The 57,671-nt window shown below is 49.4% G+C and carries 48 protein-coding genes (2 of these 48 only partly in view); 11 read left to right on the forward strand and 37 right to left on the reverse strand.

What is annotated here, in order from left to right:
- The 12 genes from ftsY to D328_RS0103380 all read right to left on the reverse strand — a co-directional run.
- Window positions 1-449, reverse strand: partial view of a signal recognition particle-docking protein FtsY gene (gene ftsY / locus D328_RS0103330; RefSeq protein ID WP_018883536.1) — the beginning only. 559 nt of this gene lie to the left of the window's left edge; 449 of the gene's 1,008 nt are visible here — the first part of the coding sequence; its start codon is at window positions 447-449; its stop codon lies beyond the left edge, outside the window.
- A 146-nt stretch (window positions 450-595) separates the two neighbouring features.
- Complete coding sequence (gene smc / locus D328_RS0103335; RefSeq protein WP_018883537.1) at window positions 596-4,165, reverse strand: chromosome segregation protein SMC; 3,570 nt, start codon at window positions 4,163-4,165, stop codon at window positions 596-598.
- Between the two features lie 368 nt (window positions 4,166-4,533).
- Window positions 4,534-5,232 carry a ribonuclease III gene (rnc, locus tag D328_RS0103340; RefSeq protein ID WP_018883538.1) on the reverse strand — a complete coding sequence of 233 codons (699 nt, stop codon included), beginning with the start codon at window positions 5,230-5,232 and terminating at the stop codon, window positions 4,534-4,536.
- 13 nt (window positions 5,233-5,245) lie between these two features.
- Window positions 5,246-6,484 (reverse strand): beta-ketoacyl-ACP synthase II, encoded by a 1,239-nt coding sequence (fabF, locus tag D328_RS0103345; protein ID WP_018883539.1) that lies wholly within the window; start codon window positions 6,482-6,484, stop codon window positions 5,246-5,248.
- 347 nt (window positions 6,485-6,831) lie between these two features.
- A complete protein-coding gene (locus D328_RS0103350) occupies window positions 6,832-7,065 on the reverse strand; it encodes an acyl carrier protein (protein WP_018883540.1) in 234 nt (77 codons plus the stop codon).
- A 93-nt stretch (window positions 7,066-7,158) separates the two neighbouring features.
- Window positions 7,159-7,908 (reverse strand): 3-oxoacyl-[acyl-carrier-protein] reductase, encoded by a 750-nt coding sequence (fabG, locus tag D328_RS0103355; RefSeq protein ID WP_018883541.1) that lies wholly within the window; start codon window positions 7,906-7,908, stop codon window positions 7,159-7,161.
- A 26-nt stretch (window positions 7,909-7,934) separates the two neighbouring features.
- Window positions 7,935-8,897 (reverse strand): ACP S-malonyltransferase, encoded by a 963-nt coding sequence (gene fabD, locus D328_RS0103360; protein ID WP_018883542.1) that lies wholly within the window; start codon window positions 8,895-8,897, stop codon window positions 7,935-7,937.
- Window positions 8,898-8,946: 49 nt separating this feature from the next.
- The gene (locus D328_RS0103365; RefSeq protein ID WP_018883543.1) at window positions 8,947-9,936 is read right to left on the reverse strand and encodes a beta-ketoacyl-ACP synthase III; all 990 of its coding nucleotides are present in this window, start codon (window positions 9,934-9,936) and stop codon (window positions 8,947-8,949) included.
- Window positions 9,933-10,940 carry a phosphate acyltransferase PlsX gene (plsX, locus tag D328_RS0103370; protein WP_018883544.1) on the reverse strand — a complete coding sequence of 336 codons (1,008 nt, stop codon included), beginning with the start codon at window positions 10,938-10,940 and terminating at the stop codon, window positions 9,933-9,935. The genes D328_RS0103365 and plsX overlap by 4 nt, the downstream gene beginning before the upstream one ends.
- 1 nt (window position 10,941) lies before the next feature.
- Window positions 10,942-11,517, reverse strand: coding sequence for a transcription factor FapR (gene fapR / locus D328_RS0103375; RefSeq protein WP_018883545.1), 576 nt, complete (start codon window positions 11,515-11,517; stop codon window positions 10,942-10,944).
- Between the two features lie 262 nt (window positions 11,518-11,779).
- A complete protein-coding gene (gene rpmF, locus D328_RS30550; RefSeq protein WP_036645943.1) occupies window positions 11,780-11,953 on the reverse strand; it encodes a 50S ribosomal protein L32 in 174 nt (57 codons plus the stop codon).
- A gap of 143 nt (window positions 11,954-12,096) precedes the next feature.
- Window positions 12,097-12,609, reverse strand: a complete 513-nt coding sequence (locus D328_RS0103380; RefSeq protein WP_018883546.1) for a YceD family protein — start codon at window positions 12,607-12,609, stop codon at window positions 12,097-12,099.
- Between the two features lie 306 nt (window positions 12,610-12,915).
- Between D328_RS0103380 and D328_RS0103385 the strand changes: the two genes are divergently transcribed.
- A complete protein-coding gene (locus D328_RS0103385) occupies window positions 12,916-14,151 on the forward strand; it encodes a nucleotidyltransferase (protein ID WP_018883547.1) in 1,236 nt (411 codons plus the stop codon).
- 36 nt (window positions 14,152-14,187) lie between these two features.
- On the opposite strand, the gene D328_RS0103390 is transcribed toward D328_RS0103385, so the two are convergent.
- Window positions 14,188-15,225, reverse strand: coding sequence for a YlbL family protein (locus D328_RS0103390; RefSeq protein WP_018883548.1), 1,038 nt, complete (start codon window positions 15,223-15,225; stop codon window positions 14,188-14,190).
- A 124-nt stretch (window positions 15,226-15,349) separates the two neighbouring features.
- Here D328_RS0103390 and D328_RS0103395 point away from each other — a divergent pair, with 124 nt between their 5' ends.
- Window positions 15,350-16,657, forward strand: a complete 1,308-nt coding sequence (locus D328_RS0103395; protein ID WP_018883549.1) for a hypothetical protein — start codon at window positions 15,350-15,352, stop codon at window positions 16,655-16,657.
- Here the strand turns inward: D328_RS0103395 and coaD are convergent.
- The 3 genes from coaD to D328_RS0103415 all read right to left on the reverse strand — a co-directional run bounded on the left by coaD (window position 16,632) and on the right by D328_RS0103415 (window position 18,975).
- Complete coding sequence (gene coaD / locus D328_RS0103400; protein ID WP_018883550.1) at window positions 16,632-17,147, reverse strand: pantetheine-phosphate adenylyltransferase; 516 nt, start codon at window positions 17,145-17,147, stop codon at window positions 16,632-16,634. The genes D328_RS0103395 and coaD overlap by 26 nt on opposite strands.
- The gene (rsmD, locus tag D328_RS28285) at window positions 17,140-17,730 is read right to left on the reverse strand and encodes a 16S rRNA (guanine(966)-N(2))-methyltransferase RsmD (protein ID WP_025679108.1); all 591 of its coding nucleotides are present in this window, start codon (window positions 17,728-17,730) and stop codon (window positions 17,140-17,142) included. Before rsmD ends, coaD begins: the two co-directional genes overlap by 8 nt.
- Window positions 17,731-18,051: 321 nt before the next feature.
- Window positions 18,052-18,975: a DUF7638 domain-containing protein gene (locus D328_RS0103415; RefSeq protein ID WP_018883553.1), complete on the reverse strand. Its 924-nt coding sequence runs from the start codon at window positions 18,973-18,975 to the stop codon at window positions 18,052-18,054.
- 130 nt (window positions 18,976-19,105) lie between these two features.
- Here D328_RS0103415 and D328_RS30555 point away from each other — a divergent pair, with 130 nt between their 5' ends.
- The gene (locus tag D328_RS30555) at window positions 19,106-19,315 is read left to right on the forward strand and encodes a hypothetical protein (protein WP_081625205.1); all 210 of its coding nucleotides are present in this window, start codon (window positions 19,106-19,108) and stop codon (window positions 19,313-19,315) included.
- A 220-nt stretch (window positions 19,316-19,535) separates the two neighbouring features.
- On the opposite strand, the gene D328_RS0103420 is transcribed toward D328_RS30555, so the two are convergent.
- Together D328_RS0103420 and D328_RS0103425 are read right to left on the reverse strand one after the other, a co-directional pair.
- Window positions 19,536-20,192: an SGNH/GDSL hydrolase family protein gene (locus tag D328_RS0103420; protein WP_018883554.1), complete on the reverse strand. Its 657-nt coding sequence runs from the start codon at window positions 20,190-20,192 to the stop codon at window positions 19,536-19,538.
- 117 nt (window positions 20,193-20,309) lie between these two features.
- Window positions 20,310-21,179 (reverse strand): helix-turn-helix domain-containing protein, encoded by an 870-nt coding sequence (locus D328_RS0103425; RefSeq protein ID WP_231505427.1) that lies wholly within the window; start codon window positions 21,177-21,179, stop codon window positions 20,310-20,312.
- A gap of 254 nt (window positions 21,180-21,433) precedes the next feature.
- On the opposite strand from D328_RS0103425, the gene D328_RS0103430 reads away from it, so the two are divergent.
- The 3 genes from D328_RS0103430 (at window position 21,434) to D328_RS0103440 (ending at window position 25,408) form a co-directional block, all read left to right on the forward strand.
- On the forward strand, window positions 21,434-23,467 hold the full coding sequence (locus tag D328_RS0103430) for a beta-galactosidase (protein WP_018883556.1): 2,034 nt from the start codon (window positions 21,434-21,436) through the stop codon (window positions 23,465-23,467).
- A 249-nt stretch (window positions 23,468-23,716) separates the two neighbouring features.
- Window positions 23,717-24,391 carry a tetratricopeptide repeat protein gene (locus D328_RS0103435; protein ID WP_018883557.1) on the forward strand — a complete coding sequence of 225 codons (675 nt, stop codon included), beginning with the start codon at window positions 23,717-23,719 and terminating at the stop codon, window positions 24,389-24,391.
- A 339-nt stretch (window positions 24,392-24,730) separates the two neighbouring features.
- Complete coding sequence (locus D328_RS0103440; protein WP_018883558.1) at window positions 24,731-25,408, forward strand: response regulator transcription factor; 678 nt, start codon at window positions 24,731-24,733, stop codon at window positions 25,406-25,408.
- Window positions 25,409-25,428: 20 nt separating this feature from the next.
- Here D328_RS0103440 and D328_RS0103445 read toward each other — a convergent pair whose 3' ends face one another.
- The 9 genes from D328_RS0103445 to rpiA all read right to left on the reverse strand — a co-directional run bounded on the left by D328_RS0103445 (window position 25,429) and on the right by rpiA (window position 37,592).
- Window positions 25,429-28,554 (reverse strand): ATP-binding protein, encoded by a 3,126-nt coding sequence (locus D328_RS0103445; RefSeq protein ID WP_169445784.1) that lies wholly within the window; start codon window positions 28,552-28,554, stop codon window positions 25,429-25,431.
- 207 nt (window positions 28,555-28,761) lie between these two features.
- Window positions 28,762-30,771: a methyl-accepting chemotaxis protein gene (locus tag D328_RS0103450; RefSeq protein WP_018883560.1), complete on the reverse strand. Its 2,010-nt coding sequence runs from the start codon at window positions 30,769-30,771 to the stop codon at window positions 28,762-28,764.
- Between the two features lie 418 nt (window positions 30,772-31,189).
- The gene (locus D328_RS0103455; RefSeq protein ID WP_018883561.1) at window positions 31,190-31,810 is read right to left on the reverse strand and encodes a GDSL-type esterase/lipase family protein; all 621 of its coding nucleotides are present in this window, start codon (window positions 31,808-31,810) and stop codon (window positions 31,190-31,192) included.
- A gap of 136 nt (window positions 31,811-31,946) precedes the next feature.
- On the reverse strand, window positions 31,947-32,375 hold the full coding sequence (locus D328_RS0103460; RefSeq protein ID WP_018883562.1) for a GNAT family N-acetyltransferase: 429 nt from the start codon (window positions 32,373-32,375) through the stop codon (window positions 31,947-31,949).
- 260 nt (window positions 32,376-32,635) lie between these two features.
- Window positions 32,636-33,199 (reverse strand): nucleotidyltransferase family protein, encoded by a 564-nt coding sequence (locus D328_RS0103470; protein WP_018883564.1) that lies wholly within the window; start codon window positions 33,197-33,199, stop codon window positions 32,636-32,638.
- Between the two features lie 98 nt (window positions 33,200-33,297).
- A complete protein-coding gene (locus tag D328_RS0103475) occupies window positions 33,298-35,022 on the reverse strand; it encodes an ATP-binding protein (protein WP_018883565.1) in 1,725 nt (574 codons plus the stop codon).
- Entirely contained in the window at window positions 35,019-36,107 is a 1,089-nt protein-coding gene (locus D328_RS0103480) for a cobalamin B12-binding domain-containing protein (protein WP_018883566.1), read from the reverse strand. The genes D328_RS0103475 and D328_RS0103480 overlap by 4 nt, the downstream gene beginning before the upstream one ends.
- A gap of 275 nt (window positions 36,108-36,382) precedes the next feature.
- Window positions 36,383-36,826 (reverse strand): MarR family winged helix-turn-helix transcriptional regulator, encoded by a 444-nt coding sequence (locus D328_RS0103485; RefSeq protein WP_018883567.1) that lies wholly within the window; start codon window positions 36,824-36,826, stop codon window positions 36,383-36,385.
- Between the two features lie 94 nt (window positions 36,827-36,920).
- The gene (gene rpiA / locus D328_RS0103490) at window positions 36,921-37,592 is read right to left on the reverse strand and encodes a ribose-5-phosphate isomerase RpiA (protein WP_018883568.1); all 672 of its coding nucleotides are present in this window, start codon (window positions 37,590-37,592) and stop codon (window positions 36,921-36,923) included.
- A gap of 379 nt (window positions 37,593-37,971) precedes the next feature.
- On the opposite strand from rpiA, the gene D328_RS0103495 reads away from it, so the two are divergent.
- Window positions 37,972-39,729, forward strand: a complete 1,758-nt coding sequence (locus D328_RS0103495) for a methyl-accepting chemotaxis protein (protein ID WP_018883569.1) — start codon at window positions 37,972-37,974, stop codon at window positions 39,727-39,729.
- A gap of 106 nt (window positions 39,730-39,835) precedes the next feature.
- Window positions 39,836-43,600 (forward strand): non-ribosomal peptide synthetase, encoded by a 3,765-nt coding sequence (locus D328_RS0103500; RefSeq protein WP_018883570.1) that lies wholly within the window; start codon window positions 39,836-39,838, stop codon window positions 43,598-43,600.
- A gap of 160 nt (window positions 43,601-43,760) precedes the next feature.
- Here D328_RS0103500 and D328_RS0103505 read toward each other — a convergent pair whose 3' ends face one another.
- Window positions 43,761-44,813: a zinc-binding alcohol dehydrogenase family protein gene (locus D328_RS0103505; protein ID WP_018883571.1), complete on the reverse strand. Its 1,053-nt coding sequence runs from the start codon at window positions 44,811-44,813 to the stop codon at window positions 43,761-43,763.
- A 128-nt stretch (window positions 44,814-44,941) separates the two neighbouring features.
- Here D328_RS0103505 and D328_RS0103510 point away from each other — a divergent pair, with 128 nt between their 5' ends.
- Window positions 44,942-45,298 (forward strand): winged helix-turn-helix transcriptional regulator, encoded by a 357-nt coding sequence (locus D328_RS0103510; RefSeq protein WP_018883572.1) that lies wholly within the window; start codon window positions 44,942-44,944, stop codon window positions 45,296-45,298.
- 92 nt (window positions 45,299-45,390) lie between these two features.
- Here the strand turns inward: D328_RS0103510 and D328_RS0103515 are convergent, their stop codons facing one another.
- Window positions 45,391-46,059, reverse strand: a complete 669-nt coding sequence (locus tag D328_RS0103515) for a TraX family protein (RefSeq protein WP_018883573.1) — start codon at window positions 46,057-46,059, stop codon at window positions 45,391-45,393.
- Window positions 46,060-46,429: 370 nt separating this feature from the next.
- Between D328_RS0103515 and D328_RS0103520 the strand changes: the two genes are divergently transcribed.
- A complete protein-coding gene (locus tag D328_RS0103520) occupies window positions 46,430-47,656 on the forward strand; it encodes an MFS transporter (RefSeq protein ID WP_018883574.1) in 1,227 nt (408 codons plus the stop codon).
- 263 nt (window positions 47,657-47,919) lie between these two features.
- Here D328_RS0103520 and D328_RS0103525 read toward each other — a convergent pair whose 3' ends face one another.
- Together D328_RS0103525 and yicI are read right to left on the reverse strand one after the other, a co-directional pair.
- Complete coding sequence (locus tag D328_RS0103525) at window positions 47,920-49,251, reverse strand: MFS transporter (protein ID WP_051091096.1); 1,332 nt, start codon at window positions 49,249-49,251, stop codon at window positions 47,920-47,922.
- Between the two features lie 282 nt (window positions 49,252-49,533).
- Window positions 49,534-51,849: an alpha-xylosidase gene (yicI, locus tag D328_RS0103530; protein ID WP_018883576.1), complete on the reverse strand. Its 2,316-nt coding sequence runs from the start codon at window positions 51,847-51,849 to the stop codon at window positions 49,534-49,536.
- A gap of 160 nt (window positions 51,850-52,009) precedes the next feature.
- Here yicI and D328_RS0103535 point away from each other — a divergent pair, with 160 nt between their 5' ends.
- The gene (locus tag D328_RS0103535) at window positions 52,010-52,909 is read left to right on the forward strand and encodes a helix-turn-helix transcriptional regulator (protein ID WP_018883577.1); all 900 of its coding nucleotides are present in this window, start codon (window positions 52,010-52,012) and stop codon (window positions 52,907-52,909) included.
- Window positions 52,910-52,918: 9 nt separating this feature from the next.
- On the opposite strand, the gene D328_RS0103540 is transcribed toward D328_RS0103535, so the two are convergent.
- From D328_RS0103540 to D328_RS0103570, 6 genes are all read right to left on the reverse strand, one after another.
- The gene (locus tag D328_RS0103540) at window positions 52,919-53,359 is read right to left on the reverse strand and encodes a hypothetical protein (RefSeq protein ID WP_018883578.1); all 441 of its coding nucleotides are present in this window, start codon (window positions 53,357-53,359) and stop codon (window positions 52,919-52,921) included.
- A gap of 12 nt (window positions 53,360-53,371) precedes the next feature.
- A complete protein-coding gene (locus tag D328_RS0103545) occupies window positions 53,372-53,818 on the reverse strand; it encodes a DUF6386 family protein (RefSeq protein WP_018883579.1) in 447 nt (148 codons plus the stop codon).
- A 120-nt stretch (window positions 53,819-53,938) separates the two neighbouring features.
- Window positions 53,939-54,361: a hypothetical protein gene (locus tag D328_RS0103550; RefSeq protein WP_018883580.1), complete on the reverse strand. Its 423-nt coding sequence runs from the start codon at window positions 54,359-54,361 to the stop codon at window positions 53,939-53,941.
- Window positions 54,362-54,412: 51 nt separating this feature from the next.
- Window positions 54,413-54,895: a tetratricopeptide repeat protein gene (locus D328_RS0103555; protein WP_018883581.1), complete on the reverse strand. Its 483-nt coding sequence runs from the start codon at window positions 54,893-54,895 to the stop codon at window positions 54,413-54,415.
- A 284-nt stretch (window positions 54,896-55,179) separates the two neighbouring features.
- Window positions 55,180-56,523 (reverse strand): hypothetical protein, encoded by a 1,344-nt coding sequence (locus D328_RS0103565; RefSeq protein WP_018883583.1) that lies wholly within the window; start codon window positions 56,521-56,523, stop codon window positions 55,180-55,182.
- A gap of 277 nt (window positions 56,524-56,800) precedes the next feature.
- Window positions 56,801-57,671 carry the 3' portion of a hypothetical protein gene (locus D328_RS0103570; RefSeq protein WP_018883584.1) on the reverse strand. Its footprint extends 494 nt past the window's final position, so the window shows 871 of its 1,365 coding nt (coding positions 495-1,365); its start codon lies off the right edge, out of view; its stop codon occupies window positions 56,801-56,803.

Here is a 57,671-nt window from a genome sequence, read left to right on the forward strand (position 1 = left end):
ATGACCTTCTTGCCCTCCTGCTTGAAGCGGTGAGCCATTTTACCGATTGTAGTCGTTTTGCCTACGCCATTAACCCCTACGAACAAAATGACGGTGATGCCATCTGGATTCGTCTTGAGCTCATTATTCTCCGTTCCGCGCAGCAGCTCAGACAGCTTCTCAGAGAGCACAGGCTGCAATTCAGCCGCATCCTCAATTCGACGCTTTCTCACCTCATCGCGCAGCTCTTCAATCAGATTCATGACCGTGTTCACACCTACATCGGCACCGATCAGAATCTCTTCAAGCTCCTCGTAAAATTCCTCATCGATCTTTCTGCGACGAATAATCAGATCCGATACCGCTTCCACTAGGCCCTTGCGCGTTTTCTCCAGACCATCCTTGAATTGCTTGGTAACCGATTCTGTCTTACTGGCAATGCTCTCTCTCAGCTTCTTAAAAAAACTCAAGCTTAGTCCCTCCGCTCTGATATCAACATTTTACATCATTCATGTCATGTAGCTAGAAAGCCCTTTGCTTTCTGTGGCTTTCTAGCTTTTCGCTAATGACTGTACTCACCAGCTCATTCAACCTACCCTTAGATAGGGGCAGAGCATTAGGCGATCTCAGCCTCTTCATCCTCCAGCCGGACAGATACCAGCTTCGAGACCCCGCCTTCCTCCATCGTTACCCCGTACAGTACATCCGATTCCTCCATCGTCCCCTTACGGTGGGTAACGACAATGAACTGAGTCTGCTCCGAGAATTCCCGCAAATACTGGGCGAAGCGGACTACGTTCGCTTCATCCAGTGCGGCCTCGACCTCATCAAGAACGCAGAATGGTACTGGCTTGACATGCAAGATGGCGAATAGTAGTGCCATTGCTGTCAGAGCACGCTCTCCACCAGACAGCAGCTGCAGATTTTGCAGCTTCTTGCCTGGAGGCTGCGCTACAATATCAATCCCCGTATCCAGTAGACGCTCCGGATCAAGCAGCACGAGGTCTGCACGACCACCACCAAACAGCTTGGTAAACACGGTGCCGAACTCTCGGCGGATGGCATCAAAGGTCGTCTTGAAACGCTTGGACATCTCTTCATCCATTTCGCGGATGACCTGATACAATGTAGTTTTCGCTTCAATCAGGTCAGACTTCTGCTCATCAAGGAATTGATACCGCTCGTTCACGCGCTGATACTCTTCAATAGCACCCAGATTCACCTCACCCAGTGCAGAGATGCTACGCTTCAGCTTCTGTACCTCTGCCTGCGCTTCCTCAATATTCTCTGGTACAGGATACCGCTGCTTGGCAAGCTCGTAGCTCATCTCATACTCGTCTGCCAGCTTACGAAGAATATTTTCCAGCTCGACATCCAGCCGGTTCACACCAATCTCAGTCTGGCGCAGCTGCTCCTCTATCTCTTTAAGCTGATTGCGTTGATCACGAGTCTCGTTCTCCGCCAGCTCCAGCTTTTTCGATAACTCCGCTCGGGCAGCCCGCTTGAATTCCAGCTTCTCGGCTGTCTCGCTCTTGAGCATACGATAGCGATTCAGATCCTCAATCTGCTTCACGCTCTCCTCGCGATTCTTCTTGAGATCCGCTTCCACAGCTGCAAGCAGAGATCGGTTATTCCTGGCGTCCTTACCAAGACCATCCGCATCCTGCTGCAGTCGGCGCAGCTGCTCCTCCAGCGAGAAGCGCTCCTGGTCAAGCTTACCTTCCCGAACCTTCAGATCGGTGAGTTGGACCTGTAGCTCCTCCTTGGCGGATTCGTTAGCCTTACGGGCGAACTCTGCAGCCTGAATAGCCTGGTGAACCTTCTGCTCCTCTTCTTCGAGTGCTGCGAGCTTCTTCACAGCCTCCTCGCGAGAATGTTCCAGCTGCTTGATCTCCTCCAGAAAGCCTGATTTCTCCTGCCCTGAGATGGCAACCTGCTCCAATACATGGCGGAGCTCATGCTCTATCTGCTTCATCTCCATAGCTGCCTGCTGCTCTTCGCCCCGCTTTACATCGCCAGACTGACGTAACTCGTCCAGACGCTGCTGAGTCTGCTCCATCTCTTGCTTCACATTCTGTATGCTCTGGCGCAGCTTGTCCAGCTGACTATCCGTGCTCTGAATCTCCTGATCCAGCTGATCCAGCTGACGCTTACGACCCAGCAGGTTGGCATTCTTCTTGAACTGGCTTCCGCCTGTCATCGAGCCTCCCGCATTGACCACATCGCCTTCCAGCGTCACGACCCGATAGCGATACTGGCAGCGTGCAGCGATCCGATTCGCATCCTCCAGCGTACGGGCAATAACAACATTCCCAAGCAAGCTTCCAATGATGCCTTCATAGCGTTCATCGTACTGCACCAGCTCCGCGCCGATCCCGACAAAGCCCTCAGCCTCTTCAGCAATTCGCCGCTCGCTAGCCCCAATCTGCCTTGGACGAATAACGTCCATGGGCAGAAAGGTTGCCCGTCCCAGCTGACGTTGCTTCAGGAAAGCGATCGCTTGTCTAGATACCGCCTCATTCTCCATTACAATATGCTGGACGGAAGCACCCAAAGCCGTCTCCATGGCCTGCTCCAACTGCTCTGGCACACGGATAAGCTCAGCTACAGCTCCATGAACTCCATGCAGTGTTCCTTTTCTGGACGCTTTGAGCACTTCCTTTACGCCCAGCATGAAGCCGTCAAAATCATCCTGCATTTCCTTCATCGTATCCCGTCTGGAGATGAGGGCTTCCCGTTTTTGCTCCCATTTTCGTACTGCGCCTTGACTTTCTTCCTGTAGCTTCTGCTGGGACTGGTAACGCTCGCTCTCCTGAATATAACCGGTTCGCAGACTGCTGATCTCGGTCGAGAGCTTGTTGCTGGCTGCCTCAAGGTGTTGCTTGCGTCCTTCCAGCTCGCTCTGCTGTGCCTCCCATTTCCCGGATTCATCCTGCACTCGATTCATCCTACGCTCGGCAGATTCCTTCTGCTGATCCGCATATCGAATCTCATTGCGCGTCTGAGCCATCTGGTTCATCAGCTCCAGCAGGCTTCCCTTCAGACTCTCCTCTTGCTCCTGACTGATTCCGCCAGTTACGCCTATTAACTTGGCTTCCTCCTGCGAGAGCTGCGTACGAAGCTGCTCCAGCTCTTGATTCAGGGATGAGACCTTCTCACGCAGGCTCTCCAACTCCTGCTCACGTTCCAGATTGCGCGTCTCACTTGATTCCAGTGACTGCTGAAGCTGTTCACGATTCGTCTCCAGGTTGCGAAGCCGCTCCTTGAGCAGCTCTCCATAGCCCTCACTTTTCTCGGTCCCCTCACTGTATTGGAGAAGCTCTGCCTGCAACCGCTCCACTTCTTCCTCAAGCTTGCGTAGCTCGGTACGATCGCTCTCCAGCATGGCATCATGTCTAGACACAATCGTGGAGAACTGTAGCTGCTCCTCTTGCAGCTGCTTCAGCCGTTCATTCGCCGCACTCCATGAGGTATGTATGGCCTCAATCTGGTGGACATAGACCGAAATTTCCTTGGATTTCAGTTGGCCTCGGAGCTCCTTGTAATGAATTGCTTTCTCCGATTGCTCCTTCAGCGGACCAATCTGATCCTCAAGCTCGGTTACTAGATCGTGAATACGCAGCAGGTTTTGTTCGGTATCATCAAGCTTGCGCACAGCCTCCCGTTTGCGGGACTTGTATTTCACAATACCTGAGGCTTCCTCAAAGATACCTCTACGGTCCTCTGAACGAGTACTTAGAATCTCCTCGATTCGCCCTTGACCGATTATGGAATAAGCTTCCTTACCAATCCCGGTATCCATGAACAGCTCGGTAATATCCTTCAGACGGCATGCCTGACGATTAATGAAATATTCACTGTCACCGCTGCGGTGGACTCGGCGAGTCACCGTAACCTCACCAAAATCAAGCGGAAGAGCCTGGTCCTCGTTATCAAGCGTCAAGGAGACTTCACCGAAATTCACGGCTTTACGGGCATCACTACCAGCAAAAATGATGTCCTCCATCTTGCCCCCACGCAGGGATTTCGCGCTTTGCTCACCAAGCACCCAACGGATTCCGTCGGAAATATTACTTTTGCCGCTCCCGTTTGGACCGACGACAGCGGTAATGCCACGGACAAACTCCATTTCCGTCTTGTCGGCAAAGGATTTGAATCCTGCCAGCTCAATGCGTTTTAAGAACATGTGTTGATTCACCTCTATTACTGAATATCCGTCAGACAGTTCTACTTTAAATCTATCTAGGTAGCCCGGACGGATGATAATGGCTGTCATAACTATAGCCCAGAATAAGAATAACTAGAGTTGCTTATGACCACACTCGCTACCATACACTTCATGATCGACATCGGACAGTTAGCTCACACCATAAGTCTGTCCACACGTTATTCTGTTAGTATTGTAGCACACGTAATACTTCGGCCTGTGATTATAGCTCGGGCAGAACGAAAAAAGAGCAAAAAGCAGTCCGTTCCATACCTGAGGATATCTATCCTGCGGGCTGCTCTTTGCTCTTGCTTTGTCCTGACAGCATATAATTGCTACAGATCTGATCAAGCCTCGGACAACTTCAGCTTGTTCAAGGCTACTGCTGCCGCCTGCTGCTCGGCTTCCTTCTTGGAACGTCCTGTTCCGGTTCCCAGACGTTCATTATCCATATGAACCTCAGCCACAAATTCGCGCTCATGCGCCGGGCCGCGTTCCTCAACAATTCGGTACTCTAGCACACCCATGTTATGATGCTGTGTCAGCTCCTGTAGCTCGGTCTTGAAATCACTCATCTGCAGCCTTCCATTCAGGACAATCTGAGGGAATATATGCTCATTCAAAAATGAGCGAACCACCTCGAGACCCTGATCCAGATACAGAGCGCCTATAAAAGATTCGAATACGTCAGCGAGCAAAGCCGGGCGGGTCCTCCCGCCGGTGAGCTCCTCCCCTTTGCCCAGTAGAACATATTCACCGAAATTCAGAGCAACTGCGAACTTCACAAGTGAAGGCTCGCATACAATCGCTGCTCTAAGCTTGGTGAGCTCTCCCTCCGGGCGATTAGGGTACTGATGATATAGCTGCTCGGATACAGTCAGCTCCAGGACCGCGTCGCCCAAAAACTCAAGGCGCTCATTATCCTGATGCTGACCAAACCGATGCTCGTTGACGTAAGAGGCGTGCGTGAAGGCCTGTTTTAACAGCTGACGATTGTTAAACTGAATATGAAGTTTCTGCTGTAATTGCTTCAAATCTCCACTCAAGCGGCCTTACCCCTTACGCTTCGAATTTTTTTAGAACCACGGTAGCATTGTGGCCACCAAAGCCAAACGAATTGGACATCACAACATTTAGCTCTGCTTTGCGTGGAACATTCGGTACATAGTCCAGATCACAAGCAGGATCTTGATTGTCCAGATTAATCGTTGGCGGAATCGTCTGATGCTGCAATGCCAGACCACAGATAACTGCTTCCACTCCGCCAGCAGCACCAAGCAAATGACCTGTCATAGACTTGGTTGAGCTGACAGCTACCTTGTATGCATGATCACCCAGTGACTTCTTCACAGCCTCTGTCTCCGACTTGTCACCTACTGGAGTCGAAGTACCGTGTGCATTGATATAGTCGATATCTTCTGGCTGAAGACCCGCATCACGAATAGCCATCTTCATGCAGCGAGCTGCTCCTTCTGGATCTGGCTCCGTCATATGGTGGGCATCTCCAGACAGGCCATAGCCTATAACCTCAGCATAAATGCGAGCTCCACGCTTCTGAGCATGCTCGAGTGATTCCAGAATCAGAACTCCTGCACCTTCACCCATGACAAAACCGTCACGATCCGTATCGAACGGTCTGCTTGCCTTCTCAGGCTCATCATTACGTGTGGACATTGCTCTCATGGAGCAGAAGCCTGCCATCCCTGTAGGACGGATCGTAGCTTCAGCGCCTCCACAGATCATGACATCTGCGTCCCCGCGCTGAATCAGACGGAAGGAATCCCCAATCGCATGACTTCCCGTCGCACATGCCGTGACAGGTGTCGTGTTAGGTCCCTTTGCCCCTAGGGTAATGGACAATTGTCCAGATCCCATATTAGCAATCATCATCGGAATGAAGAATGGGCTAACACGCTTTGGACCTTTCTCCAAGAGCGCATTGTGCTGGTCTTCCCAGGTACCCAAGCCCCCGATTCCCGAGCCGATGGATACGCCCACACGCTCAGCTTCCGCATTACCACCAATCTCGATTCCACTATCCTTCAGAGCCATGGTACCTGCGGCTACAGCGAACTGAACGAAGCGGTCCATCTTGCGGGCATCCTTGCGCTCCATGTAATCCTCTGGATTAAAATCCTTGATGGATGCAGCGATTCTCGTTGTATACTCACTGACATCAAAAGCCTCAACGACGGAGACGCCTGATTTGCCTGCCATCAGATTATCCCATAATGTATTCAAATCCTGGCCAAGTGCAGTGACTACGCCCATTCCTGTTATTACGACTCGTTGTTTCATGATTCACCTCTATGGTTAACTGCAGTCTGTTGTGCAATTGATTATTTTCATCTGATAGCATATATAGAATCAACTAAAGTTAGCAATGCTCCACAACCTACCGGCAATATCCCGATACAAGAGCAGTTCCGCCTTTAGTTCAGCCTGTATCATCCCATCGGAAAGCAATGCAATGAATTAGGAGAAAGTCCCGCCTGAGACAGAACGGGACTTTGGTTTGCTGACTTAGGTCAGCATTTTGCATAATTCGATTAGGAACGCTCCCTAGTTCAAACTATAGGTAAACAGATTCTGCTCAGACTATAGCTTGTCCATTGAAAGCAGCTTATAGGATTTATGCAAAACGCCTAGGTGAGAGATTGTATGTACTTTACAACTTCACCTACAGTTGTAATTTTCTCTGCATCTTCATCAGAGATTTCCATATCAAACTCATCTTCCAATTCCATAACCAATTCTACTACATCAAGAGAATCAGCGCCTAAATCATCTTTAAAAGATGCTTCAAGTGTAACTTCAGCTTCGTCGGCTCCCAAACGGTCTACGACTATGCGTTTTACACGCTCCAATACGTCGGACATCCGGCTCACCTCCTCACCCGTATTATACGAAAATTCGAATTAAAATGCCATAGAAGAGAAGCAGTGCTACTCTTCCGCCCCAAGGGGTACAGGCTACATGTACATGCCACCATCCACATGCAGAGTCTGGCCCGTCATATATGAGGAGGCTTCAGAGGCCAGGAACAGCACCACTGCAGCAATCTCCTCAGGCCGTCCAAGACGGGCCAGCGGAATATCCTTGAGCATATTCTCGCGCAAATCATCCGCAAGCACTTGGGTCATCTCTGTATCAATGAACCCAGGAGCTACGCAATTGACAGTAATTCCACGAGATGATAGCTCACGTGCGGAGGACTTCGTCAAGCCGATTACGCCTGCTTTGGCAGCTACGTAATTCGCCTGACCTGCATTCCCTAGAACGCCTACAACGGAGGAAATGTTGATAATCCGACCCGCACGTTGCTTCATCATCGGCCGTGTGACTGCTTTAAGACAGTTAAACACACCTTTGAGGTTCGTTTCAATAACCTGATCAAATTCTTCCTCTTTCATACGCATAATCAGATTATCTCTCGTAATACCCGCGTTATTCACCAGAATGTCAATGCGGCCCCAGGTGTCAAGCACTTGCTTGATCATCTGTTCCGATTCTTCTGCGCGACCAACATTAGCTTGTACAGTGATCGCTTCAGAGCCATGAGCCCGAATCAGCTCTGCCACCTCAGCTGCCGCCTGTTCACTGCCAGCATAGTTCACTGCTACATGGGCCCCTGCTTCAGCTAATGCCAGTGCGATACTCCGACCGATTCCCCGGGAAGCACCGGTGACCAGTGCAATTTTACCACTTAAAGGCTTGGACATGATTGCTTCCTCCTCGTACCATTGGCTTAATTTAGAGTGTCCTCTCCAGCAGGAACAGTCAATTCCTCTATCGTTGCCTGCAACGCAGCCAGACTGTTCACGTTGAGCAAACGGACTGATTTATCAATCTTTTTAATAAGACCTGTCAGGACGCTGCCTGGACCAAACTCAACAAAGGTGTCTACGCCTTGCGAGATGAGCCAGTTCACACTGTCTTCCCACAATACTGGGGAGTAGACCTGTTCTACCAGCAACTCTTGAATCCGTTGTCCATCCGTTACAGGCTCTGCGGTCACATTCGCAACTACAGGATACTTCGCCTCGCTAAAGGATACCTGTGCAAGTTCCTGTGCCAGCTTCTGGGCCGCTTCCTTCATCATGGAGGAGTGGAACGGACCACTTACCTCCAGCATAATTGCACGCTTGCCTCCAGCTTCCTTCACACGCTCAGCCACAGCAGCTACACCAGCAGTTGTGCCTGACACCACGATCTGGCCAGGACAATTGACATTAGCTAATTCTACCGCACCTGCGGAGGTACTAATCTCCTGACACAGCGTAGCAAGCTTGTCCCGGTCCGCTCCAAGCACCGCTGCCATCGCACCTTGACCTCCAGGTACAGCCTCTTCCATAAAGATACCGCGAGCACGCACCAGAGCAACCGCATCCTCAAAATCAAGCACGCCAGCAGCTACGAGAGCACTGTACTCACCCAGACTGTGACCAGCTACATAATCAGGAGCAATGCCACTTGCCTTGAACGCTTCACAGAACGCCACACTAGCCGTGAGAAGAGCAGGTTGTGTGTTGGAGGTCTGCTTCAGCTCGGACTCAGGTCCCTCGAAGACAAGAGACTGCAAAGAGAATCCCAGTCGCTCGTCTGCCTTCTCAAATAATTCGCGGGCAACCGGAACTGCATCATGAACGTCACGCGCCATCCCCACCGCTTGTGATCCCTGTCCCGGGAATACGAATGCTATTTTACCCATAGTAGTGTACCTCTTTCTAATGCAAAGTCAAAAAGTAGCAGTAAGCTACTTACCATACCAGTACAGAAGCACCCCAAGTAAGTCCTCCGCCAAAACCAACCATCAACACGCGGTCGCCTTCCTTAATCCGACCTTCCTCAGCCGCCTCAACAAGCGCAAGCGGGATGGATGCCGCAGAAGTATTCGCATATTTATCCACGTTAACAACTACCTTCTCTGCTGGTAGCTCCAGACGTTGCATCGCCGATTGAATAATACGAATGTTCGCCTGATGCGGTACGAAGATATCGATATCCTCTTTGGCATAACCAGCTTTCTCCAGTACTACATCTGTTGCAGAGGCCATGACACGCACCGCGAATTTGAACACCTCGCGCCCATTCATATAAATATAATGCAATTTGTTCTCAATCGTCTCCGTTGTAGCAGGCAGACGCGATCCGCCTGCTTCCAGCTTCAGCAAGCCACCGCCTGCGCCTTCTGCACCCAGATCAAAGGACTTGAAGCCTCTTCCTTCGGGAACCTCACCAATGACAACGGCTCCTGCTCCATCTCCGAAGAGGACGCAGGTGTTGCGGTCAGTGTAGTCTGTGATTCGGGACAGGCAGTCAGCACCGATAATCAGCGCATTCTTGTACATCCCCGTCTGAATGAAGCCATTTGCTGTGGCTAGTCCATATACAAAGCCAGAGCAGGCAGCTGACAGATCAAAAGCCGCCGCTCCCTTCGCACCCAGCTTATCCTGCAAAATACATGCTGTAGAAGGGAATGCCATATCCGGTGTAATTGTCGCTACGATAATCAGATCCAGCTCTTCCGCTGTAAGGCCAGCTGACGCAAGTGCTCTCACAGCAGCCTCATACGCCAGATCCGAGGTCGCTTGCTCAGGCGCAGCAATATGACGCTCACGAATACCTGTACGGCTCACAATCCATTCATCACTGGTTTCAACAATTTTCTCAAGGTCGCTATTCGTCAGCACTTTCTCTGGTACGTATTTTCCTGTACCGATAATGCCTACGGATTTTAAATTAGTCATGAAGTCACTCTCTTCCCGCTTATTTCATCAGATATACTGTCCACCAGCTTGTTCTGCAAGGCAATCCGTGCCTGACGTACGGCATTCTTGACAGAATTGGCATCCGCAGAGCCATGCGCCTTCACAACCAGTCCGCTCAAGCCAAGCAGCGGGGCTCCGCCATGCTCAGCGTAATCCAGCCTGTTCTTGATGCCTCTCAGCTCCGGCATGATCAACGCTGCTGCTAGCTTCGTCTTAAGCGATTTGCCGAATTGCTCCTTAAGCAACGAGAAGATCGTCCCTGCAGCTCCCTCAAGCGACTTCAGCATGATATTACCAGCAAAGCCGTCACATACCAATACATCGCAGTTGGCCGACAGAACATCTCGAGCCTCTACATTCCCCACGAAATGTACCGGCAATTGCTCTAGCAAAGGATAAGCAAGCTTGGTGAGCTCATTGCCCTTACCAGCTTCTGTTCCTACATTCAGCAGTCCTACTCGTGGCTTGGGCAAGCCGTGTACTTTGTTACGATACAGACTTCCCATCAGCGCATACTGGGCCAGATGCTCAGGCTTGGCATCCATGTTCGCTCCGAGATCCAACGCCAGTACGCCTACTTCATCCAGCGTAGGAATCATGGGGGCAAGTGCAGGACGCTCAATGCCTTCCATCCGCCCGACAACCAGTAGTCCGGTCGTCATTAGCGCCCCAGTATTTCCCGCTGATATCATGGCGTCAGCCTCGTGCTCCTTCACCATTCTACCTGCAACCACCATCGAAGCATCCTTCTTCCGACGAACCGCACGTACTGGCTCGTCCTCACCTCCAATGACTTCCGAGGCGTGACGTATCGTCAGGTTGGCAGGACGCTCCTTCTCCAGCTTGAGCTGCTCCTCGATGAGCTCCTGATTCCCTACGAGAACAAGCTCTGTATCCTTCCACTCGACAGCTGCTGCAATCGCTCCGGCAACGATCGCCCCGGGGGCATGGTCGCCTCCCATGGCATCAATGGCGATCCGCATGCTAAATTCCTCCTTCAGTATCTTCCACGGTGGAACGATAAATGACGAAGTTCCCCTGAAAGACCATTTCTTCTACTACGTATATGAACACCTCGACCTTGGCCTTCCCCTTCTGTGAAGGATTCGAACGAACATAGGCCTTGGCTATGCATTTCTCACCCAGATGGACAGGACGCACAAAGCGGATATCCGCAGAGGCTGTCAAGGCGATCTCGTCATTGATTACGGCCACTGCAAGCGAGTTAGCCTGAGCGAACACATAGTGACCGCGCGCGATTCCCGTTCTGGAGAAGACATGCTCCTCCTTGATCTCGAATATCGAAATACCGCTGCGATCCAGCTGCAGGTCTACGATATCCCCGATGATCTCATGCAGGGGCAAAGAGCGGACCTGATCATAAGAGCGCTCGGCCATAAGCTTCATGCGTTCACGAAGCTCCGGTATGCCAAGCTCCATGCGGTCCAGACGAATGGTCTGAATACTGACCTTGAGCTGCCTTGTCAATTCCTGGTCCGTAACGAACGGATTATCTTCTATGAGTTGTGTCAGCTGCTGATGTCTTTGTTTTTTGGGCAAACGCTCGATGGCTACTCGCCTCCTTACCTAACGTTACCCCTAGATGGTAACCTTGTATATTCGAACGAATCATAATCGGTGTATGTATCTTATCTATGTACGGACAGTCTGCTCTATGAACTGGCAGCCTGCATTCGATATACTGCCTCTTATTAGAACCTGGTACTAAAGCAACAGTATATCGTATGCCGAGCCAAAAGAAAAGCATGGAGGCAAAAAAAATAGTACCTCACCGTGGTGAAGCACTACTTTCAGATGCATCTTATTGAGAAATAATCTCTCTAGATTTGTACGTTCCACACACTTTGCACACGTGGTGAGCAAGCTTCAATTCTCCGCATTGTTCACATTTCACCATGCCCGGCACAGCCAGTTTAAAGTGAGTACGACGTTTATCGCGACGTGTCTTGGACGTTCTACGTTGAGGTACTGCCATCATTCCCACCTCCTTATCGAAGTCAACCCGTTAGGGGTATTGCTTGTTATCTCATTCAAGACCGGGATTCTAGCACCTGTTCAAGACAGACTCAGCTCCGCAGCCGGTGAATAACTACCTTACATGATGTTGCTGTAATAGACTTACTTGAATAGATTCTTCAATGCAGCAAGTCTTGGGTCCACGCGTGTGTTGTCACAGTCACAGGAGCCCTCATTCCAATCTTGTCCGCAGGTCGGACATAGACCCTTGCAGTCCTCCGAACAGAGCGGAGTGAACGGCAGATGAATCACAAAGGATTCCTCGCAGAAAGGAACCGTGTCGAATGCCTCACCTTCCACAGGGATCGTGGCATCCTCTTCGTCTTCCTCCAGTTCTGCTTCCCCGACTACCGAGCGAAAGCGCTCCTCGAACGGGATGTCCAGATGCTGATGGACAGGCTTCAGACAGCGTGAGCATTGGGTATCCAGCTCAGCCGACAACGTGCCCTTCAATTCCATCAGGCTCTCACCTACTATGCTGGCACTCAAGTCCACCTGCAGCGGAGATACCGCTGTAATGTCCTTGCGATGGGTAATCATGTTCGAGACATCAAGCGTCTCACGAACGATAACCGGGCCATCATGTTGAGCTACTTTGCGAAAATGTAAATGCATAAATATCACCCCAAACAAACAAAAATTATTATACCGACTGAGCCCGATGTTTGTCAACACCTTTTCCTTTACACCCATTCGTACCGCCCGACTGCACAATGATGTACAATGTAAGATACACCAAGAAGGATGGACATGCAAAGATGTAGATACTTCAACAGGGAAGAACACTTCCAGCCGATGTAAACGGACAAGCCGATGGAGCTGTTAGACCGATGGAATTTATCCAAGGAGCCTCGGGCTCTGCATAGTCGAGCCGGGCTATTATCATAGTATACCCTAATTTTGAGGGAGTTGTTTGCTCAATTGAAGACTTTAGGCATTATTGTTGAATATAACCCTATGCATAACGGACATCTGTATCACCTGACAGAGGCCAAAAATAGAACGGGTGCCTCCCGCACCGTGGCGGTCATGAGTGGCCCGTTCCTCCAGCGCGGCGAGCCTGCTATCGTTGACAAATGGGCCCGCACCGAGATGGCGCTCGCTATGGGTGTAGACCTCGTTCTGGAGCTGCCGGTAGCCTATGCGGTGCAGGCAGCCGATTGGTTCGCCTACGGCGCCGTGGCCCTGCTGGAGTCCACGGGCATCGTGGACTGCCTCTGCTTCGGCAGTGAGGCAGGCGACCTGTCGCCGCTACAGGCGCTGGCGACAGCACTGACCGCGGAGCCGGACGCGCTGAAGTCCGGCATCGCGGAGCGATTGGCGGCAGGCTGGAGCTACCCTGCCGCCTATGCAGACGCCGCCTGTGCCCTGGCGGCGGAATGGCCGGACCACGCGGAGCTGTCCGGCATACTTCAGCAGCCCAATAATACTTTAGGGCTGCATTATTTGATGGCGCTGCAGCGGCTCGGCAGCGCCATAGTGCCCTGCACGATCACGCGCAGCGGATCGGGCTATCATGACGCCGTGGCGCGGGAAGGCGAAGCCATCGCGAGCGCCACGGCGATCCGCCGCCTGCTGCTGAGCGGCGGGCCTAATGCAGCGGCACCTTATGTGCCCGGTGCCGTGCTGGATATTCTGCGCCGCGAGTGGGCAGCTGGGCGCGGGCCGCAGCAATGGGATTCATTCAGCGTGCCATTGCTTCACGGACTGATTACGCGCAGCCCCCAGCAACTGGCCGAGCTGCATGAGGTGAACGAGGGTCTGGAGCATCGCCTGCTGAATGGCCTTCACCGACTGGACAGTCCGTCAGTCGAGAGTCTGCTAAGCGCCCTGAAGACCAAGCGATATACACGTACCCGACTTCAGCGTATGCTGACCCATATTTTGCTGAACCACTCCAAGGTACAGCTGGCGCCTACAGAGCTCGCAGCAGGACCTCATTACCTTCGCATACTGGGCTTCAATCAGACTGGAAGAGCCATGCTTAAAGAAATGAAGCAGCGGGCATCCCTCCCGCTGCTTGTTCAAGCGTCCTCTCAATCCCTGCCCCAGCTAGAGCTGGACCTGCAAGCCTCTGCCATTTACAGTGCTGCTATGCGGGAGCCAGAAATCACGCGCATGTATGCCGATTATCTGCGCCCACCAGTCATATCCTGAACGCCCCTGTCCACTAGACTTATGTCCAACAGGGCTTCAAGACTCTGACTTGACGGCTTTGACATCCAGATAATCCAAGGCGTCCTGCAAGGTACGCACGGGCACTAGCTCCATGCGCGTGCCAATAGCCTGCGCTTTGCCGAGTGCAGCCTCATAGTTACCCTCAGGCACGAAGAAGAGATCCGCTCCCTTTCGATCGGCTGCAACAATCTTATGCACGATGCCGCCGATCTCACCTACATTGCCATCCTGATCAATGGTGCCTGTGCCTGCAATCCGATAGCCCTTACTCAGATCCCCCGGCGTGAGCTGGTTATAGATCTCCAATGTGAAGATCAAACCGGCCGATGGCCCGCCTACATTGGTCGAGGCGAAGCTTATCGTGTGATCCGGGTTGTCGGGCTTGATTTTTTGTACCGTTGCCAGGCTTACACCAAGCCCGATCCGTTGCTGTCCAGTATCCGGGTCGGTGATAGGAATTAAGGTCACCTCCCGGGTCAGCACCTCTCCATCCCGAAGCAGCTTGAAGCTCAGTGTATCCCCGGCACGCTTGCCCTCCAGAAGACCCCTTAGCTGTGCATGGTCTTGGATGGCCTTGTCCTCCACCTCCAGCAGCTGATCTCCCGGAAGGAGGTCACGGTCTGCGCCTGGCAGCAGCTTCATGACGACCACATGATTCGGAACAATTTGATATGCTACTCCAGCATGATGATAGGCGGCCTCAATGGCAGAGGATTGCGAGCTATCCATCAGATAGATCTGCTGAGCAGCATACTCAGCCTCACTGCGCCCCTGCAGTCGGCTGTCCTTGTCTTGAATCTCAGCATCCCGATCAAAGGCTGACAGTGCCAGCAGGATGACATTCGCATAGCTGGCCGATACCGTCGTCATCATGAAGCTGCCCGACTCGCTCGGATCGCCATTTTGCACCGTCACCATCGGCTTTACTTCCTCAGCGGTGCCGGGCTTATAGATCAGATACGGAATCGGCATATACACAAGGACATAGGCCAGAATGGCGATGCTAAGCAAATACAGCAGCCAGTATAGCCCGTTGCGTCTATTTTGTTGCATACTCCTCCGCATCCCCTTTCTTTTTTCCCTTGGCATCTATATGACTTCTGGTATGTATTTATTCTGTGACTCATAGACTCCTATTAAGAATAGGGTACAAGCCGGAAGAAGGTGAATCAGCGATATGAAAAATATTATTCAGGCGCGTCCGCGCCTTATATCCACCTTAGCTATCGCTCTAGGTGCAGTCATGGTGCTTACAGGTGTCCTTCTGGCCCCCGAGGAGGTGTTCAAGGCTTCCTCGCAAGGGCTCAAGCTATGGTGGACCATTGTATTCCCAGCTATGCTGCCGTTCTTGATGCTGTCCGAAATGCTCCTGGCTCTAGGCATCGTTCACGGTCTCGGAGTTCTGCTTAGCCCACTTATGCGAAGCTGCTTCCGTCTGCCAGGCCATAGCGGCTGGGTACTGGCGCTGGGTATGATGGCCGGGGCACCCGCTTCCGCTGAAGCGATCAGACAGCTCATGGCCCGCGACGAGCTTGGCGAGACGCAAGCCCGGCTGCTCACGGCATTGACTCATTTCAACAATCCCATGACGATTATCGTGGTCATCGGTACCGGGTTCCTGCACAGTCCTGCTCTCGGCTACCTGCTGCTAGCTGTACATTGGAGCGCCGGGATCACAGCCGCACTGATTCTGCTTCGTGGTCGTAGCAGCTCTAACACTCTAAACAATTCTGCTACATACAAACAATTGACAGACAACAACATAAACAGACATCATGCATCCAGTTCTACTTCAAAAGCAATAGAAGGGCATAGCTATGTTCAGGGCCCCTTCGTTCGAATACGGCTGGGCACTGTGCTGACGGAGATGAGACTCGCCCGCGAGCAGGATGGCCGCAGCTTCGGCAAATTACTGGGTGATACAGTTACGAATGCCGTGCAGACGCTGATGATATCGGGCGGCTTCATTTTATTCTTCGCGGTCATCAGCCAGTTATTCAACCTGTATGTGTCCTCAGGTGCCTTCAGCTATGTATGGCCGGCACTGCTGGAGCTTCACCTCGGCTCATATGCTTTGACCACAGCACTTGGCAATTCTCCACTCGTACTGGCCGGTATCAGCGCCATCTTGGGATGGGGCGGCTTATCGGGCTGGTTCCAGAGCGTTGCCATTACAAGACCCGCAGATCGCGGTAAGCTACTGGCATACACGAGACTATGGCACGGCCTGATCGCTTTTATATTTACCCTCATCCTCTGGGGACCATGGCAGCGTCTTATGCAGCTTGTCCAGCCCGCCTATGGGACGAATCCGCTTCTGGGGCTCACTGACACAAGCACAAGCATAGATATGGCAACAGAGCCGACCATTCCAAGTCTATGGCAGCTCACGGTTGCCCCATGGATGCTGGGCATCTTGATTCTTACAGTGTTACTATTGCTATCAATCACGATGTATGCTAGTCGTCGACTTTTTTCGCGTTGAATTTGTCGTACAAGGCCTCGCCCACCTCTGGAGATACCAGATCCACAATGTTCCCGTTAAAATGAGCAATCTCTTTCACCATGCTGGAGCTAAGGTAGGAGTACTTGGGATTGGTCATCATAAAAATCGTCTCTGCCTCGGGATTCAGCTTGTGGTTGGCTGATGCCAGCTGCAGCTCATATTCAAAATCCGTCACAGAACGAATCCCGCGGACGATGACATGCGCTCCCTTTTGCCTCACATAATTAGCGGTCAGGTCACGAAAGAAATCCACTTCGATATTAGGGATATCCTTCGTCACGGAGCGCAGTAGCTCCATACGCTCCGCTACGGAAAAGAGCGGGTTTTTACTTATATTATTAAGCACCGCCACAATCAATACATCGAACTGTCTGGCAGCACGCTGGATGATATCAAGGTGTCCCATCGTAACAGGATCAAATGTGCCCGGATATACTGCAATTCTTTGTTTGTGTCCCTGTTCAATCATTGTCTGTGTCCTCCTTGACCGACTCTTCGTGCAATATGTAATCGTACACGGATACGGTCGTCTCTCCATATACCGCTTTGCGCAGCTGCTTGAATCTGCCGAATTGCTCCGGGTATTCATAGCCTGTCTCATATTCCAGCACGATGACTGCACCATCTCTCAGCAGAGATAGCTCATGCATCTTGCTCATCAGTTCGTCTCCATTTTTCATGCGATACGGTGGGTCCAAAAAAACGGCATCAAAAACAGTCCCGCGCTTGGCGAGCGCCTTCAAGGCGCGTCCAGCCTCGTTACGGAACACTTCAGCCTGCCCGGCCAGGTCTGTCTTTCGTAGATTCTCCTTGATGACCTCCACACTTTTCGGCTCCAAATCTACAAACACAGCCCGATCCATCCCCCGACTCAGCGCTTCAATTCCAAGTCCTCCACTTCCAGCAAATAAATCCAGGACTACACCACCATCAAAGTAGGGTCCAATGATGCTGAATAGAGCCTCCTTGACTTTATCCGTAGTGGGTCTCGTCCCCATACCAGGGACTGCCTTGAGCGGCCTTCCCTTGGCGCTTCCAGATATGACTCTCACTGATGATTTCACCATTCTCTCTATAGCTTGATATACGATCGCCAGCGACCTTATGCCTGTATCGTATCACATTGCGTCCCGCTTGAAAAATGAAGTCCATGCACGGGTACAATGGATGATCCTGCAGACCGCTAGACAAATTTCCACTTGGAAATGTATAACATCCCCTGCATTGGGCATGCTTGAAATATCGGCATTTAACCGATGCCGTAGACAACCGCGGAGAAGGCTTACGTTTCCCCATAAGCTCTTCGTCCGGTTTCTCCTCTCCCATCGAAGGGCGCTCCGCAAGGGGCGTCCGATTTTTTTTGCCTATACCCATCACACCTCGCGCTTATCCTCCGGCGAGTACAGAATACGCTGGTAATCAGAATCCCTCGTGTCCATGTCCCCCAGATACATTCGCATATGCTCAGGTACTTGCTCATAGGCTGTCTTCAGGCGCTCACGGTTGAACTCACTTGGGAACTCCAGATACAAGTGATAAGCAGCACGACACTCCTCAAGGGATGTCTGCTCACCCTTTAGCTTCTTATACTTGTCCAGGAGCTCCTTATATTTATCTTCCGCTACTTCCGCATACAGCTCCTCTGTGAAGGTGATCTTCCCAAGCTCCGGGATCGAGACAACCAGCGGATAAGCCCCTGTAGTGAACAACGTTCCATCCGCGAACGAAGCCTCTAGGTCTTCAATAGGAATCTCACGCGAATCTGGCAAGCCATAAATATGCACGATTCCATTCTCATACACGACAAGATTGACAAGGTAATTTTCCCCTTGCTCTCTCATGAACATGCAGAAGCCGTCACCCTCAATAGTGCTATAGAACATCTCTTGAATGACAACAAAATCAACTGCCTTCGGGGAAGGACTGATTCTTCGCACTTCCATTAGCTCCCGCTCTCGGGCAGTAATCTCGTAAATATTGCGAAACTCTGGATTCAGTGACCGTACCTTTCCCTCGATGTGCTGGTAGTAGCTATCGTTATCGAATGACCAATCCGCCGTTCCGACGATGAAGGCACCCAGACCATGTAGGGACAGTGTCTCTCCGTCAGGTATATCCGGTCCCAGCCAGTACTCGTCAATCTTTTGCCCCAGTCCCTTTAGATCTACGAGCTCCCAGCAATTCACCATCCCATCCTCATAGATCTGCACCTGGACGAGAAAATGATGATCTGCGTTATGTATAATGCCATGGGTAGTTGTCCCCTCGACCTGCTTCTGTCTTCGAATTCTCTGCATCTGTCTTCACCTCTCTATTGACTACATCTGACATCTGATATTGGACCATATTAACGACAGCTCAGCTGTTGTCCAAGCAAAACACAAGTTTTGTAATATTTTATAGCAAACAACGAAAGGAGCTGCTGTCATGAGCTGCCCAGTAAATCCAATTGTGTGCCCACCTGTGCAAGTTGTAAATCATCTGTTCTACCCACAGGTCATCCCTGTCATTCATCCAATCGAGATCGTTAATGAGTGTCACGCTGTACCGATCTACAATCATCAGTTCCCTGTGTCCGTCACCAATGGTCCTAGCTGCCAAGTCTCCGCGCGCCGCAAAAAATCGCGTCGGCGTTAAGTCTGACGCACACTACACGGCAGGATATCCAACCATCTACAGACAAGCATACTTGCGTACTTTTGAACAGGGACACTCACCATTCAATGGGGCTATAATCAATCTTATCAGCCATTCAGTCTCCGGAGTTCCTGTTTATCCGATAGAGACACATCTAAGCAGGCAGGTCGGCTTCGGGAGCACCCTGGCTGACCTGCCTGCTTAAGTTGGCCTTCTATAATCAAGCTCTATTCCAATCAAAGCCGATGGCTTCAAGCACTGCACGCGTAATAATCATATGCCCTGCTTGATCCGGGTGAACCCTGTCCCATGCCAAAGCAGCCGGATATATGAACTCCCATTGTCGATCAAAAGCCGCTTGCGTATCTACAAGAATGGCCTCCAATTCTTCGGCAATCTCCTTCACAGCGGCTCCGTAAACATCCATCGTAGCACGCATGGGGTCCTCTGTATTCGCTTCCAGATAGTACGGCGTGATCAACACCAACCCTTTCACCGACGAACGCACAGGGGTCAATAGCTCACGCAAGGTGCGCTTGTACTCATCCAGATAGACATGCTGTTCAGGACGTGCGGCAGCATCGAATTGTCTCCATACATCGTTCACACCGATCTTAACAGCTAGCCAATCCGGCTTGAGATCCAGTACATCGTTACTCCAACGTTCCTTGAGGTCACGCACGGTGTTCCCGCTCGTTCCCACATTGGATATACGAATGTTCAGATCCGGATACACCGCTCGGAGCAAAGCATCAATCTGCGCTACATACCCATTGCCAAGAGCCCCGTTTCCTCCCTCGCCAATCGGTCTGGCACGTCCACAATCCGTAATCGAATCGCCAATGAATACCCAACGGTCCTGACTGCTTAACTTCATCCCGGTCCCTCCACCTTGTTCCCTATAATAGTAGTCGAGCTACCTCCATGATAACCATTGTATTCCAGACTCTGCAAGATCATTTTACAAAGGCTGACAATCAGTATTGGTGCAAGCTTAATGGAGTATTCGAAATTGCTGTGGTGTTACACCTTCATGCCTCCTGAAGGTCGCTACAAAATGGCTGCTGTCACGGAATCCAACACGCTCGGCAATTGCACGGACAGGCATGGCAGGGAACTCTGTCATGAGCTCTTTCGCTTTGCGCATTCGAATCATAATTAGACAAGCATATGCAGTAATGCCCATAGATTGCTTGAACAGAGAATTCAGATGTCTGATGCTGACACCCAAAATTGCAGCCATGTCTCCAAGCCCCAGAGAAGGGTCACCATAATGCTGCTCCATATACTCCAGTACAGGAATCGTTCTCTCCACCTGTTGGTATAGTGATGGCAGAGTGCCGGTTCGACCATGCTTCTTAAGCATGGCCAGGAATCTATACATATCAGAAGAGGCATCCAGCCCTAACAAATCTCTGTCGCTTGCAATGGAATCCAGCACCTGAATACCGAAGCCATCCAACTCGTTCCCCTGCTCCCAGTAGTACAAGGAGGCTGGCTTCAAGCCCAAAGCGGCGATAACAGCCAAGCACAAGGGGCCTGTAAACGTGATATACAGCGTCTGCCATACATTACTGCGGCGATTGTACCTGTGAGGCTCCCCTGGTGGCAGCAGCACCCCCGTATTCTCCCCCATTTTGAACGAAGCGCCCCCGAAGCTCATTACCCCTTCCCCCTGAATAGTCTGCAGCCAATGAAAACACGGGAAGCCCTCTGGACGGTCTACATCCTCCTGCTGTCCATTTAGACCAATGCTATCAATGAACAATGGAAGCTTCTGCTCGCGTGAGGTAAGAAAATATCGTTTGTGCACATTGTTGTGCATATTGTGAAGCTGCGGTTCCCGTTGCTCTTTCCACTCCATTTCATTCACTCTACTCACTTCCATTTTCTTATATACACTCTGACTTTTATTATATATTCAAGAATAATGATTTCATATAGCATAGAGTTATTCTTATATATTCAATTCTGTTATGTGAGTTCTGTTGTGAGTTCTGTTGTGAGTTCTTGTTATGTGAGCTCTGTTATGAGTTCTTGTTATTGAGTTCTGTCGTAGCTCTGTATCGTAAAGTGTTTTACTTTGGTGTCTTACTTTCATGAAAGAGGTGCTTGATCATGATCAGTAGCAAGCTGCCCAAGGTTTTTTATGGTGGTGATTACAATCCAGAGCAGTGGAGCAAGGACATTCATACTGAGGATCTACGGCTATTTAAGCTGGCAGGCATAGATATGGCTACGATAAACGTGTTCGCTTGGGCGAAAAATCAGCCTGACGAATCCACCTATCATTTCGAGTGGCTGGATGAGCTCATTGAAAGCCTGTATGCGAATGGTGTCTATGTCTGTCTGGCTACCAGCACAGCTGCCCATCCGGCCTGGATGGCGAAGAGATATCCGGATGTGCTGCGTGTCGATGCGGATGGGCGCAAGCGCAAGTTCGGCGGGAGGCACAATTCCTGTCCTAACAGTCCAACCTATCGCAAATATGCAGAACGAATGGCAGAGCGGCTGGCAGAGCGTTATCAGAATCATCCAGCCGTGCTGGTGTGGCATGTCTCCAATGAATATGGTGGCGAGTGCTACTGCGAGCATTGCGAGGCAGCTTTTCGTGTGTGGCTGAAGAAGCGCTACGGTACCGTAGAGAACCTCAACCGGGCGTGGAACACCTCCTTCTGGGGGCACACCTTCTATGACTGGGATGAGATCGTATTGCCGAGCAATCTGTCTGAGCATTGGGGAAATAACAAATCGAATTTCCAGGGGATATCACTGGATTATTCACGCTTCAATTCGGATAGTCTGCTGGAATGCTACCTGCTGGAGTATCATGCGATCAAACGACGCATCCCGGATTCGATCATTACGACGAATCTGATGGGCTTCTATAAGGAGCTCGATTATTTCAAATGGGCACAGCATCTGGATATCGTCTCCTGGGATAGCTATCCCGCCCTGGACACACCTTTCAGCTTCACAGCAATGGCGCATGATCTCATGCGCGGCCTCAAGGATGGTCAGCCCTTCATGCTAATGGAGCAGACTCCGAGCCAGCAGAACTGGATGCCTTACAATTCGCTGAAGAGACCGGGCGTAATGCGGCTATGGAGCTACCAGTCCATTGCTCATGGAGCTGATACCGTCCTGTTCTTCCAGCTTCGCCGCTCTATCGGCGCATGCGAGAAATATCATGGAGCTGTCATCGAGCACGTCGGACATGAGCATACCCGTGTATTTAGAGAGGTCACTCAATTGGGCGCTGAACTGAAGGCACTGGGAGATACCCTTCTGGATGCTTCCGTTCCTTCGCGGGCAGCTATTATTTTTGATTGGGATAACTGGTGGGCGATTGAGAAATCCAGTGGGCCAACCGTCGCTCTGAAGTATCTAGAGCAGATACACAAATACTACAAAGCATTCTTCGATCAGCATGTTCAGGTTGATATCATCAGTCCATCTACAGAATTCACTAAATACGATATCGTTGTCGCACCTGTGCTGTACATGGTAAAGGAGGGTGTAGCAGGGCGGCTGGAGCATTTTGTCGAGCAAGGCGGCACATTCCTGACTACCTTCTTCAGCGGTATTGTCGATGAACACGATCTGGTAACACTTGGTGGATATCCTGGCAAGCTGCGGAAGCTGCTTGGCATATGGGTGGAAGAGATCGACGCGCTCTTGCCGACCCAAAAGAATCGTATCGTGATGAAGGAAAAAACAGGCGTACTAGAGGGGGCCTATCCATGTGGACTGCTCTGCGACCTGCTACATACAGAAGGCGCTGATACGATTGCGGTCTATGGCGAAGATTTCTATCAGGGTATGCCTGCGCTCACTCGCAACCGTTGGGGTAATGGTGCGGCCTGGTACATGGCAACCGACCCGGATCAGGAATTTCTGAATGGACTGCTAACCCATATCTGCACTGAACTCGGCATTGGGGCTCCAATCACCGCTCCTGACAGTGTGGAGATCAGTGTTCGCTCCAAGGAGGGTACGGATTATATCTTCGTTATGAACCATGACCGTGAGCCTCAACAATATTACATTCAGGAGGGTACAGCATTGGAGTTGATCAGCAAACACGAATATAGTGGCGAGGTCACCATTGCCGGCCATGATGTGCATATCTTGAGACCAAGCCAGCATTAGATCGCGGAACATATAGAAGTACAACAATTTGAGAAGCAAATGGAGACGCAACTTGGGAAGCATCTTGAGAAGCATTTCTGTGGATTGCTGGATCTCCCGTTTAGTTACAGGAGTGGCACATTTCATCATTGCCACTCCTGTCTGTGCTGCTGCCAAAAAAAGAAAACCGTAGTTCAGCAATCCAGCGCTGTGCTATAATATCCATGTATTGGCATCCGCTAGGCTGAATGAGGAGTTGAAGGAACGACAATGAGCAAGTTTATCATCTTTTCGGCATTATGGTGGCTGGTGGGCAATCCTTTCCTCGCCCTGCTGCTCCTGCTGATCATCATCTATGTACTTGATCGCCAATTCATCGGCATCTTCCCGAGTCTGACTCGTCCCTTGAAGCGTAGACGCGAAGCAGCCCGGCTGCGAGATCAGATTGCGCTGAATGCGAATGATGTATCGGCCAAGCTGGATCTTGCACGTAACCTGATTATTCGCAAAAAATATGAAGAGTCTCTGCGTTACCTGGGGGAGATCAAGGACAGCTATGATGATTCTGCTGATTACTGGAATGCAGTAGGCACTAGTAGGATTATGCTGGGCCAGTCGGACCAAGGAGAAGCTCACTTGTTGAAGGCCTTATCTATTAATCCGCGCGTACAATACGGTGAGCCTTGGCTAAGGCTGGCAGATGCCTTCAAGGATAAGGATCAATCCAAGGCCCTAGGCTATCTGGAGCAATTTCAGAGCATTCAATCCTCTTCATGTGAAGGCTATTATTTATCGGGAATAATTTATCAATCGCTGGGGAGAAGCCGTGAAGCGCACGAAGCATTCACCCAGTCACTGGCCATTTATCGTACGTTGCCCAAATATCGTAAAAAGAGTGAGCGCAAATGGGCACTGCGAAGTTGGGTCAATAAAATGAAGAAATAGCATGCCAATAGACGCACCCCCGATCGGGAGTGCGTCTTTCTGCTACCCATCATTACAGCCATCTTTGTTATGCTGCATGCTAGTACTTCATTCCACTCTGCAATGCAATGCTTCCTTACAGTGTATCTGTTCAATGTTTCAATCCAGTACAACGATTATGAGCTCTCAACTTCTCAAATCCGTCCATTGTCACCATCAGCAAGACTTTCCAAAGGATGAAGGGTTTTCTTGACAGACCCCTGCCTTACGTATAGATTAACAAGTATACTTGCACCTTTTTACAAATATATTAGAGCATTTCAATAAGCTAGTAGCTGATGAATCCAAGAGAGGAATATCATGATCAGAGTGCTTATCATCGAAGACGACCATATGCTTGGCGACACACTGGCTCTTTATCTACAAGGAGAAGGCTATGAAGTGAGCAGAGTGGACAATGCCGAGAGGGGCCTGATCTTGTTGAGCTCCCAGCCGGATATCATTATTCTGGATCTGGTGTTGCCAGACTCACAAGGGATTAATCCCTGCGCACTCATTCGAGGCCATACTCAGGCTCCGATCATTGTGACCTCCTCATTGACGGATGTTCATGAACGGATCCGCTCGTTAACCGAGGGAGCTGATGATTTCGTGTGCAAGCCTTTCAGCATGCAGGAGCTTAAGGCCAGAATTGAAGCTGTATTAAGACGGAGCTCACATCCGGTGAATCCCACAACAGGGCCAGCTCCTGAACCAGGAGTCACCATAGATTTGGAACGAAGAATCATTCTTCATAATTACAGCAAGATTGAGACGACCTTTTCAGAATTCGAGATTATGAAGCTTTTTCTGCTGAACCCCGGCAAAGTATTTAGCCGTTACGCCCTTATTGAAGCCATTCGTGGTGTTGACTCCTATATCAACGACCGTACAGTGGATGTTCACATTACCAAGCTGCGCAAGAAGCTCGAAGAAAATCCCAAGCAGCCTAGATACATACATACGATATGGGGCGTCGGTTACAAATTCACACCTTGAATTACCATTATAATCCCTCACTACGGCATGGATTGTAAAATAAGCTGAAGCTCATGAAGCACTTCCTCTAATGTAAGCTCTATCTCATGCTCAAGAGCCCCATGCTGCAGCAACTCCTCCATTTCAATCACCTTCTGCTGCAATCGTCTGGCATATAGATTGGCAGCAGCTCCCTTCAAGGTGTGGATTCTACGGGACACCTGGTCGAAGTTCTTGTCGTGCAGCTCCTGCTGTACGATACTGCCGAACGGCTCGTACTCCGTCTTGAATCTTCTCAGTGCAAACTGGAGAATATGCATTTTCTCATCCATTTGGGTTAGCGCTTGCTCAATATCCACTCCTTGAATACTGCGCAAACCATTCATGCCCGACCAAGCATCTACGATCCTCATTAGCCGTTCCGAGTGTACAGGCTTCATCAGCACTTCATTAATTCCGCTCGACAGGCATTGCTCGTGTACAGACTTGACACTGTTCGCAGTGATCGCAATGATCGGCGTCTGATCATACGCACGTATTCTCCGAATGTGCAACGCGGTCTCCATACCGCCCAGCTTAGGCATGGACAGATCCAGAAAGATCAGACTCCACGGCTTCTTCTCCAACCAATCCAGCACCTCATAGCCATTACTTGCGATTGTCACCTCATATCCCAGATAACCAAGTAATCCTTCGATGACAAGCTGACTAATGCGTTCATCCTCACCTACTAGAATACATTTCTTCTCTATTAAGGAGGCCGGCTCGGACATATCCTGTTCAGTGCTTCCTTCTGATGTTAGAGCGGGCTCCTCCAACATCTCAAACACTTCCAAGAGTCCAAGACGGGTAACGGGCTTAAAGAGACGGGCATCTGTCTCCACTTCGTAATCATGTGCCTCAGCCACTATAACGTTACCTGCATCCGAGCACACCACAATATGCAGATAGGGTCGCAGCAGCCTCGTCAGTTCCATAATTCTACGCTCCAGGGGATCTTCTGCACAGGCGGCTACGTTCATAATTAGCACGTGCTGACCGCCCTGATCATTTGACGTTCCCCAGCCCGAGCTGATGAACTCCTTAAAGCTTGAAAATACACGCGGATTCATGCCAAAGGATTGCAGAATCTGAGTCATACTCTCTCTGGAATGGGATGGGTGATCCACGATGGCTGTCTCGTAATTAGGAATACTTACTTCCGTGTGATCAGGTAGGGTTTGCTCCTGTGAAGCTGCCAGTGCAAAGCTTAGCTCAAAGTAGAAGCGGCTGTAGCTGCCAAATGCGCTATCCACCTCCAGACTACCACCCATAGACTCCACCAGATGCTTGCAAATGAATAATCCCAGACCCGTTCCGCCATACTTTCGACTTATATCCGGGTCCCCCTGTGTAAATGACATGAACACCCGCGACATTTGCTCCTTCGTCATACCGATCCCCGTGTCCTCAATCTCAAAGAGAATTCGGACTTGCTCTGCCTCTAGCGAGATGACCTCTGTCCTCAGCAGAACGTGACCAGCATCCGTAAATTTGACTGCATTGCTCAGTAAATTAAGCAACACCTGCTCCAGTCGATAGGGGTCACCAACAACATAGAGTGGACAATCGGGATCTGTGTAGAACACCAGCTCTACATTCTGTTGTCGCGGATAGACGCTTGTCTTGTCCGCCAGTCCCTTGATCCATTTTTCGAAATGAAAGGGCACCTGCTCTAGAACCAGCTTTCCTGCCTCGATCTTCGCCATATCCAGAATATCATTTGTAACATTCATGAGTGAGTGGGAGGAATCATTCATCTTGCGCACATAATCCTGCTGAATCGGAGACAACCTGGTTCGCTGTAGTAGTAGCAAAAAACCGATAAGCCCATTCAGTATCGTCCTGATTTCATGGGTCATATAAGTCAGGAATTCGCTCTTGGCCGCACTGGCCTCCACCGCCGCCTCACGCTCACGAGCATCCGTGATATTCTGAAATACGGCTTGAATTCGCACAAGTACATCCCTGTGATAGAAAGGAAGAATGTACACGTTGTAATACGACGACATGCCATTGTCCAATATGATCCTAAGCTCGGTCTGCTTCGTTCCTTCATTATGCTGCGTGCTTCTCATCAGCCTCACCCATTGCTCCTCTTGCTCTATATGTACCAGCTTCTCAAGGTGCTGATTCATAATCTGGGGAAGCTCGAGCTGAAGCGCTTGCAGCGCATTTGAATTGGCATACATAATACGACCATCAGCCGTGAACTCCATAATCCAGTCCTCTGCGTATTCCTTCAGAAATGCAAAGCCCTCTCCCTGTTCCTGAAGCTGACGCCTGACCGACTTATACGTAGCAATGTTAACACCATACCCTATCAGACGCTGAACTCTTCCATGCTCATCTACAATCGGCTGGAGCTTCACCAGTGCATAGTGACCGAGACATTCAACCTCATAATAGACTGGCTTGCCTTCCCAGGCCTCCTGATACTTCTGATGGATAAACTCAATGATCTCTTGCGGAAAAATCTCACTGTCCAGCCCAGTCGATCCCATAGGCTGCCCCTGTCGGTGAGGAGGAACACCAATTAACTGGAGCATCTCACCTTCGGAGAAGAGATACTCATACCTCCCGTTTCTCTTCTCTACAATAAAGGTGAACCCTGGCTGATGCTCCACAAGCTCCTCAAGCTGACGATAGCTCTGCATGAGGCGTTGCTGTCGCTCTCTGGACCTCGCTAACACGGACAATAATATAATGACCATTAACAACATCAGGGCCAGCGACAGGATTCGACACATCCATCCTGCGGCAAAGCCCTGAAACAACCCAAGCAGCATACAGTTCAATAACAAAAAAAGACCTCCTGACAGCCACTGTACGAAAAAACTCTTCAAAAAGGCATTCAGGAGGCACAATCCAGCAATATACACAAGCTCAGCTGTCCAATACTGCCAGTTCATGGCATAGGAAGCAGGATCCATCATCCGGAAGATCAATAACATCATGAATATGATTACTGCAGACCCTGCCCGACCAAAATAAATCCCCAGCATATATACGATCCCGAGCATGCTCATTTCCATTGGATGATGTAGACCCTGACGGACAGTAAGTAGCACAAGGGCTACCACTCCTAGCACTATGCCTACAACCCATGTACGCATTGGCTGCTTCATATAAATTAGCTTATCCTGCTCAAGACAGGAATGAAGAAGATAGATCGAGCAAAGAACAATCAATGCCGGTAGCATAAAATCTAGTATCAAGTGCCCACCATCCAGATCAGAGAATTGCATAACTATGAAACCTAGTTCCTTTAATCATAGTATGTGAAGGCTAATTGAAGCAACCAAAACAGATTCATCTGTGTGAAAAGTAGCCTCTCAATATTTGAACTTCCGTATTAATTGCTGCAGCTGCTCCGCCATATCTGCGAGACTAAGTGCAGAGGCTGATACCTGCTGCATTGCAGCCAGCTGCTCCTCTGAGGATGCGGCCACCTCCTCCGCTGTGCCCGCATTGCCTATAGCAATCTGAGCCAGCTCAGAAGCCACTGCGGATACCTCTTCGACCCCGGCTGTAATTTGCTGGGATATAGCAGCCACCTCTTCAACCTGCGGTGTCATCTCCTGCATGCTATTCAGTATTGTCTCGAACTTGCTGATCGTGGCTGTGGAGATATCCATACCGTCACGAACCTCGCCCGAGATCTTATTCATCATACTCACAGAAGCCTCCATATCCTGCTTGATCACTTCTGTAAGCTGCGTAATATCCTTAACAGATTGTCCCGATTGCTCCGCAAGTTTGCGAATCTCCTCGGCAACGACTGCGAAGCCTTTTCCATGCTCTCCTGCCCGTGCTGCTTCAATGGAAGCATTTAATGCCAGAAGGTTCGTCTGATTGGCTATGTCTCCTATAAACGTCGTAATCGAAGCAATCTTCACAGAACGATCACTCAAGACCTGGATGATGTGGTTCGCCTGCTCCACCGTCTCATGAATTGAGCCCATTTGCCTCACCGTCAGCCGCACAGACTCCCCACCTTCCTCAGCTTGGGACGTGGTGTGGCGAGTCAGATCTGCAACCTGACCAGAGCGTTCCGCAATTCGGGTAATACCTACGGCGATTTCATCGAGGGCAACATTGTTCTGGACAATACTCACATTTTGTTTCTCTGCACTGCTGGCAATTTCCTGAACGGCCTTCGCTACATCCTCACTTGCCGCACTGGTGGATTCTGTACTTTGTGTCATCTCTCCAGCGGAAGTTACAACCTGGCGTGAGCTGCTCTCAATGCTCTGAATTAATAGACGTAGATTGCCCTGCATCTTGCCAAAGGCATCGGTCAGATCACCGATCTCATCATGGCTTTGTCGAACGAATTCCTGCGTCAGATCACCTTCACTCAGAAGAATAGCTTGTCCCTTCAGCTTCTCGATCGGACGAATGATAGAACGGACGACAAGCCATACCAGCACAATTCCTACTGCTAGACAGATGAGAAGAATCCACAGCATGCTCGTCAAAATAGGCTTGGCCGCCTCCACCATTTCAGAGGTATACATCGTACCAGCCAGCTTCCAGCCTGTCAGGGGATTCGTTGTAAAATACATCAGTTTATCGTCCTCACCCACCTTGTAGGAGAAGCTGCCGGATGGATTCTCGTATACCTGATTCCAAAAAGCATCCTCTGCATTTGTGCCCGCTTCAAGTGTAGGATGATAGATGTATGTGCGACTGGTATCCAGCATCACCATATAGCCCTGTTCACCAATCTTGACGTTCTGCATCCAATCCCGAAACATGGTTAGCTTAAGGTCAATTCCAATAACACCTGTTCCATCATCCAGCGCTTTGGCAATGGTAACTGTAAAATCATCTGAATTCTCTGAGCGATAAGGAGCGCTAACCGTCACTTCGCTCGGCTTGCTCATCGCTTCCTTGTACCAGGCCTGTTCTCTTGGGTCATAGCCTGCCGGGATCTCCTCCGCTGGAGCAGAGGTCATATACAATCCTGATTCAGCAGCAAGCTGAATCGCGGAGGCATCTTCATTTTGCTGCAAATATTGGGCGAACTCCCCTGTGATGTAATCATCTTCTTCGTTGGTGTAGAGCGCTTCATCCAACTGCTCAGCGTAGGTCTTAATATCACTGATTTTGGACTGAATGGCTATGGTGATGGCCAGATCCCCCAGCTTCACAGCTTCCTCTGCACCATGTACGATTTGCTTCTCCACTTGTTCTTTGGCATTAAAGTATGCCAGCACCCCTACTAGTATGGATGGGGCAACCAAAAACACAAGAAAAGACAGGATCAGCTTCGTTTTGAAGTTTTTTTGAATACGGGTCAACCACCCTGTTTTTTCGAGCTTTGCCACTTTCGAATTCAATTCCTCACACCTCTTCTTCTGGTTTTATAGTTCCTCAATCCATATTCATGAGCGAATAACAACCTTCAATATAATCTGAAGCAGCAAGAACTAAGACCAAAGAACTACCGTGCTAAGTATAGGAGAAAATCATTAAATCAAATGCTAACCATTCATAAGAAAACTATGAATTTCCTTAACACTTGTTAAGAAAACTTAAGCGCATTTATGGCAATTCTCTATGACGTTCGTCGTCATTCGACAAAAATAAAGCGAATATAAGGATATCAATAAATGATTTTCGCAAAAGCACATGCTAAAAGCACCTACCAACAGCTCTGCACAAAAAAAGGACATCCTTCAGCCCAAAGGCGAAGGACATCCCTCTTGTTACACCATCATTTCTAATCAGCTCTAACCAGATCTAGTCAGCTAGAGCCTATCTCAGCGGATAATATCCTGCTTGATTCAATTGTGCAGCGATCACTCGATAGCCTCGTCCGTTAGGATGGATCCCATCCAGTGAGAGCAGACGGCGCTCTTGGCCTGCGAAGCTGTCCTGAATCTGGACTGCCCGAATGACCCCAGCATTCATTGTGCTGAGAAAACGATTGTATTGCCCCACCCAATACTGTGCCTGCGGATAGCGCGGCAGTGGGTTGTACAGCCCCAGAATTCGAATAAAGAAGGGTTCCCGGCTGCCTCTCTTGATCTGCAGCAGCGTATTCACGATCCGGCGCACATTGCGTTTGGTCATCTCCAGATCCCCTCCTGCATCCCGCTGCATGCCTGAGCGCGCCATCCTGAGCAGATCATTGCCCCCGATACTGACGGTGATGATATTGGCCTGACTCACCCCGCTCTCCAGCAAGGTAGAGCTGTTCAACTGACTGAGCAACTCTCCTGAAGTCATCCCGTTCACTCCATAATTATGCAGTATAATTCGCTCTTGCAGTGACCGCTGTGCCATGCTTCTATAGAGAGGAACGAAGCCGCTGCCAGGCAGTGCCCCGGTCCCTACCGTGAGCGAGTCACCAAGAGCCGTATAGCGATATGCCATATTCCCTGCCTCCCTGTCGGTTCACCCTCGCAGAACTATGCTTCTGCTACAATGATTACACTGCCGAAGCAACGCTCCGCTGAACTGGCGTTAATGCAGTATATGTAAAGACAGGGGATACGGGCACGGTGAATGCTTAGTCGAGCTCTACTTCATACACACAGCGGTAATGCTCAAGTCCAGTGTGCGTATCCTTCGTTATGTATACCGCAAATCCGAGCTGTCTGAAGAACTGTGCTCCTTCCTCATCGGTATTTGCCGTCATACGCTGTAGCTCACGCTTCTTGATCAATTCCAGCAGCATTCCTCTGGCATACCCTTTATGTCGATTCTCCGGAAGAACAGCCAGATGCTGCAGCTTCAGCTCCCCATCGGCCTGCTCAACGAAGCCGGTGATCCCAACGATCAGCCCCTCGTCCTCATACCCGTATAGATGCCAGTCTGCCAACGAAGCATAATGCTCAAGCAGCTCGTCCTCCTCTTCTCCAGTCGGAATAGCCGCGTAGCCTAGCAGCTCTCTAATTTCGGGGCGTTGCACTAATTCATTCCTGATATCCTTGAACATGTTGGTTCCTCCTGATCAGCTGATTGTTGGGGCAGACAAGCTTGCCCCTAGTTGAAGATAATAAAATGTTTCATTTGAAAATGAGTCGGCACTGCTGACGCCAAAGTATCCCACGAGCGGAATAATTACTACAAGGAGCACGATTATCACCAGAACACCTAAAACGATCCTAAGTCTCTTATGGTTCACGTTGAAGCCTCCTGTATGCTTTGTGTCATATCCGTTCTTTTTATTAATGCATCCTATTGCAGGATTGCAGGTTATGCTTCCACGATTAGAAGCGGCCAGGTATCCAGCCACTGCTTGTCGAACACCCGTTGCCGGAAATAGGTGTCGCTCCGAAAGTATGGACCCTTGCGTACCTTCAAGTCCATTAGATCCTGAAGCCCGAAAGGAGCGACGATCTGAAGCTGATCCTCCTGGTCCAGATAGATGCCTACCGCCGTAGCTGTCTCTGGCCAATAACGCATCGCATCGGACACTGAAGCGTATGGAGCATGTCCATTGCGTATATGCATGTGTGCCTGATTCTTGACCGACCAGTTCCGATGAATCTGATCCCGGCCCAGCTGCTGTTCAAGCCATTCATCCCGCTCCTCGCTCTGCTGCTCGGGATCAAAGTATATGACGTCAATATCATTTAAAGGGGTCAAGGACACATAGCCGTGAAGCTTGTCCCAGACCCGGTTCCGCACATATCCGGCCGCGATGCAGGCTTGCGGTAGTCCGAGCTCCCTCACACGTCTCAAATCATCATATACCTGTGGGTCTTCCAGCCAAGCCAGCAGCCGCTCACGCTGCTCTATGTTGATATGATGTTCCATCAGATACCTCCCTAAGATGAAAATAACATGCACGCACTCGTTACAGAGTACATGCATGTCCAAGAACAACTTCCAAACTACAGCCTATCAACTACAATCTACAAAAAAGCTTCGAGAGCAGTGCAGGTCATGTGATACGTTGGCTCCAGCTTGGATATGACCGGTTTGACGGTCGACAGCTTCCGATCACGCGCAGCTTGCTCAATATCAGCGAACATGATCGACATTCGCTTGATGCCCAGACTGAGACTTCCTGATTTTAGCTCATGCGCAGCCTCCAATATTTGATTATACACACACGGATCGAACTTCTCCTGCTCCAGCAGACCGATCAAGCGTTGCAGCTTACCTGGCGTATCACCCTTATATATATCCAGCAATGAAGCAAGCAGCTCTGTGCTTCCATCCTCATCCAGAGCCATGATGTCTCGGATGACCTCTTCATCAATGAGAGCCTCCTCTGGTGCAGCTTGGGGAAGCCAGTGCTGCAGCTTCTCCCTTAGCAAATGAATCGAGGCTGGCTTTTGCAGGAAGTCGTCAATGCCCGCAGTCGCCCCCTTGCTCCTTTCCTCTTCACCAGAGCTACCGGATAAGGCGATAATGGGTATCCGTTCGCTTTGCGATTGCAGTTCGTGTGCACGAATATGAGCTGCCGCAGCATATCCATCAAGCTTCGGCAAATGAAGATCCATCAGTATGCAGCCGTAATGGCGGTTACGCGCATACTCTACAGCCTCTTCACCGCTTACCGCAAAATCCAGCTCTTCCAGCCCCAATCGTCTTAGCTGCTCCCCAATCACCTTCCGGTTCACAAGCTGATCCTCTACTACGAGAATCGGCAGCATGGTATCCATCTTGTGACACTCCGATAGTTCTGCTGGAGCACCAGCCTTCGTAGTATGCGTGAGGTGAAGCTCAGGATCACGGGCCTTGCGCAGCTCTAACTCAATCCAGAAAGTTGCTCCCTCCTGCTCTACGCTGATACATCCGATCTGACCGCCCATCATTTCCACGAACAGCTTGCTAATCCATAGACCCAGGCCTGTGCCTCCATGTGGCGTTGTCTGTCCCTCTACCGTTTGGGTATAGGGCTGAAATAATATGGATTGATCAGCTTCTGAAATGCCTATGCCGGTGTCGCTCACCTCAACACGCAGACGTTGCTGCTCGTCGCTATTCTCCAATAGCCTGATCTTGATCTGCAGCTGCCCGGCAACCGTGAATTTGTTAGCATTGCCAAGTAAGTTGAGCAGTACCTGTGTGAGTCTCGCTGCATCCCCGATGAGCCTTGTTTCCACGCCCTGCTCCAGCTCCGTAGAGATCACATTGCCTTTCTGAGCAGCCTGTACCTCAAGCAAAGCTGTAACTTGCTTCATCATATCCTGCAGATTGATAGAGGTAGCCTGCAGCTTCATTTCTCCGGCCTCAATTTTGGATAGATCGAGCAGATTGTTCACCATGTCCAGCAGCAGCTTGCCTGACTGCTGAATCCACTGTATCGACTCCCGCTGGGCAGCAGGTAGCTCCTCTGCCAGAAGCACCTCTGTCAAGCCAAGCATTCCGTTCATGGGTGTACGAATTTCATGGCTTACCATGGCAAGGAACGTACTCTTCGCCTGATTCGCTCGTTCGGCATCCATTCTCGCCTGATTCAGCTCCGAATTGGACTTGGTCAGCTTTCTTTGCAGATTCACTAATTCATTATTCATCCCGGAGAATTCGCTTAGCACTTGTTCCTGCTCCGTCTGTGCTGTCACGATCTGTCTGGATAGCTCCTCAATGGTCTTGCGTAGATTCTGAATCTCCAACGAAGGATCACTCATGCTGTGTTACCTCCCTGGGCTATATGTGACAATAGATCAGCAGCAGCCTTCACTGCCTGATCCGCATCTATCGCGAAGCCATCTGCTCCAACTTCCTGCCATAGCCTGCCATCCATGTTGAACGGCTGTCCACCCACCATGATCTTTACATGGGCTGTTCGCTCGTCCGCACGAATCGCAACAATCAGATCCTTGATCAGATGAACATGAAAAGCCATCGTTGCCGATAGTGCCACTAGGTCGACGCTATAGTCAATAATAGCCTGAATTACATTTCGCTGCGGTACATTCGCCCCCAGATAGTACGTGTTCCAGCCTTCCATTTCAAAGAAATCCGCTATCATTCGAATGCCAATCTCATGCTGCTCCTGCCCTACGCAGGTGGCGAGTAGCCGATATCCATCACGTGAATGAACGATCCATCGACCATACAGGCTGGACATGATGAACTGTGTGGCTGCCGTACAGAAATGCTCCTGAGCGACATTCATGTCTCCCATCTGCCACAGTCGTCCAATCTCATATTGTGTAATCTGAAAGATATATTTATAAATATCCTTTATAGCTACCTCATTCTCCAGAAGCTCCTCCACAAGCTCAAGTGCTTCTCTTCGGTTCCCTGCACTTAGCAAGTCAAGGTACGTTCTAGCTTCCTCATATAACGGGTTATCCTGCCGGATGAACGAGGGGTATTCCTCTGGTTCCTTGATTCGTTCAATGCCGAGCAACAAATGGTCCCGCAGCATCGTCTTGCCTGGGTGCTCCAGTAATTCCTCCAGGGCATTGTCGGTCAGCCGCAAGTTGATCACAAGATCCTGAGAGGTGATTCCGAACCCCTCCAGCAGAATTTTGAGCCAGGAAATATACTGAACAAACAGCTTCGGACTGTCTACCATGACACTCTCTGCCAGAAATTGAAGGCTATAGAGCGTATCCTGCCTAGTCTTCACTTTACCGATTGGACCATATCGCTCCATCAACTCGGGTTGAAGATCATATTGTCTATCTACAATCCAATCTGCCAGTTCACCCGCCCGTGTGAGTAGCAATTCGCCAGCGTTGCTATATCCAGGTTGTATACTCAAGCGAATTCACTCCATCCGGATTAATATAGTACCGCGAGCTTCAAAATGATGAACACTATAATTGAACTTCAATACAATGAGCTACAGCAATATAAGCTCAACCTTTAGTATAACGTATACTGCTTCATGAATTAACCCGTATTCGCAAACAATTCGAAAATGAAGGACTTATTAAGTCTATTATCTTCAAATAAAAAAAGTACCGGTATACATAATACCGATACTTCTTCACCAATACTTCTTCGTAACGCCAATTGCAGTGTGAGCCCTCTACCCTATCGCTCCGCTCCGAATCCCAGCTTACGCAGTAAGGTGATGGCCTGTTCCTTCTCCTTCAAAGACAGCCCACTGACCGCATCCATGATAACATCCCGATGACCTGGGAAAATCTGCTCGAAAAAGTGACGACCTTCCTCGGTTAGCTCAGCATAGATCACGCGCCGGTCATCCTGGGACGCCCGACGGGTCAGCATATTCTTCTTTTGAAGCTTATCCACTACATAGGTAATATTTCCACTGGAAATCAAGACCTTCTCACCGATCTTCTGTAGCGGCTGCGGGCCACGATGGTACAATAGATCCAGCACTCCGAATTCCGTAGTATTCAATCCATAGCCATGAATATCTCGATTCGTGCGGGATGTTACTGAATTATAAGCTCGTGCTAGCACGACAAACAAATTAAGGGATATTTCCTGATGATCCGTTGAATTAGACATAAAAGCCAGCCTCCACACCTCATATCTTAATTCAAAGATATATTAATTGTATGGAACTGTCAAGATCACCAGCGCTTTGTAGCCTGTCCACATGCTAAGCTCGATTTCTGATGCGAAGCTGACCATCAGTAGCTGCGATAATAACTTGGTCCGCCATGCCTACGAACAAGCCATTGTCTACGACACCTGGAATCGCATTCAAGAGAGCTGCCAGTGAACCCGGCTCCTTGATCTGACCATAGCTGCAGTCAGCGATGTAGTTGCCGTTATCAGTAATATACAGATCTCCGTCCGCCCTTCTCCAGCTCACTGTGGCACCCGTCTCCTCAAGCGACCTTTTGGTCCATTCATGAGCGAAGGGTACTACCTCTACAGGTAACGGGAAAGCTCCCAAGGTCTGAACAGCCTTACTCTCGTCAGCTACAATAATCAGCTTGTCCGACTGAGCCGCCACGATCTTCTCACGCAGCAATGCTCCACCGCCGCCCTTAACCAAATGAAGATTCTCATCCACTTCATCAGCGCCATCAATGGTGAGATCCAGGCGATCCAGTGACTCAAAGGGAACAAGTGTAATGCCAGATTCCTCCGCCAACTGTTCAGAGGCACGAGATGTTGCCACCGCTTCAATCTTCAGACCATCACGCACTCGCTCACCGATCTTCAGAATTGCCCAGTAAGCAGTAGAGCCAGTCCCGAGGCCTACCTTCATCCCATCCTGGATTGCTTCGACTGCCTTCTCGGCTGCGATTTTTTTCATGTTCATAATAATCGCTCACTCCCACTTGTAATCTTACTTCCTAAGTGTACTACAAACTTTGATAACTAGAGGTGTTTTTTTTGAGTTTTTCCAGTATCATATTTTTGTACTCTTTTTCTAATGATTGCATAACAATGCATATTTACGCAATTACATCTAAGTTTTACATCCGTCTGATCTCATATAACTCTCACTTTGCTCTTCATTTTAAGACTATTTTTTACGATATTACATATGGGGTCAGCAAATTACCAGGACTTGAGTCTTATATGACAGGAGGGCAGAACAACTTAGTCAATACATAGAGAAAGGAATGACCACCAGCTTCCCTAGCGTCAAGATTATGAGTTCTAGCAACATTATTTCGAACCAGGAGTGAGCATTTTTGAAAACTTGGACCCGACTTTCATTTTTCACGAAAAACCTTCTTCTTTCTTTCATTAACATTATTTTGATTGGGACCCTGCTGATCGCGTCCAGCTACCTGATTCAGAAGTCTGTTCTGATCGACCAGCTCCATAGCCAGATTGAAAAGGTAACGGAGAGCTGGTATCAACAGATTGATGCCGAGGAAGTTAGACAGGCGGTTACAGAGCAAAGCTATGACGGCCCTGCACAAACCAAGCTGCGCGAGACGCTCGACACCATAAGCAAGTACAATCCTAACGTGAACTATGCTTACATTTTTGGGGTTGAGCTTGAAAATGGTCGTGGGACCTCGATTGTAGCTATGCCTACCGCTCTGCGCAATGACTTCGAAGCAGCGGATATGGGCGTTGGTGCTATGTATGAACAGCCAGTAATCATTGCAGACGCGGTGGGTAAGATGCTGAATGCTGGCAACCCAACATTCTCAGACATTTACTCCGATGACTTCGGTACATGGACTACGCTGATGTATCCGCTCAAGGATAGCAGCAACAAGATTTTTGCGTATTTTGCCGTTGACGTGGATGCGAGTGCCGTGCCTGTTGGCTTAACCAAGACCCTGTGGACTGGTATCGCGATCATGGCCTTGTTCTTCGTTATTTTCTTCGTCGTCCAATATATTGTCGTCAAACGTACACTGTCTCCGATCAAGGAATTGATCCATGGAATCGAAGAGGTCAGTGAAGGTAATCTGAATGTTCGTATCAAGGCAGGCGTCGATGACCTTGGCATTGTGAATGACAAATTCAACACTATGGTTGAGCGTATTAACAACACCATGGCCCGAGTACAATTTACAACCGATGAAGTGAATGAATCCGCCAAGGAGCTGCTCGCAATCTGTGAGCAAAATGGTACCAACGTTAACACAATTAACGACAATATCAATGAAATTACGGATAACATCAAATCTCAAGAGCAATCTTCTATTAACACAGCTCGTTCCATGTCTGAGATGGCATCTGTTATTCAGACGATTGCTGTCAATGCCTCCAGTCTTGCCTCAGAGGCCGATTCCGTACAACAGCGCTCCGTTGAAGGCAACATGGTCGCACAACAGGCTGCTGAGCAAATGCACAAGATTACAGACTCCGTTAAGAACACTTCGCGGGCTATTCGTCTGCTCGAAAGTCGTTCACAGGAGATTGGCAACATTCTGAACATTATTAGCGGCATTTCAAGCCAGACCAATCTGCTTGCCTTGAACGCCTCCATTGAAGCAGCTCGTGTCGGTGAGGAAGGTAAAGGCTTTGCTGTCGTTGCTGGAGAGGTCCGCAAGCTTGCTGAGCAATCCCAGGCAGCCACCCAGCAAATCACTGGCTTGATTGAAGAGGTTCAGAAGGAGATTAAGGAAGCCTCGATCGCTATGGAGACAGGTACCATGCAGGTTGAAGAAGGAATTGCTGTTACAGAGAAAGCTGGATCATTGTTCGAGAACATTCTGGGTGCTACAAGAAGCTTTGTCGCACAGATCGAGGACCTGTCCAGCTCTACCGAACAGATCTCGGCAGGTACTCAGGAAATGACGGCTACCGCAGAAGAACTCTCAAACACAGTGAGCAAGACTGCTAGCAACAGCGGCTATATCTCTCAGACAGTGGAAGAGCAGAAGGCTTCAACGATCTCAATCATTGACTCCTCTAACAAGCTCAGCTCGATGTCTGAGGAACTAAGAGAACTGATTTCCTATTTCAAAGTATCCAATCCGAGCTAATGCATAGTCGTAACGTATAGCTAACTTCCAAAGAGCGCCTTCCATACTTATTTCTCGGATGGAAGGCTTTTCTTTCCCTATAACATTCATCGGAGGAGATCTGAACATGAGTCATTCCAATACGAATATTACTGCGCCAGTCATTCAGGCACTTCCTATTCCGCTCGATCGTAATCGCAGGCACAGAACCTACGAGCAGGACAACTTGAATGTACAGCTTGACCGGACCGTATATGAAGCTGTGCAGGCCAAGATTCCTGTAGCGCAACAAGAAGCGTTCTTCACAGCCGTATTCTTTGCCTGGATGTACAGACTCTCTGCGGAGACCGAACTGGCCTCCCTCATCTACAGTAACACGGCGGGATGGAATGTGTGGGAGCTAGAACTGCAACCGTCCCTAACGATGTCCGAGCTAATGAACCAGTGCCATGATCTTCATTCCTCTAACGCCTCCCGACTCACAGAGATCGGTGCAGAGGTTGTGTTCTCATATTTGCAGGCTGCCGACAAGGTACAGGACGCTGCTAAGTCGGTAAAATCCTTGCAGCCGTTACCTGAAGCTATGCCCGAGCCTGTTATCGCCTTATATGTAGCAACCGAGGAAGACGCGTATCATGTTCACATTCGGTATGATCGCTCGCTACTGCTGGCTGATACGATGGAGCGCTATGCTTCCTATTACAACGTAATAGCATTAGAAGCAGTATCCGGGCCTGAGAAGTCTATCAGCTCGTATGATATTCTGAGCGATTATGATCGAGCTGCGCATGAACAGCTTAATGCAACAGAGGTACCTTACCCGGAGCAGCAGACCATTCATGGCATGTTCGAAAGCGCTGCTGCTCAGTATCCTGAACATGGAGCTATCGCCTCAGGAACAGTAGAGCTTACTTATCGGGAATTGAACAGCCGCGCGAACGAAATTGCCGTGGAGCTGTTGTCCAGAGGACTTGCGAAGGGTGATTTCGTCACGATTTACATGGAACGCAGCATCGAGACAGTCATCTCACTGCTTGGCATCATGAAGGCAGGCGGCGTATATGTACCAGTAGACCCAGACCACCCTGCGGAGCGTAACGGCTTCATCGTCGAAGACACTCACTCCGCTTACGTCCTGACGAAGCAGTCCTATCAAGAGCAAGCTGCTGAGCTCTGCTCAACCATCTCGACCGTTCGGGAGATTCTGATCATAGAGGAGTTGCTCGTCGGGCGTGAGACTGCCAATCCGCAGCTGGATGTGAGCCCAGACGATCTTGCTTATATTATCTACACCTCTGGCTCAACGGGTAGACCGAAGGGTGCACTGATCGCCCACCGCGGTGTCGTGAACCTTGGAGCCGTCGTGCAGCGGGATTGCGACATTGAACCACACGATGTGCTTACCCAGTTCGCAACCTACAGCTTCGACGCCTCGATCTGGGATACCATCGGCGCGTTATTTTACGGAGCTAAGCTATACTTACTCTCTTCCGAGGAGAGGGTTTCCGTCGAAGAATTTGCAGAGGCTATTGAGCGGACTGGCACTACCATTATTACGATTCTGCCTACCGTATTCTTCAATCAGCTATCAACCTATCTATCGGATGAGGGCTACCGCAAGCTGGCCCGGGTGAAGATTATTACGGTCGCAGGTGAGGCTCTTTACGGGAACCAAGTCCGGGCATTCCAGAAGAAATTCGGTACACGAACGGACATTGTCAACGTCTATGGACCTACTGAATGCACGGTAGCTACAACCACACATCGGGTTCGTGGTGCCGTGGACGAGGAGCAGGTTCACATTCCGATCGGGAGACCGATCCACAATTATCAAGTCTACGTTCTTAATGAGGAAAACCGCCTCTGCCCTGTCAATGTGCCTGGAGAGCTATGCATTGCTACACCTGCGCTTGCCAAAGGCTACCTGAACCAGCCGGAACGAACGGCACAGTCGTTCGTAGACAATCCATTCATTCCTGGCGGACGTATGTACCGCTCAGGCGATATTGTTCGCTTGCTGCCAAATGGTACTCTGGAGTATGCCGGACGCAAGGATTCCCAGCTCAAAATCCGGGGCAATCGTATTGAAATTGGTGAGATTGAAGAGCAGTTGGCTCGTCACGCCGATATCCAGGATGTAGCTGTTATTGCCAAGAAGGATGCACAGGGACAGAATATGCTGGTTGGCTACTACACCACCACGCATGGCACAGAGCTTGAGAGTACAGAGATTAAGGCACACCTAGCAGCAAAGCTTCCATCCTACTTCATTCCCGATTTCATCATTGGGCTGGAGCGGATGCCGCTATCGCCAACTGGCAAGCTGGATCGGAAGAAGCTGGCCTCCATGCCACATGAGCAATTCGTACAGACCCATGCACTGCCTGGGGAACCACCTCAGACAGAAACCGAGCAGCGGATCGCCGATGCCTGGCAGGAGGTACTCGGACATGGTGGAATAATGCGTGACGATGATTTCTTCCGTATTGGCGGGAACTCGTTGCACATCATCCATGTGCTGGCCAAGCTCAAGCCTCATTATCCAGGACTTCGGATCGGTGATTTCTTCCGCCATACAACGTCGCATCAGTTGGCCGATTATATTCAGCAGCTAACACAGCAAGCCCAGCAGTCATTATCAGCAGATGGTGCAACCGGACAAGCAGATATGACTCAGCAAGGACCCAAGGTTGAGCTGAATGAGCATCCGCTGGAATTTGTACCGGATCAGTCCTTTGCTCCAAGACCGATTCACAAGCTGCTGATTACAGGCGCTTCTGGTTACCTCGGCTCGCATATTTTGCATGATGTGCTGCGCTATACTGAGGCAGAGGTCTTTGTCATGATGCGTCATACCGAGACAGAGGCAGCCTACCAGCGACTTGCCGGGATTTTGACGGAATACTTCGGTGCATCCGCTGCCCTCGTGTTGCGCGACCGGGTAACCATCGTATACGGCAATCTGGAGGAGCCTAATCTGGGAATGCTTCCAGAGGTTCACAAGCTGCTTAGTGAGCAGTTGGATGCTATTATCCACAGTGCTGCTGACGTGCGACACTTTGGTGATTCAGCTGCATTTGAGCGTACGAATGTTAATGGCACACGTGCCTTGCTTGACCTTGCTGCCTCCAGACCAGGCATGTCCTTCCACCACATTTCAACGATGGGGATTCCCGAGGATCTGGCAATGAGTGGACAATGGGAGCGCGCGCTACAGCATTCCTCCTTCCCGGCGGATATGCAGCTTGAGAATCTGTATTCCAACAGTAAGCTTGATGCTGAACGTCTGTTGTTCGAGGCTGCTGCCTCAGGAATACCTGTTACAGCCTATCGAGCAGGCAACCTGTCCTGTCATTCAACCAGCGGGCGGTTCCAGACCAACATTGAGAGCAATGCCTATTACCGGATGCTCAAAGCCATGCTATTGCTGAACAAAGCTCCCGAGGCGGATTGGGATACGGACTTTACACCTATTGACTATGCGAGCCGGGCAGTAGTCGAATTGGCATTCAACGCGGAGAGCGCGAACCGCATCTATCATATCTGCAATCCTCAGCCATTGCCTTATGCAGACCTGATTGATATGATGCGTGAGCTAGGCTATACCATTGACACCCTGCCATTCGCAGAATACACCTCCTGGCTGCTGAATCCGAGCAGTCAAGTGCAGGATGATGCGTTGCAATTGGCTATGGGCCAACTGGAGGGAGACGGAGCCAAATCCTCCGCTTACCGCTATGGCTGCGCTGTGACAGCCGCACGTCTGGAGCAGCTTGGTGTTCGCTGCCCTGTGACCGATCAGGCATTCATCCAGCAGATGGTGAAGCATGCCATAGACGTAGGGTATTTCCCACAGCCCGCCGTGCTGCAGCAGCCATCTGCTGCTCGCTGATTCTATACGCAGATTGTTCAACATGACCTTCATTACACTACTAAAGGCAACATAACAGAACGCGAGCATTCAGAGACATTTCTTGTCTTGAGTGCTCGCGTTCTTTGATATATTTTCCAACATCGTATGTGTTACTGCATAGCGGAACCCTGTGTAGTAATCAGATATTCCCCTCGAACTCTTCTATTACGATCTTTCCAATCGTGCTGCCTGTCTCTAGCAATGTGTGAGCCTCTCGCAGATTAGCTGCGTGAATGGGTCGCAGTCTTGTAGTTAGCGTGGAACGGATTAGGCCTTGATCTATTAGACCCGATATCTCATTCAACAATTCATGCTGCCTGATCATATCACTTGTCTGGAACATAGAACGGGTGAACATCAGCTCCCAGACGAAGGTTGCACTTTTGCCCATTAGGAGATTGAGATCAAGCGCTTGCTTCGTCTCCACAATAGAACAGATTTTCCCTTGCGGGCTGATGGATGCAGCCATATTAGGCCAATGCAGCTCGGTACTGTTCAAGCAGAAGATGTAATCCACCCCATCCAGACCCAACGCTTGAAGCTGTGGCAGGAAGGGTTCATGATGATTAATCACTTCATCGGCTCCCATGGACCTGGCCCATGCAACGGACTCTTCCCGTGAAGCCGTGCCGATGACGCGCAATCCAGCGTACTTGGCCAGTTGAATGGCGATGGACCCCACTCCACCTGCTGCTCCAATGACTAGTAATGTCTTGCCCTCATTCTCAGCTGGGGTGAGCCCTACACCAAGACGATGGAACAGCCCCTCCCAGGCCGTAATTGCAGTTAGCGGCAGAGCAGCCGCCTCTGCATAATCCAGCGAAGCAGGCTTCATACCTGCAATCCGCTCATCCACAAGATGATATTCACTGTTACCTCCAGGACGGATGAGGCTGCCTGCATAATAGACCTCGTCGCCTGGTCTGAACAATGTACATTCCGGGCCGACCTCTACTACTACTCCTGCTACATCCCAGCCCAGTATACGCGCTTCCTGCTCTACTTTATCCTTGGGGGCTCGCTGCTTGACATCGACCGGATTTACACTGACTGCTCTCACATGAACCAGAAGATCTCTGCCAGTTGCTGCTGGAGTCTTCAGCTCTACATCCACTAGACTATCCGGATCAGCAATGGGCAGATAACGGTATAGACCAACTGCCTTCATGGTTGCTTTGGGTGCTTCATTCATCATCTCTTCCTCCTTGGATCTTATTGGGTCGCTCTATGATTGTAAATATAACGCAATTGTTCTAAAATCATAAGTAGGCACATTAATGTTATGTAGTATCTTTTTTTATACTGTAAGGAGTGAGTCTATTGGAGGACTACAGCAGCAAGTATGGGGAATGTCCAAATGAAGAGGGTTGTCCCGTTGCCTACACATTGGATATCATAGGCGGCAAATGGAAGGGGATATTACTCTATCACATGATAAAGCAGCCTGTTCGCTTCAATGAATTCCGCCGGATCTGTCCGACGATTACCCAGCGCATGCTGACTCTGCAGCTACGCGAGCTAGAGCAGGACGGTATCGTTCACCGTGAGGTGTATCATCAGGTTCCTCCCAAGGTGGAATATTCACTGACCCCCTTTGGCCAGACCCTGATTCCTATTATTATGAAGATGAAGGAATGGGGAGAGCAGCATAGACATCAGACTCTTGTCAGATCTTAGCGGTATCTATAGCAACAACGCAGAATAGCCGATCCACATTGTGAATCGACTGTTCTGTAACGTCTCGATATTCAGCTAAAACGATGGCACGATTATTGCTCAAGTATGGTGTAATCGAGGTAATACCTTATGGCAACAATGATCGACAGATGCAGCGGGTAGAAGCTGACCCAGAGCCAGCGTGGCACACGAGGGCGAATGAATGACGGCACGGAGCGGAGGCTCACGATAAGTATTGTAGATACAAGACTTAAATGCTGTGTCATCTGGAACAACGTTATCTCTCCGTAAGGCAAGGAATATCTAAGCTCATACAGCAGGTTCAGCACGAGATGGGCTGGAATCATCCAGAAGCCTCTGCAATACCGATAGATCAGCACAAGTAACAGGCCATATGCAGCGTAATCCATGTCGCTTGCTTCCATGAACAGTCCAACCAAGATATACATTGGAATGACTAGCCATAGACGCTTCATTCGATCAGCAATGGCGATAGCTCCTAGTGATGCTAACAGAGTCCAGACTACATTTAGCCCGTTCGTGTCGAAGGCCAGCATAAAGGGTAGCTGCGAGATCAGCGCTAGTGCACCAAGACGCAGCATGTATTTGGTCAGATTCCTCGTATGTACATAGCCCATATATAGAGCAAAGGCATAGATAGGGAAAGCAATTCTCCCAATCATTCGCCAAGGTGCTGATCCTGGAAAAAAAACAGCTCCAATATGGTCAATCAGCATGGTAATCATAGCAAGCCAGTGCACAGCAGTTATCTCCTCCCTGAAAGTGTATCCTGATCCCGGGTGAAGTCCGCAGGCATGCAAGATATTTTATTAATTATACTATAGCTATAGTGTTATAGCTTGTCATTGTGTCGAAATTATGTCAAAATATTAATAGGTATCCGAAAGTGAGAAGCGGATTATTACTTCGTGTCACTAATAAGGAGTGCAGCGGGATTCGAGGCCATAAGGCCTGGAATCCTTTTTTTGAGCTTCATGCAAGCTTTGAATTATTGTTGAGTTCTCTTTTCGTTGTCATCAGGCTCGTACATGAAAGATTCTCACAAGATAGTGCCTTATAGATTCAGAGAGAAGCAGCCTCAAGCTGCCACTAGATAGGGAGAGAAGCTACATGCAACAACACATCACAGAACGTCTATGGACCAAGCATTTTGTTATTTTGACCTTCGTTAACCTGTTATTATTCTTAGAGCTACAAATGATCGTCCCTTCACTGCCGTCTTACGTAAAAGACGCCTTCTCTGCAAGTGCGATTCAGGTAGGATTGGTCACGAGCTTATTCGCCCTCAGTGCGATCGTTGCTCGTGTTCTCTCGACCCGTTATCTGGAAAAGGGCTTTCGAGCGTATATCGTCCTGATCGGGCTCGCGCTTGCTCTAGCCGGGACTCTCGGTTATGTGCTGGCTCCTACGGTAGGTATTCTGCTCTTGATGCGGGTGATCTTCGGGCTTGGCTTTGGGCTTAGCAGCACTACATTCCCCACTATGGCTTCAGATATTGTTCCTGCCAAGCGAATGGGTGAAGGCATGGGCTACTTTGGCCTATCCTCAACACTAGCCATGTCCATCGGCCCCACGATTGGCATTAGTCTCCTGCAATACGGAGGGTTCAATGCGCTAGTATACACCACCTGCGCTGTGATTATTCTAGTCGTACCCATGACTATATGGCTGCTGAGACAACTCCCAGACCCTTCGAAGTCTGGACAGGATGCCGGCATGAACGCAAGGCAAGCAACCGTGTCTAGCGAGGAGAATGACGGAGTACCGCTGTGGCGCAAGCTCTGGCTGCCTTCCTTTCTGAATTATCTCATGGCCATTACCTATGGCGGCTTGCTTAGCTTCATGGTCTTATTCGGCCAGGAAGCGGGCTTGACACATGCAGCCTTCTTTTTCCTATTCCTTGCAGGAGCAGTGCTGCTGGTTAGGCCCTTTGCTGGGAGACTCTATGATCGGTTCGGCCATAAGGCTATTATGGGGCCAGGCTCTCTACTCTTGCTGACGGGTCTTCTCTTGCTATCCTTTGCGCGCACGGATGGGATGCTGTACCTTGCTGCCATGTGCTATGGAGCAGGCTTCGGCAGCATGCAGCCAGCCTTCCAGACCTGGATGATTCAATGTGTGCCTGCACGCAAGCGCGGAACAGCAAGCAGCTCTTTCCTGAATTCTACGGACTTCGGGGTAGCTACAGGTGCTCTCCTTCTCGGCTCCATCGCGAAATGGTCGAGCTATGCGATGATGTATAGAATTTCAGCCACAGCTATTGTAGCGCTGGTGCTAATGTATGTCTGGCTGCAGTGGAATACGAGACGGTCTCAAGCTGCGATTGAGCTTACATGATATTATGACTTACATGATACGGGGACTTACATGATAGAGGATTTTAAGTGATACCGTATTTCTTAAAAAGATAAAGCCGCCTGTCTGTTCCAGCGTCCCTAGGGAGGCTGAAGCAGGCAGGCGGCTTTTTTGTGCTATACGCAGTTTAGTAGTAGCACAACTCCATTCAGCTAGTGGCACAACTCCATTCAGATACAGTTCCACCACAGCCTGGAGTTGTAATGGTGTAATTTTCAGTGGGTATCATATGAGAAAGTTTCTGCCTAACGGTAGCCTGCTTTTTTACGTATACCTGGTGTTCGCCGTGCAATGTCCTTCCCCCGCTGCTGTTCATGGGGATCATTCACCCGTCCCTCACCTGCTTCGTCTTCACGAGGCTTCACCGCGAATAGCATTAGCAGCCCTCCTACAGCGCTGAGCACGCTCATTACAATGAACAGAAGACTGTGCCCCCGATGTAACAACAGCGATACGATCGGAGGACCCAGCGATACCCCGACGAACCGCATACTACTGTACAGCGAGGTGATTGTCCCACGCTCCTTCTTCTCTATACCACGTGTTATTAACGAATCCAGGCACGGTAAGGTCAGACCAATCCCTGCGCTTCCCAAAGCGAATAGTCCGATTTCTATATAGATATTTTTGAAAAAGGAGATGAGGGTAAAGCAGATCGTAAGAAGAGCAAGACCGCTAAAGCCAAGCCATTTCATACGAGCTTTATTCTTACCAATGACCTTCCCGCCAACGTAGGAGCTAACGCATAGAAAAGCCAATGGAATAGCCAGAACTCCGCCTTTCATAACGCCATGCAGATGATGCTTGGACTCCAACGTCTCAGATAAATAGAACAAGGTACCAAAAATTGCAAACATGCAAATGCCGCCCATGGCAAATATAGCATACAGCCACCGACCATTTTTGCCCAGCACAGCCCTGAGCTCTGACAGAAATTCCTTGAATGCCACCTCTGCCTTTTGCTTACGGCGCGGAACGGACACGAAGAATATAACAAGGAGCAAGGAGATGAGAAAAAACACCGGAATGGACAGCAATGGCAAGTACCACAGCACCATTCCCAAAGCCGCACCCAGAATCGGACTCAATACTTTTCCAAACGTATTATAGGTCTCGACAATTCCCAAATTGCGACTAACTTCCTCCTCCTGTGTATATAGATCCCCTACGAGCGGAATGACGATTGGAAAAGCCCCGGCCGCACCTACTCCCTGCAATAGCCTGCCGCCGATAATCGTCCAATAGGCAGCTTGGTCTGCAAGCAGCCACGCACCAGCAGCAGATATGCCTGCCCCAATAACCGCTGTAATGAGACTGGGTACAATAACTGCCTTGCGTCCAAAGCGATCAGACAGGTAGCCTGCAATAGGTATGAGGATAATGGCCGCTACAGCGTACACTGTAATCAGCATGCTTACCCGTAGGGAGGTAACGTTCAGCTTCCTTGCCATTTCGGGCAGAACAGGAATGAGCATGGAATTGCCAAGCGTCATCATCAAAGGAATAGAACCCAGCGCCAGTAAGAGTGTATGCTTCGTATTCTTATCCGAATTTTTACTTGAATTACCGTACTTCATACTCATATCCTTCATGTCCAAGGACCTGATTTCATATACCATTCCCCCCAGGATTCAGTACACAGGCAGATAGTTGTATTGTGGTTGTTCCGGAAGGACTTTATGCATTAGAGTCTGTGAACTAACTCCAGACACGGTCAAGCTTCTACCGATGCCAGCTACCATGAAAAAAATGAAAAAAGCGCGTGCACGGGGATATTCCCGTCACTCGCGCCTCTTCGATCTGCAGTTATGATAGTTAGATAATCAGATGTACGCTAGCTCCTCACCTAAGCGTCACACTTAGAGAGAAATGATCACTTCATGGCCTGCTTCTGGCGTGATGATGACGCCTTGAGCGCTGACCTGAGCCGAGCCGCCTTGCACTCCTGCAAGCTGCTGAATGCCACGCAGTACAATCTTCCATGGCTTACCAGCACCTTCTGCGCTCACTCGAATCGTATCACCAGTACGTTCGGCCTTAGCAGCCAGCTCCCGTTCCCCTTGACCATTCACAACGACGGCTTCAGCCTTGGCGTCTGCCTCCAGCTCGAATAGATGGAGCTCGACCCCTGTTGCATAATCGTAATCAGGACGGTTATCCTCCTGCCCGATCGCCAGTAGTGTGTTGGGTCTGACAAGGACCGGCAATGTCGTGAAATCATGCTGCTCTGTCTGCCAGGCTCCTCCTGTCTTAACTTCGCCAGTCAGCAGGTTCGTCCAGCGACCAGCAGGCAGATAATACTGCACATCCCCTTCACGATTGAAGATAGGTGCAACTAACAAGGAATCCCCGAACATGTATTGGCGGTCCAACGTATGAGTCGTCGGATCTTCCGGGAACTCCAGCACCATAGCTCTCATCATCGGTAAGCCCCGCACGGAGGATTCCACGGCTGAGCTGTAGATATAAGGCATGAGCGTGCACTTGAGCTTGGTGAAGCTGCGCAGAACATCTACGGCCTCTTCATCGAATAGCCATGGCACCCGATAAGAATGGTTACCATGCAGTCGGCTATGAGAAGACAGCAATCCGAACTGTACCCAGCGCTTGTAGACATCTGGCGGAGCCGTTGCTTCAAAGCCGCTAATATCGTGACTCCAGAAGCCAAAGCCACTGAGACCTAGCGATAGACCACCACGCAGTGACTCTGCCATGGATTCGTAATTAGACGAGCAATCTCCTCCCCAGTGAACCGGGAACTGCTGACCGCCAGCCGTAGCGGAGCGTGCGAATAAGGCCGCCTCATTTTTGCCCAACTCTTCCTCCAGCAGCTCGAATACCGCCTTGTTGTAAAGGTGAGTGTAGTAATTGTGCATTTTCTGCGGGTCAGAGCCGTCAAAATAGACGACATCAGTCGGAATCCGCTCACCAAAGTCTGTCTTGAAGCAATCTACGCCTTGATCAATCAGCACCTTCAACTTGCTCTGATACCAGCGCACAGCATCCGGGTTCGTGAAATCAACCAGTCCCATTCCGGCCTGCCACATATCCCACTGCCACACACTTCCGTCCGCCGTCTTCACTAGATAGCCATGCTCCATACCTTCATCGAACAGGATTGACTTCTCTGCAATGTATGGATTGATCCAGGCACAGATCTTGAGTCCCTTCTCCTTCAGCCTCCGCAGCATGCCCTCAGGGTCCGGGAACATATCCTTATCCCATTGGAAGTCACACCACTGATACTCCTTCATCCAGAAGCAATCAAAATGAAAGACCGATAACGGCAAATCACGCTCAGCCATACCATCTACAAAATGATTCACCGTAGCCTCATCATAATCGGTCGTAAAGGAGGTGGTGAGCCAGAGTCCGAAGGTCCATGCCGGAGGCAACGCCGGCTTACCCGTAAGCTTCGTATAATTATCTAGCACTTCTTTAGGATTAGCCCCACCGATAATAAAGTAATCGAGCGTCTCTCCCTCTACACTGAACTGTACTCTCGATACATTCTCCGAAGCGACCTCATAGGACACGCGCTCCGGATGGTTCACGAATACGCCGTAGCCCTTACTAGATAGATAGAACGGGACATTTTTGTAGGCCTGCTCACTGCTCGTTCCCCCGTCTTCATTCCAGATATCTACCACCTGACCATTCTTCACAAAAGGAGTGAAGCGCTCGCCCAAGCCATATACGTATTCTCCAACACCAAGCTCCAGTTGCTCCCGGAAATAGGCCTGTTCATTCGGACCTTTAATATAAGCAGGCCCACGGTGGCCGCTGCCGGTGATTTTCTTACCATCATAATTGAAGGCAATGCTCCAGCCCTCCGTAAGCTTCACCGTGACATCAAGCTTGCCGCTCTGCAGGACAGCTGTCTGCTCGTCAGTCGTAATCTTCACATCCACAGGCTCGGTATGAATGTCGAAGGCAGGTCCTTTCATGACTTTTCCTTTATGATGATTCATACGTACCCGAATGACATCGGGCATGGGGGAGCTAAACGTCGTCTTCAACAGTGCTCCGTTCAGTGTATCCCCTTTGTGCTGGACTTTTTTGCTCGCTGCATACAAGGTCAAGGACGACTCATCCGTGGCCAGATCCCGAATATCCGCCGGATTCTGCACATCGTACCCTTTCCGAATTTGCCAATATCCATCCGTAAACTTCATTACCGCTTCCTCCTTGGGGGCTTGGAGCCCTACTCTGTTCTATACTATAATGATATTAATTAAAGAAAGGGTTTTCTTGTTATATTTTGACCTGTAGTATCACTATTTTGATACTATAATTCTATATATGTGCAGCAGTATGTCAGGGAGGTAAATAAAGATGGACCAGGATCGGTTGCGTTTGAGAGAGAATCTGCGGGAAGACCGTGTGCACGGGGATGCCATGTACCCGGTCCGGGTATACCCGGACGTGGAGCAGCTGAATGGAAACTGTATTCTTGAGCCCCATTGGCATGAGGAGCTGGAGTTTATCCTTGTGGAAGAGGGAAGTGCCCTGTTCCAGACAGATATGAACTATACACGGGTACATGCTGGTGAGGTATTGTTCGTGAACCGCGGGGAGCTACACGCAGGATATCTGCAGGATGATTCGCACTGCATCTTTTCTGCTGTCGTATTCCATCCGGATTGGCTGAATTGTCACATTAGCGATATTGTACAGCTTGAGTATATTGAGCCTTTTTTGCATAAAAAAAAGCGCCCTAGAGCGCATATCCACCCAGGCGATCCTGGCGGACGTGAGATTATTGACATCATTGGCAGCATCATTGCTGACCATCGCCAGCCCGCTCCAGGACTTGAGCTGATGACCAAGGGTAGACTGTACACCCTGCTCGCTTTGATGGAGCCGTTCATGCAGCCTGCTGAGGCCACCGCAAGTGTACCTGGTCATCACGAGAAGATCGAGCGCATCAAGCAAGCTCTGAACTACATTCATGCTCACTATCAGGAGCCACTGCGTCTGAAGCAGATTGCAGATACCCTGCACATGAGCGAGGGCCATTTTTGCCGCTTCTTCAAGCAGATGGTGCAGAAGAGCCCCGTGGAATACACGAATGGCTATCGCATCCAGCGTGCCTGCCGATTGCTGGAGCACAGCAACCGCAAGGTCGTCGATATCGCTATGGAAGTCGGCTTCGACAATCTCAGCTACTTCATCGCCACCTTCAAGCGCAACAACGGACTGACTCCATCACAATATCGCAAGCTGCATCAGTAATCCTCATGCTCAGGTGCTATTAGTCTGGCGCCAGATTTCGAACACCGGGTCCTCCTGAGTAGCAATGATGTAGGCAGGAGCCTCTTTTTGTACATCTAGATGAGCTGCTGTCTGTACCACCACAGGTATGATGAGCAAGGGGATGATCAGGTCGTGCTGCTCAATCGGGCCTTTCATGAAATGAAGAAGTGCCTCCTTCGTCGTCTGAACCCCATGTCCAGTGAAAAATAGTTGTCTTCCCTTATAACGCGGCTCATGGTTGAAGACAAGATAGCACTCGTCTTGCAGCACCGTGTCCAGCTCCTCATAGTCTACTGCACCCGAGAAACAATAGTTATTCTTCAATGCAAAGTAATGAAGGAACAGCTCACGAGCCTCAGCCTGACTCCATATCACCTGTCGCTCCAGACCTTCGAAATCATAGGCCATATGTCCAGTATTCTCCGTCATGCCTGCTCCTCCCTACTTCAAGCGAATCGGAGCGACAAGTGTATTGGTTCCTTGCTCGGACGGGATAAAGGAAAGTTGTATTGTGTTGTGCTCCATACGGTATGTAACAGCATAATTGCCAGGGTTCATGGTCAGCATAGCCCCAGATACAGCTGGTGAGTCATCTGGCTCCAATTCTCCCCCGGTCGTGTCCTCTCCTGCCCCGACGAATATCTGGCCCGTAGGTGCATTCATATGTAGCAATCCATCTGCATTCTCCAATTGATCTACAATCGAAATATGATATTGGCCATCATGGCCAACGCCCAAGAACAAAATATGGCCTTGGTTCATCTCATCCAGCTCATCCTCGGGAATGCTCCACCAATCTGACGTATCATCGAAACGATGGCGAATCGCTGCCAGATCGAAGATCGCTACGGTGGACGTGTCTGTTACTATTGTAAATTCATGGTTCATGGCCTCTACCTCAATCCATCTGTTCTTTTTCGTTCTGTCTCTCTTCTTTACTTCTTTCTTCCTTGTTCCTTCCTTGATTCGGTTCCTCTATCGTGCTGATCGCCCGTCATGATGTATCCCTCACATATCATTCAGAATTTCATCGAGCCAGCTGCTGTTCTCCTCCTCACATTCCACCTGCCCTAGAAATACAATAGTATCGTTGGACTGGACCTGGCCCTCATAGCTAATCTCAGGGATGGCTATCATATAACTGATCTCGGTTATCCCTTTCTCTGCGAGCAGTTCAGCAACCGGATCAATGATAAAAGCAAAGCCTTCCTCCAGTGCAGCATTCGCGCTTCGCTTCACCTTGCCTAGCTCTCCATGCTGTGCCCCATACCATAGGATGACGGCATGATCGAGATCAACGTACTCGTCAGTAAGCTCAAAGTCCCGTTCGAAGTGGCTACTCCCCGTTTCATCCTCCACAAATTGAGCCACGATTCTATCATAATCTACAGCTGTAGAGTACCACACTGCATAATTTTCTGAACTACTCATCTCTTCTATATTCCTCCTGTTTGTTCTAGGCTTCTATTTCAAAATCTTCGTCTAATCCCATCTGTCATCCAGCTTATCTGAGTAATATAGAATCGCCTTCCGGTATGCTCGAATGCCTGCGTCCTCGCTTGTCTCTGCAAGCTGGCGCAGCAGACGTTCCATGGCTCCTTTATAATCCTCAAGATTATACAGCACCATGGCGTAAAATACCTCAAATTCCCGATTCCCCGGGTATTCCAACATGGCCTGTTTTAGCGTAGCAGCGGCTTCCTCATACCTGCCAAGTGTGCGGTAGGTGCTACCCAAGCCAAGGTATGCTCCCTTGCGATCCTCCCCATCCAATCCAAGTGCCAACGCCTGCTCGTAGTACGGGACAGCCTCCCGCTCCAGCTCCATCACATCATGCACCCAGGCGCACTGATACCATACAGCAGGATCAGTGGAGAATTCCGTAGTTAGCCGCAGCAGCAACTCTTGTGCCTGCTCCAGCTGTCCCGTTTCCCGAAGCTTAATCGCTCGTTCGAGTTCACTCATGATACACCCCCCTAGCTTAGACAGTACATGATCGCTATAAATTGTACAACCGCTTGCCTCTGCTTCAACATAAAAGGACTCCACCGACATGATAGTTGGTCAAGAGTCCTTATAGATTTCATGATAATGCTATAAAAATCGAGACAAAAGGTTGGTAAATTGAATGTTCTCCGCCATCAATAATTTATGTCATCCACCACCATGAATGCTGGTCAACGTAATAATGGTATTCGTCACCAACATGACCACCAGACCACTTGCGAACATCAATGAGAGCATTTTCTTCATACGATCGCCTCCATTCTGACTAGATTGTGATACTCTACCTTAGCTTCCTCTGACGCATAATTACGAAAATGTTCAAATAATCTCATAAACCGCAGAGTAGAGTTATCATGATTAATTATAGTGGACTTTTCCAAACCTTTTAACAAATGGAGATAGCCTTTTTCATAATTTTCTTTCATTAAACTATAGTGTGCAAGCTCGTATAATAAGCCAATATGTTGATCATCCGTATTTTGTTGATTATATATCTCATTCTTATCCTGCTTCAAAAGACCAGAGATCTCTTGCTCATACTTGGTTATAATTCGATCTACGTCCACTTTAAAACGATTCGCTACAATCATAATATTCCATAAGCCACGAGTAACTTCAATCTCCTTGGTCTCGATAAACTCAACATAATCTGATAATAGCTGTGTCTCACCAGACATTAGTCTGGCTAGCAGGATATTCGCTTTTGCCCATTCTGCGAACAGACCCTTCCAGTGCAGCGTATCAGCATCCGTCTCTCGTACCCATGACAAATCGGCATACTGGTTAGCTTTTTCTAGAGCAAGTTCGTAGTTACCTTGATCATGATAAAAACCACCCATTAACAAGTTGCTATACGCTACATAAAAAAATAAGGGTCGAAGTGGCTCTTTGGTGACCGATTCCAAACTATATTGAATTTCTGCCAGACGATTCAGCTTGATGGCCGTAGCATTTACTTTGTCCCATTCATGTAACGATCTGTACACGTTGGCTAAATCCTTAAGTGCGTCCAACTGATCAATTTCATCCAGACGCTCCACGTAAGGCTCAAATAGTGTTGCAACTCTGAGGTTGAGAGATTGATCATCACCAATACGAATCGTAAACAATCTATACTGGCTTAAGGCCAGACGTTCTGAATGCTGATTTCTTTCGCCACTGGCAACGTTCTCGTAAAGTATTTCTGCAGCCCTATAAAGCTTCTGATCAAAAAACTCCTCAGCCAGCTCAAACACCAGTGGCACATAATATGTCACATTGTCCATAAGGACAGATACAACCTGAGCTATGCAATCGAGCCTGTTCAATTCTGTGCAGCGTTGCAAAAAGGCCTTCACTCTACGCCAATCCAGAGATGCCTCCAGCATATATTCCTGAACATATCGGGTATAGTAGTAATCCTCTGGCTTCTCCATGGCCTGTGTAACACAATCCAGTTGATGTACAGATATGGCACGGTTGCTCATTACAATACCACTTACTGTACCCGCGTTGAGTCCGGATTTGGCAGCAAACTGACTCATGTTCATTTTGTGCTGCTCCAAATAATCTTGGATTTCTGTCCGAATCGTAGGTGTGATTTGCATAGGTAAACCACCCTTCTGATGTTAACTTATATCAACATAAGGAAAGTTATGAGTTAGAAAACAGCCAATAATACATTCATTTTAACAGATCACATTATACCAAGTTATGGAACGTATGAATATGCCTTAGGCTTAAGGTAACTTTTGAACCTGCGTGATTTAAGAAATTATGTATATTGTTTAGAAATATGCTAGACCCGTTCACTCTCCTTACTATATTTGCTCAAAAGCAGTTCCAAGAAATATAACAAGGGAATTTCTGAGAAAATAGAAATACTTACGTTTCATCTGCCACATTAATAAATTGTCTATAGGCTGCTTTATTCTCTGGTGATGTATACTTTTGATAATATTCATACCTTACACCCTTATTAATATACGATTCATTATTAATCGATGCAGATTTTCCGAGACATTCTAATAAGAAAGTAAAGCCCTCTTCATACATTCCTTTATCCATGTAATACTTTGCCAACTCACTAGTTAAATGTGTAAATCGCTCCGTAATTATTTGTTGAGTATAGACACCTATCTTAATTTGTTCATTCAAGAAAAATTGAATTTCTGCTTTAAACTTTTCCAGAACATCATCTACATTTAAGTTGTATCGGTTAGCTGCTTTAATTATGTTATCTATTACCGAGAGGGTTTCTTCTTTCTGAGCAGAGAAATAGGTAATATACTCTGGGATTACACTGGCGTCACCTGACATCAGTCTATTAACGTAAGTATTGGCAATGGACCATTCCTTGAATTGAGTTTTCCACTTAAGAGTAACCTCATCCTCCCCTTCGACCCAGCTCAAATCGGCATATCTCTGTATGTGCTGGAATGCCGACTCATAGTCTTTATTAGCGTCACAGACTTCTGCCTGAATCAGATGGGCAAATGCCCAATATACAAACGGAGGATACAAAGACTTCTCCACTTCGCTATCCTTTGCAGAATCCCTATATCCTAGCCTATGAAAAACTTCTGCCTTACTTTCCAAAATCTCAGCAAACTTTCTCATTTTGGACCATTTTCGAAGTGATCGATATGTATTAATTAGTTCTCGCAAGGCATCAAGCTGCATCAATTCATCTAAACGATCTATATAAGGCTCGAATTGAACGGCTATATCGTAATTCTTCTGGTGGTCATCGCTA

Origin of the sequence: Paenibacillus massiliensis 2301065 = DSM 16942 (assembly GCF_000377505.1) — a bacterium.
Classification (GTDB): domain Bacteria; phylum Bacillota; class Bacilli; order Paenibacillales; family Paenibacillaceae; genus Paenibacillus; species Paenibacillus massiliensis.

Coding starts and splice junctions, on each gene's coding strand:
- smc (WP_018883537.1), bottom strand. CDS start 4,165: ATGTTCTTAAAACGCATTGAGCTGGCAGGATTCAAATCCTTTGCCGAC.
- fabF (WP_018883539.1), bottom strand. CDS start 6,484: ATGAAACAACGAGTCGTAATAACAGGAATGGGCGTAGTCACTGCACTT.
- D328_RS0103350 (WP_018883540.1), bottom strand. CDS start 7,065: ATGTCCGACGTATTGGAGCGTGTAAAACGCATAGTCGTAGACCGTTTG.
- fabG (WP_018883541.1), bottom strand. CDS start 7,908: ATGTCCAAGCCTTTAAGTGGTAAAATTGCACTGGTCACCGGTGCTTCC.
- fabD (WP_018883542.1), bottom strand. CDS start 8,897: ATGGGTAAAATAGCATTCGTATTCCCGGGACAGGGATCACAAGCGGTG.
- D328_RS0103365 (WP_018883543.1), bottom strand. CDS start 9,936: ATGACTAATTTAAAATCCGTAGGCATTATCGGTACAGGAAAATACGTA.
- plsX (WP_018883544.1), bottom strand. CDS start 10,940: ATGCGGATCGCCATTGATGCCATGGGAGGCGACCATGCCCCCGGGGCG.
- rpmF (WP_036645943.1), bottom strand. CDS start 11,953: ATGGCAGTACCTCAACGTAGAACGTCCAAGACACGTCGCGATAAACGT.
- D328_RS0103380 (WP_018883546.1), bottom strand. CDS start 12,609: ATGCATTTACATTTTCGCAAAGTAGCTCAACATGATGGCCCGGTTATC.
- D328_RS0103390 (WP_018883548.1), bottom strand. CDS start 15,225: ATGCAACAAAATAGACGCAACGGGCTATACTGGCTGCTGTATTTGCTT.
- D328_RS0103395 (WP_018883549.1), top strand. CDS start 15,350: ATGAAAAATATTATTCAGGCGCGTCCGCGCCTTATATCCACCTTAGCT.
- coaD (WP_018883550.1), bottom strand. CDS start 17,147: ATGATTGAACAGGGACACAAACAAAGAATTGCAGTATATCCGGGCACA.
- D328_RS0103415 (WP_018883553.1), bottom strand. CDS start 18,975: ATGCAGAGAATTCGAAGACAGAAGCAGGTCGAGGGGACAACTACCCAT.
- D328_RS30555 (WP_081625205.1), top strand. CDS start 19,106: ATGAGCTGCCCAGTAAATCCAATTGTGTGCCCACCTGTGCAAGTTGTA.
- D328_RS0103420 (WP_018883554.1), bottom strand. CDS start 20,192: ATGAAGTTAAGCAGTCAGGACCGTTGGGTATTCATTGGCGATTCGATT.
- D328_RS0103425 (WP_231505427.1), bottom strand. CDS start 21,179: ATGGAGTGGAAAGAGCAACGGGAACCGCAGCTTCACAATATGCACAAC.
- D328_RS0103430 (WP_018883556.1), top strand. CDS start 21,434: ATGATCAGTAGCAAGCTGCCCAAGGTTTTTTATGGTGGTGATTACAAT.
- D328_RS0103435 (WP_018883557.1), top strand. CDS start 23,717: ATGAGCAAGTTTATCATCTTTTCGGCATTATGGTGGCTGGTGGGCAAT.
- D328_RS0103440 (WP_018883558.1), top strand. CDS start 24,731: ATGATCAGAGTGCTTATCATCGAAGACGACCATATGCTTGGCGACACA.
- D328_RS0103445 (WP_169445784.1), bottom strand. CDS start 28,554: ATGAAGCAGCCAATGCGTACATGGGTTGTAGGCATAGTGCTAGGAGTG.
- D328_RS0103455 (WP_018883561.1), bottom strand. CDS start 31,810: ATGGCATATCGCTATACGGCTCTTGGTGACTCGCTCACGGTAGGGACC.
- D328_RS0103460 (WP_018883562.1), bottom strand. CDS start 32,375: ATGTTCAAGGATATCAGGAATGAATTAGTGCAACGCCCCGAAATTAGA.
- D328_RS0103470 (WP_018883564.1), bottom strand. CDS start 33,199: ATGGAACATCATATCAACATAGAGCAGCGTGAGCGGCTGCTGGCTTGG.
- D328_RS0103475 (WP_018883565.1), bottom strand. CDS start 35,022: ATGAGTGATCCTTCGTTGGAGATTCAGAATCTACGCAAGACCATTGAG.
- D328_RS0103485 (WP_018883567.1), bottom strand. CDS start 36,826: ATGTCTAATTCAACGGATCATCAGGAAATATCCCTTAATTTGTTTGTC.
- rpiA (WP_018883568.1), bottom strand. CDS start 37,592: ATGAACATGAAAAAAATCGCAGCCGAGAAGGCAGTCGAAGCAATCCAG.
- D328_RS0103500 (WP_018883570.1), top strand. CDS start 39,836: ATGAGTCATTCCAATACGAATATTACTGCGCCAGTCATTCAGGCACTT.
- D328_RS0103505 (WP_018883571.1), bottom strand. CDS start 44,813: ATGAATGAAGCACCCAAAGCAACCATGAAGGCAGTTGGTCTATACCGT.
- D328_RS0103520 (WP_018883574.1), top strand. CDS start 46,430: ATGCAACAACACATCACAGAACGTCTATGGACCAAGCATTTTGTTATT.
- D328_RS0103525 (WP_051091096.1), bottom strand. CDS start 49,251: ATGAAGTACGGTAATTCAAGTAAAAATTCGGATAAGAATACGAAGCAT.
- yicI (WP_018883576.1), bottom strand. CDS start 51,849: ATGAAGTTTACGGATGGATATTGGCAAATTCGGAAAGGGTACGATGTG.
- D328_RS0103535 (WP_018883577.1), top strand. CDS start 52,010: ATGGACCAGGATCGGTTGCGTTTGAGAGAGAATCTGCGGGAAGACCGT.
- D328_RS0103540 (WP_018883578.1), bottom strand. CDS start 53,359: ATGACGGAGAATACTGGACATATGGCCTATGATTTCGAAGGTCTGGAG.
- D328_RS0103545 (WP_018883579.1), bottom strand. CDS start 53,818: ATGAACCATGAATTTACAATAGTAACAGACACGTCCACCGTAGCGATC.
- D328_RS0103550 (WP_018883580.1), bottom strand. CDS start 54,361: ATGAGTAGTTCAGAAAATTATGCAGTGTGGTACTCTACAGCTGTAGAT.
- D328_RS0103555 (WP_018883581.1), bottom strand. CDS start 54,895: ATGAGTGAACTCGAACGAGCGATTAAGCTTCGGGAAACGGGACAGCTG.
- D328_RS0103565 (WP_018883583.1), bottom strand. CDS start 56,523: ATGCAAATCACACCTACGATTCGGACAGAAATCCAAGATTATTTGGAG.